The organism is Sphaerotilus uruguayifluvii, assembly GCF_013294065.1.
Classification (GTDB): domain Bacteria; phylum Pseudomonadota; class Gammaproteobacteria; order Burkholderiales; family Burkholderiaceae_C; genus Sphaerotilus; species Sphaerotilus uruguayifluvii.
Genome location: NZ_JABSNM010000019.1, coordinates 54743 through 100625 on the forward strand (window position 1 = coordinate 54743; position 45883 = coordinate 100625).

Sequence of the window (45883 nt, forward strand, 5' to 3'; positions counted from 1 at the left end):
GCGTCAGCAGCCGCACCCGGCGGTCCTGCGCCGAGGCGTTGCGCTGCATCAGTCCGCGCGCCTCCAGCCGGTCGATCACTCCGGCGATGGTCGAGGTGTCGAAGCCGATGGTGCGCGCCAGCGTGCGCTGGTCCATGCCGGGCTGGTGGCCCACCGCCTGCAGCGCCGCGTACTGCACCGGCGTCACGCCGAAGGCCTCGGTCTCCTGCATGAAGATCGCCACCGAGATCTGGTGCAGCCGCCGGATGTCATGGCCCGGCAGGCCGTCGAGCGTCAGCGGCGGCGACAGGAATGACGGGGCGGAATCGGACATCGGCTGAGGGTTTTCACGCGAACGGGAACACCGGATCCTAGCATTACACTGATCGTCAGCATGCTGATGATATGCGTGCTGACGAGGAGACTTCGATGGCTGAAACTCGTTCTTCCGGTGCAGACGCGCGCCAGGACACCGTGCTGGTGGCCGGCGGCGGCATCGGCGGGCTGGCGGCGGCGCTGGCGCTGACCCGGCGCGGCTTCCGGGTCACGGTGCTGGAGCAGGCCGCGGAGATCGGCGAGATCGGCGCCGGCATCCAGCTCGGGCCGAATGCCTTTGCCGCCTTCGATGCGCTGGGCGTCGGCCCGCAGGCGCGGGCGCGGGCGGTCTACACCGACTGCATGGTGATGCACGACGCGGTCGACGAGACGCTGGTCGGCCGCATTCCCACCGACGAGGCCTTCCGCGCGCGCTTCGGCAACCCCTATGCGGTCATCCACCGTGCCGACGTGCACCTCTCGCTGCTGGAGGGGGCGCAGGCCAGCGGCCGGGTCGACGTCCACACCTCGACCCGGGTCGAGCGGGTCGAGCAGGACGAGACCGGCGTGAGCGTGATCGCGCAGGACGGCCGCTGCTGGCGCGGCGTGGCGCTGATCGGCGCCGATGGCGTCAAGTCGGTGGTGCGCCAGCAGTTCGTGGGCGACGCGGCGCGGGTGACCGGCCATGTCGTCTACCGCGCGGTGGTCGACCGGGCCGACTTTCCCGAGGCACTGCGCTGGAACGCCGCCAGCATCTGGGTCGGGCCGAACTGCCATCTGGTGCATTACCCGCTGCGCGGCGGCGAGCAGTACAACGTCGTCGTCACCTTCCACAGCCGCGAGACCGAGCAGTGGGGCGTGCGCGAGGGCAGCAAGGAAGAGGTGCAGAGCTACTTCCAGGGCATCAGCCCGAAGGCACGCCAGCTCATCGACCTGCCGAAGTCCTGGAAGCGCTGGGCCACCGCCGACCGCGAGCCGATCGCGCAGTGGAGCTTCGGCCGCGTCACGCTGCTGGGCGACGCGGCGCACCCGACGACGCAGTACCTGGCGCAGGGCGCCTGCATGGCGATGGAGGACGCGGTGACGCTGGGCGAGGCGCTGCGCGAATGCGCCGACGGGAGCAGCACCGACTGGCCGCGCGCGCTCGACCTCTACCAGCGCGCCCGCGTCGCGCGCACCGCGCGCATCGTGCTCTCCAGCCGCGAGATGGGGCGCCTCTATCACGCCCGGGGCGTCGAGCGCCTGGTGCGCAACGACCTGTGGCGCGGCCGCTCGCCCGAGCGCTTCCAGGACGCGCTGGAATGGCTCTACGGCTGGAACGTCGGCAACTGCCTCGACGCCGCCCGCCGCTGAATGTCGCAGACCCCCGAGGAGATGCAGATGCAAGACGACGCCCCGCTCGGCCGGCTCGAGGACCTGCCGGCCGACTATGTGCAGGCGATGCGCGCGCGCAACCTGGTGCCGCTGTGGCCCAGCCTGCGCGCGGTGCTGCCGCCCAAGGTGCCGACCCGCCCGACGCAGGCGGTGCACTGGGCCTATGGCGACATCCGCCCGCTGCTGATGCGCGCCGGCGACCTGACCCCCATCGAGAAGGCCGAGCGCCGCGTGCTGGTGCTGGCCAATCCCGGCCACACGCTGGAGAAGATGCAGGCCAGCAGCGCGATCTACCTGGGCATGCAGCTGCTGCTGCCGGGCGAGTGGGCGCCGTCGCACCGCCACACGCCCAACGCGGTGCGCATGGTGGTCGAAGGCGAGGGCGCCTGGACCACGGTCGACGGCGAGAAATGCCCGATGTCGCGCGGCGACCTGATCCTGACGCCCACCGGCCTGTGGCACGAGCACGGCCACGACGGCGACGCGCCGGTGGTCTGGCTCGACGTGCTGGACCTGCCGCTGGTGCATTACCTGGAGGCCAGCTACCACCTCAACGGCGAGCGCCAGAAGCAGCGGCCCGGCCGCGGCGACCGCGCCCACACCCGCGCCGGCCTGGTGCCGACGCCGGTCTTCGGGGGCGACGGCCCCGGCCGCCGGCGCTATCCGGTGCTGCGCTACCCCTGGGTCGAGGCGCGCGCGGCGCTGCAGGCGCTGGCCGAGGACCGACCGGAGCAGGAGGCGGTGCAGCTCACCTACGTCAACCCCGAGACCGGCGAGGACGCCGAGAACATTCTCGGCTTCCACGCGCTGATGCTGCGTCCGGGCCAGACGCTGCGGCTGCCGCCGCGCTCGCCGGCCAGCGTCTTCCACCTGATCGAGGGCGCGGTCGAGGCCGGGATCGACGCGCCGCAGCCGCGCCGCTTCGCGCTGGCCGAGGCCGACACCTGCGTCGCGCCGGGCTTCAGCGCGGTCACGCTGCGCAACGCCCGCCCCGACGCGCCCGCCTTCGTCTTCATCGCCGACGAGTCGCCGCTGCACCGCAAGCTCGGCCTGCTCGAGCAGCGGGACTAGGCTGCGACCGGATCCTCCATCTCTCGCCCTTCGCTTCTTCTCTCCCACCCCGCACCGCCACCGCCATGACGACCTACCTCTGGAACCCGCCCCCCGTCGCCTCGCTGCCCGTGCGCGGCACCGACGCCCGCCTGCCGGTCCACCGCATCTTCTGCGTCGGCCGCAACTACGCCGCCCATGCGATCGAGATGGGCCGCCCGGTCGACAAGTCGGTCGAGGTGCCGTTCTATTTCACCAAGTCGCCCTCGACGCTGGTGGAGAGCGGCGCGACCATCGCCTACCCGCCGCGCACCGCCAACTACCACCACGAGATGGAGCTGGTGGTGGTGATCGGCAAGCCCGGCTTCCGGGTCGCCGAGGCCGATGCGGCCGCGCTGATCTGGGGCTATGCCTGCGGCCTGGACATGACCCGCCGCGACCTGCAGCTCGCCCTGCGCGACAAGGGCCGCCCCTGGGACATCGCCAAGGACATCGAGAACGGCGCGGTCATCTCCGAGCTGGTGCCGATGCCCGGCGTGGTCATCGCCTCCGGCGAGATCGCGTTGGAGGTCAACGGCCAGACGCGCCAGAAGTCCGACGTCGACAAGCTGATCTGGAACATTCCCGAGCTGATCGCCGACCTGTCGACGCTCTACCACCTGCAGCCCGGCGACCTGATCTACACCGGCACGCCCGAGGGCGTCGGTGCGGTGGTGGCGGGCGACGTCATCACCGGCCGGGTGGCGGGCGTGGGCGAGATCGCGCTGACGATCGGCGCGGCCGAGTGAGGGCGCCTGAGATGAAGCGAAAGACCTTTCTCGCCGCGGCCCTGATCGGCGCCGCCGCGGCCGCCCACCTGCCGGCGCAGGCGCAGAGCGCGGTCGACTTCCCGCACAAGCCGGTGACGCTGTTCACTGCCTTCGCACCCGGCAGCGGCCCGGACGCGACGCTGCGCCTGGTGGCCGACAAGCTGGGCCGGCTCTGGAACCAGCGCGTCATGGTGGAGAACCGCCCCGGCGGCGGCGGCTTCATCGCGATGGAGGCGGCGCGCCGCACCGCCGCCGACGGCTACACGCTGCTGCAGCTCGACAGCGACCACCTGGGCGCGGTGCCGCACCTGTACAAGCAGCGCGGCGCCGCGGCGGTCGGCGCCTTCGAGCCGGTGGCGTCGATCTTCCGCACCACCTTCCTGGTCGCGGTCGGCACCGACTCGAAGCTGAAGACGATGACCGACCTGATCGCCGCGGCCAGGGCCGAGCCGGGCCGCGTCACCTACGGCTCCTGGGGCGTGGGCAGCCCCGGCCATCTCGGCGCCGAGCTGCTCGAGGATCTGACCGGCATCCGCATGCAGCATGTGCCCTTCCGCGAGGTCAGCCAGCTCTATCCGGCGGTCGGCTCCGGCGACGTGGCCTGGAGCCTGGGCACGCTGCCCTCGAGCTCCGGCGCCTACAAGGCCGGCAAGCTGCGCTACATCGCGGTGGCCGCGACGAAGCGCCTGCCGCAGATGCCCGACGTGCCCACCGCGCAGGAGGCCGGCGCCCCCGCGGGCTTCGACGTCAACGCCTTCGTCGTGCTGGTCGCGCCCAAGGGGCTGCCCGCGCCGGTGCGCGCGAAGATCAACGCCGACATGGGCCGCGTGCTGGCCGACCCGGAGATCAGGGCGCGCTTCGACACCTTCGCCTTCGAGCCGATCAGCTGGTCGCCCGAGGAGATCGCGCGCGCCGCCGAGGCCAAGTCCAGGGTCTACGAGGGGCTGGTGAAGAAGGCGAACATCAGTCTGGAGTGAGCGCGGTGCGTGTGGCGCCGGTCATACGCCCACGGTCAGCGTCGCGGCAAGGCCGTTCGTCACATCGCCCGTCACCGTCGCCATCTGCGTCGAGTAGCCGTCGCTGAAGATGTTGTCGCTGGCCAGCGTGATCGCGTTCAGGTTGGTCACGCTGCTGGTGTAGCCGCTGGCGCCGGTGTAGACGCTGCGGCAGACCGACTCGGGCAGCGCCAGCTGCGAGGTGCGCACGTCGCTGTTGCCGCTGGTGGCGGTGGACAGGCTCGAGAAGACCTCGAAGTGGATGTGCGGCCAGCGCCCGCTGTAGCAGCCGGGGAAGATCGTGGTGAAGGTGAGCTCGCCGCTGGCGTCGCTCACCTGCACGCCGCGCAGGTAGTTCTGCGCCGTCACGCCCGAGGAATACAGCGAGTAGCCGCCGTCGCGGGTGCAGTGCCACAGGTAGACCGCGTAGCCCTCGAGGCTGGCGCAGGCGGCCGAGACGCTGACCAGCTTCAGCGTGACGGTCAGTGGTACGCCGGCGGCGGTGCCGCTCATCGTGCCGAAGCTCGAGCGGATGTCGCTGCGCACGATGCCGCTCTGCGTCAGCACGTTGACCACGCCGCTGCTGTTGGAGTTGGTGCCGTCGCCGGGGTAGGGGCCTGCCGTCTCGGACGGAATGCTCGAGCACGAACTCACCGTGCTGCCCGAGCCCGAGGAGGTCGTGCCCGACGCGGTGGAGGTCGACGAGGACGTGCTGCTGCCGGTGCTGTCGCTGCTGCCGCCCCCGCCGCAGCCCAGCAGCGGCAGGGTGCCGGCGGCCAGGCCGCCGAGCAGGCGCAGCGCGCGCCGGCGCGGTGCGGGCATCAGCCCGAGGCGGGCGAGATCGTGGCGCAGGCCGTGGCCGGGGTCGGAGTCGTGAGCGTCGTTCATGACGCCGATTCTTCGGCGGGCGTGTTGCTCCTGCGTCAAGCGGGTGTTTCGATCCAGGCCACTTCAGAAACGGGTCTCGGCGCCGGGCGTGCGCATGCGCACCAGGATCTCGCGGGCGTGGCGCACCCAGCCGTGCGTCTCCCAGCGGTGCAGCATGATCAGGCTGCGGATGCACTCGTCGGCGGCATAGGCGGCGAAGATGCCCGGCAGGCCGAACATCCGCCCCAGCACCACCGAGCCGACGCCCAGCACCAGCACCAGCGAGGCCATGCTGGCCAGCGTCGGGTAGATCGCGTCGCCGGTGGCGCGCAGCGCGCCCAGCACCACCATGTTGGCCACCCGGCCGGTCTCTAGCGCGCAGGCGATCCACAGCAGCGTCTGCGCCGAGGCGATCACCGCCGGGTCGCGGGTGAAGGCGCGCATCAGCCACGGTGCGGTCGCTGCGGCCAGCAGCGCCAGCGAGCCCGAGGCCAGCACGCCGTTGCGCAGGCCCTTGCGCACCAGCTGGTGCGCGGTGCGGAACTCGCCCGCGCCGACGAGGTGGCCGACCATGATCTCGCAGGCCCAGCCGATCGACATGCTGATCAGCAGCACGTACTTCAGCACCTGCAGCACATAGGCCTGGGTCGCCAGCTCGGCCACGCCCAGCCGCGCGGCGGCGGCCAGCGACATCATGAAGGCGAAGCGGTAGACCATTTCCAGCGAGGCGCCCGGCCCGCCGATGCGCAGCACCGGCCACAGCGCCCGCGGCGGGCAGGCCCACCAGTCGCGCCGCTGCGGCACCAGCTGCAGGCGCTGGCGCCAGAAGTGCAGGTGCATCGCCAGCCCGACTGCGCGGCTGACGGTCAGGCCGATCGCATAGCCGGCCAGGCCCAGGCCGTCCCAGCTTCCGACGCCGCGCATCAGCACGAAGGCCAGCAGCAGGTGCACGCCGTGCATCACCATCATGACGATGAGCGTCTCGCGGGCGTGCAGGTGCGCGCGCAGCGTCGCGGCCATCGTCAGGTTGAAGGCCTCGAGCAGCAGCGCCAGCGCCAGCATCTGCAGATAGGGCCCGGCGAGCTGCGCCACCGCCGCCGGCGCGTTGAGCAGGCCCAGCACCGCGTCGCTGCCGAACAGCACCACGCCGGCGGCGATCAGCCCGGCCCAGGTGCTCGCGCCCAGGCCGACCAGCGCGGTGGTGCCGGCCGCCAGCGGCCGCTGCGCGCCCAGCGCCTGCGTGACCCCGGCGCCGACGCCGATCGCCAGCACGCGGAACAGCACGAACAGCGTCTCGAGCACCTGCTGCGACAGCCCGAAGGCGCCGGCGGCCGCGTCCGACTCGTTCGAGGCCAGCCACAGGCCGGCCATCGCCACCGTCATGCCGATCAGGAACTCGCCCAGGATCGGGCCGGCGATGCGGTTGAGCCGCGGGCGGGGGGAGGAGGGCGACGACATCGGGAGGCGGCTCGTGGACGTGCAGGATGGGAACGATTTCGGAATCGGTTCCAGATTCTGGACTTCCGGGGCCCGGATCGGCCAGTCCGGGCATTCCCGCGACGGGTCTTTCCGGGCTTTCCGACCGTTCTGCACCCCGGCGTGTCGACCGGCCTGTCGTCCTACAGCGGCCACCGGCCGAGGCCGATGCCGCCCCCGGTGTCGCCGACCTACAGTGAGCCCATCCCGGACCGTGTCCGACCGCCCGAACCCCGAAGGAAGCCGCCATGCCTGCCAAGACCTCGTCCGCCCCCGCCGCCGACACCCTGCGCCTCGACGAGGGCGCGATCGACCGGGCCCGCTCGTCGCTCGACGACGGTGCGGTCACGCCCAGCCTGGGGCCGTGGAGCGAGCAGATCGTCGCGCTGCTGAACGACGCGCTGGCCACCGAGCTGGTCTGCGTGCTGCGCTACAAGCGCCACCACTTCACCGCCCACGGCCTGGCCTCGCCGAAGATCGCCGAGGAGTTCATGGTGCATGCGCAGGAAGAGGCCGGCCACGCCGACCGCCTGGCCGAGCGCATCGTGCAGCTCGGCGGCAAGCCGGACTTCCACCCGACCAAGCTGCTCCATCGCAGCCACGCCGACTACGACGAGTCCGACGACCTGAAGGCGATGGTGCGCGCCAACCTGGTGGCCGAGCGGGTCGCGGTCGAGAGCTACCGCCAGATGATCGCGCTGGTCGCGGACAAGGATCCGACGACGCGCCGCCTGCTCGAGGACATTCTCGGCGACGAGGAGGAGCATGCCGACGAGCTGGCCGACATGCTCGAGGGCTGAGCCGGGAGACGAACCGACTGTTTTGATCCCGGAATGACACGCACGGTTCGCGCCGCCGCTGTAGGCCTGCTCCTACAGCCAGCGCCAGGGGCAGGCGCTATGCTGTGCCGAACCGTGACAGTGCGCAGCCGACCTCATGTTGGGAAGAGGTCGGTCCGGCGCTGGAGCGGACCATGATTGCATCTTCGACATCAACACAACACTTCGACATGAGGACCCTGTCCTGCTTCATCGTCGAGGACAGCCCCGTGATCCGCGACAACCTGATCGAGACCCTCGAAGAGATGGTGCCGGTCCGCGTCTGCGGCACGGCCGAGAGCGAGAGCGATGCGCTTGACGCGCTGCGCCGGCAGTCCCCGCGGCCCGATCTGGTCATCATCGACATCTTCCTGAAGGCCGGCTCCGGCCTGGGCGTGCTGCAGGCGGCACGCCAGCACCGCTACGGCCGCCATCTGGTCGTGCTGAGCAACTACGCCACCCCCGAGATGCGCCGGCGCTGCGCCGAGCTCGGGGCCGACCGGGTCTTCGACAAGTCCAGCGAACTCGAGGAGCTGATCGGCTACTGCGAGACGCTGGACCCTTGAGCCGATGCGGCTGCGCGAGCAGGTCTCGTCCCTGATGGCCTGGCTGCGCGAGCGCGGCCTGGTGATGCCGCTGGCCATCGTGGCCGCGGTGCTGATGCTGACGGTAACCGAGGGCGGCTACCAGCGCACCCGCGCGTCGCTCGAGGCTGCGACCGAAGCGGCCCAGGCGCGGCTGGCGCTCTACCGCCTGCTCGGCCTGGTCACGCGGGCCGAATCGGCCAAGCGCGGCTACCTGCTGTCGAGCCGGCGCGAGTACCTGCAGCCCTACATCGAGGCGGTGCGCGACATCGAGAGCGAGATCAGTGCGCTGCAGCGGCGCATGAACTCCTCCGGCCTGCATGAGGAGCCCGAGCTGTCGGCCATCGAGCAGGAGCTGATCGAGCGCCTGCGCATGAAGATGGACGAGATGCACGAGGTGCTGGTGCGCTTCGACCGCCAGGACGTGCGCGGCGCGATGGACCTGATGCTGACCGACATCGGCCTGCGCAACATGGAGCAGATCCGCGCGCTGGCCGACCAGCTGATCGAGCGCAGCAACCAGCGCATCGCCCAGCGGGTGGGGCGCATGTACGACGCGATGCTGTTCCTGCGCCTGGGCATCCTGGCGCTGGTGATCGCCAGCCTGCTGGCGCTGGCGCAGTACATGCGCCAGAGCCGCGCGCTGGCGGCACAGCGTGCCGAGCAGCAGCGCGTGGTGCAGGCCGAGCGCGACCTGCTCGAGATCGAGGTGCGCCGGCGCACCGCCGACCTGCTCGATCTGTCCTGGCATCTGCAGCACGCCCGCGAGGACGAGCGCAGCCGGCTCGCGCGCGAGCTGCACGACGAGCTCGGCGCGCTGCTGACCGCCGCCAAGCTCGATGCCGCCCGCATCCGCCCGAAGCTGGCCGACGCGCCGCCGGAGGTGCACGAGCGCCTGAAGCACCTGACGCAGACGCTCAACAGCGGCATCGCGCTCAAGCGCCGCATCATCGAGGACCTGCGGCCGTCCTCGCTGTCCAACCTCGGGCTGCTGCCGGCGCTGGAGATCCTGGGCCACGAGTTTGCGGAGAGCGCGGGCCTGGAGGTGCGGATGATGCTGTCGCCGGGTCTGGTGCTCGACGCCGGCGCGCAGCTGACCGCCTACCGGATGATGCAGGAGGCGCTGACCAACGTCGCCAAGTACGCGCACGCGAAGTCGGTCGAGGTCGAACTGGTCGCCGACGGTCCGATGGCGCGGCTGACGGTGCAGGACGACGGCATCGGCTTCGATGCCGCCCAGGTCGGCGGCCGCAGCTCGCACGGGCTGACCGGCATGCGCTACCGCGTCGAGAGCGAGGGCGGTCTGTTCGAGCTCGATGCCGCGCCAGGGCGGGGCACCCGGCTGGTGGCCTGGCTGCCACGGCGCGATCCGGAGGTGGCGGCTCCGGCCTCGATGACGCCGCCGCCGCTGCCGCCCGCGGCGACGTAGTCACCGTCCTACAGCGGCGCGGCGGCTGTGCCGCTGGCGGGGCGCCGCGGCGCGTCCTACGCTGGACGCACCATGTTCCATCCCCTGCTCAAGCTGCTGGCGCGGCGGCCCGACCTGCTCGCCGACCACCTCGACGCCTACGCGGACCTGGCCTCCGCGCAGGTGCGTGCGACCCGACGCGCGCTGGCCACCCGCGCGCTGCTGGCGGCGCTGGCCGGCCTGGGTGCGCTGCTGGCGCTGCTGCTGGCCGGCATGGCGCTGCTGCTGTGGGCGGCGCTGTCGCCCGAGCTGCTGGCGCGGCCCTGGACGCTGCTGCTGATTCCGGCGCTGCCGGCGCTGCTGGCGCTGGGCGCGGCCTGGGCGCTGCGCTCGAGCGCGCCGCTGGCCGGCTTCGGCCCGCTGCGCGAGCAGTTCTCGCGCGACGCGCAGATGCTGCACGACGCCTCCCGACCCTGAAAGGACACCGCACGATGCCTGATCCGGACCTGCGCCGGGCGCGCGAGCGCCTGGACGCTTCCCGCGAGCGCCTGCTTGCGCACATGCGTGGCGAGGCCGATCCTGCCGATGCCGCGGCCCGGCCGGCGGTGGCCGAGGACGAACGGCTGGAGCACGCGGCGGCGGCCGACGCCGCGCGCGATCGGCTCGGCCTGCTCGCGGCGCTGCGCCAGCGCGTCGAGGCCCATCCGGTCGGCGCGGTGCTGCTCGACACCGGGCAGCTCTGGTGGGAGCGCCATCCGGCGCGTGCGGTGCTGCTGCGGGCCCGCGGCCGGATCGACCGCAGGACCGCGCCCTTCGTGCGCCGCCATCCCGTCGTCGCGGTGACGCTGGCGGCGGCCGCCGGCGGCGCGCTGGCGGCGCTGCGGCCGTGGCAGGACGCGCGGGTGCTCAGGCTCTGGCGGCCGGTGCAGAGCCACCTGGGCGGCTGGCTGCGCGCGCAGTTCCCGATGCAGACGCTGATCCACGCCGCGGTCACCGCGCTGGCCACGCGGGCGATGAGCCCGTCGGCGCAGGACACCGCCGAGGCCGCTGTCGGCGTCGTCCGACAGGAACAGGCGGGGGTGGCCGATGTCGCGCAGGAATCCTTCGCGCGACCATGAGGCCATGAAGAACCTCCTCCTGACTTCCTCCCCGCCGTCGCCGGTCTCGTCCTCCGGTGTCCGTCCTTCCTCGTGGCGCCCGCTGTCGCGGCTGCGGGCCGGCTCCGGCCTGGTGGTGCTGTCGCTGGCCGTGCTGGCCGCCGGCTGCTCGACGCCGGTGAGCGAGCGCCAGCGCGGCACCGCGATCGGCGCCGGGGTCGGTGCCGGCGTCGGCGCGGTGATCGGCTCGGTCACCGGCGGGAAGGCCGGGCAGAGCGCGGTCATCGGCGGTGTGGTCGGCGCGGTGGCCGGCAACCTGTGGTCCAAGCGGATGGAAGAGCGCCAGAAGGCGCTCGAGCAGGCTACGCAGGGCACCGCAGTGCAGGTCGCGCGCACGGCGGACAACCGCATCCGCGTCAACATTCCCAGCGACTTCTCCTTCGACGTCGGCCGCTCGGCGATCAAGCCGCAGATGCGCCCGGTGCTCGACGAGCTGGCGCGCAACACCGACGCCGCGCTGCGCATGAACGTCATCGGCTACACCGACTCGACCGGCAGCGACGCGGTGAACCGCCCGCTGTCGCTGGACCGGGCCGAATCGGTGCGCGACTACCTGGTCGGCCGCGGCGTGGCGTCCTCGCGCATCGGCGTCGACGGCCGCGGCGCCAGCGATCCGGTCGCCGGCAACGACAGCGAGTCCGGCCGCGCGATGAACCGCCGCGTCGAGATCTATCTCTCCGAGCCCGCCCAGGCCGGCGGCTGATCGTCGTCTCCTTGCGCTGCCCGTCGGCCCGCCTCGTGCGGGCCTTGCTTCGTTCGCCGCCGTTCGCCATTCACCCTTCGCGGCCGGCGGCGAGCGGCAAAAAAAGAGCCACCGCGAAGGTGGCTCGAAGAGGCTGTGACAGCACCCGTGACAGAAAGAGAGACAAGAGAGACAGGCAGAGAGCAGGGGGAGGAGCGGATCAGTGCGTCGGCAGCTCCGGCGCGTCGCGCAGCCGCGCGTCGAGGCGGTCGATCAGGATCGCCCAGTCGGCGTCACGCGCCAGCTCGGTGGCCAGGAAGGCCTTCTGGGCGTCGCTCCAGAAGGGCGCTTCCTCGAGCGCGACCTCCGGGGCCAGCGGCGCATGGCGGCGCACGAACTCGTCGGGCGTCTCGTCCAGGCCGAGCTGGGCGAACAGCTCGGGCAGCGTGCGGAGATGGTTCTGCATCATTCGGGGGACTCCTTGGCGCCGTGGCAGGCGCCTCATCGTCTGGGGATGTCTGCAGTGTGCGGCGACCGCGGCGCCGGCGGCATCGGCGCCGGCCGCGCCCGGCTGTCGGCCCAGTCCTACGGCAGCGGGCCGGGCCGCCCCTGTCGGACGTGTCCTACGCCGGGCCGGCATGGCCGCCGATGGGTCGACCGGATCCGCGTCGACACAATGACCCCAACGCCCATCGATTCCGATTCCCCCAGCAAGCCACCGTGACAGCGCCCGAGACGCCGGGCAGGAAGGAGCCGCCGAAATGAATGCCGACGCCCGCCACGAACTGCCCTCCGGCGACCTGCCCGACGATCTGCCCTCGGTGTCGGACATGCGCCGCGATGCCGGCTGCGAGATCGGCTACGAGGCCGCGCTGCCCTTCCTGGCGATGCACGAATCGCCGACGGCGCCGCTGCTCGACGGCTGGTTCCTGGCCTGAGTCCTGGCCTGAGGCCCGAACGAGGCGGCCGCGTCCCGCTCCGCTCCGGCCTCCCCCCTCTTTCCTTGACCTCCTCGAATCCCATTCACCCAGGGAGTCGGGCCGGCACGTCTCCCCTGTCGTGCCGGCCCTTTTTTTCGTCGCGCGGGCCGGCGCCCGGACGCGTCCGGACATGCGCCCAGGCGTTCAGACGATCAGGCCGTTCTTCAGCGCGTAGTAGGTCAGGTCGCTGTTGGACTCGAGCTTCATCTTCTCCATCACGCGCGTGCGGTAGGTGCTGACGGTCTTGACGCTCAGCGACATGCTGTCGGCCATGTTGCCGATGGTCTCGCCCTTGGCCAGGCGCAGGAAGACCTGGAACTCGCGCTCGGAGAGCTGCTCGTGCGGCAGCTTGTCGGGATTGCCGCCCAGGCTGTCGGCCAGCAGCTCGGCCACCGGCGCGGTGATGTACTTGCGGCCGCGGTAGACGGTGCGGATCGCCTTGACGATCTCCTCCGGGTCGCATTCCTTGTTGAGGTAGCCGCTGGCGCCCTGGCGCAGCAGCGTGGTGGCGTAGTGCGTTTCCGGGAAGCCGCTGAGGATCAGCACCGGCAGCTCCGGCGCACGCGCGCGGATCGCGGCCAGCGCGTCGACGCCGCCGTGCTCGGGCATCGACAGGTCCATGACCATGACGTCGACCTCGCCGCGGCGCACCAGATCGACCGCTTCGCGGCCGTTGGCGGCCTCGCCGGTCACGCGCAGGTCGACCTGCTCGGAAAAGAACTGCCTCAGTCCGGCGCGGACGATGGCGTGGTCGTCGACGATGGCGACACGGATCATGGGGGGCTCCTGGTGGATGCGCTGCCGCGCGCAAGGGCTGCGGCGCGTGAACGGCTTCACGCAGTTTAGGGCCGATGCGCTGCCGATGCAGTCGGCGCATTCCTACAGGGCGCACGCCCTCAGGCCCACACCGCGACGCGGCCGCGGCCCGATGGTCGCGGGCCGGTGGCGTTCCTAAAGTGGCTCCATGCCCGGCGCATCGCCGGCACCCCCCGATCCCCGGAATCACCTTCCACCCCAGGAGCCCGCCATGCTGCACTACGCCGTCGTCTTCTTCGTCATCGCCCTGGTCGCCGCGCTGTTCGGCTTCGGTGGCATCGCCGCCGGCGCCGCCGGCATCGCCAAGATCCTCTTCATCGTCTTCCTGGTCATGGCCCTGATCAGCTTCGTGATGGGCCTGATCCGCCGCGCCTGATCCGCCGCACCCGCCCCGGACCGTCGCAGGAGCCCGCGATGCTGATCCCCGCCTGTGCCGCCGATGTCGAGCCGCTGTGCGGCCGCTCCTGCGACCGTCTCGTCTTCAAGGACCGCTTCCATGATCACCACCAGCCCGTCGACGCCCGAGCCGAGCATCACCTCCATCTCCACATCGAGCGACGCCGCGACGCCTGGTGCCACGACGGCCCCGCCGAGGCCCGCTTCGGCGGACACGACGACGGCCGCCGCGGCACCGGTCTCCCCCGCCGAGCCTGAGGACGCCGACACGCAGGGGCCGGACGGCGAGCGGCTGCTGGCGCGGCTGCGCGACGAGGCCCTGGCCTGGGTGCGCGAGGAGCCGCTGAAGGCGGTGGCCCTGGCCGCCGCGGCCGGCGCGCTGCTGGCGCTGTGCCTGCCGGCCCGCTCCAGCGCCCGCGACGACCCGCCCTGACTGCGTGCCGCCCTGAGCGCGCACCGCCCGGTCGCTCCGCGCACCCCCCGTCATTCCCGCGAAGGCGGGAACCCACCCCGACCGCATCCGCATTCCCCATCCGCATCCCCATCCCAGGAGCCCGCCATGAACACCTCCCGCCTCACCGCCTCGTCCCCCGCCTCCCGCCGCGTGCTGTCGGTCACCGCCGCCGCACTGCTGGCGCTGACGCTGGCCGCCTGCGGCAGGCACGACGACGAGCGCACCGCCGGCCAGAAGCTCGACGGCGCCATCGCCTCGGCCGAACACAAGACCGAAGTCGCGAAGGCCGAGGTCAAGGACGCCGCCGCCGAGGCCCGCGCCGACATGAAGGACGCCGGCGCCGAAGCCCGTGCCGGCGCCAATGCGGCGGTCGCCGATGCCAAGGCGGCCGGGCGCGAGGTGGTGGCCGACGCCAAGGCCGCCGGCCGCGAGGCCGCATCCAGCGTCGACGACGCCGGCATCACCGTCGCGGTCAACGCCGCGCTGGCCGGCGACCCGAAGCTGAGCGCGCTGAAGATCGACGTCGACACCGACAAGGGCCATGTCGCGCTCAAGGGCACGGCGCCGGACGACAGCTCGCGCCGCCGCGCCACCGATCTGGCCCGGGCGGTCAAGGGCGTGGTTTCGGTCGACAACCGCCTGGTCGTCGCCAAGGGCTGACCCGACCTCATCCGACACGACATTCCAGGGAGATTCCATGACACCGACGCGACCGGCCAGCGCCCCGACCCCCACCCTGCTGCTCGAGGACCATCTGCACACGCTGCGTGCCCACCTGGGGCAGTGCCGCCATGCGCGCGGCCCGATGTTCGCGCTGGGCTGCCTGGCCGAGCGGGTCCATGCGCGCGTGGCCGGCCGCTTCGTGACGACCGTGATGGTCGCGGTGGCGGTGCTGCCGCTGGCGGCTTCCTGGTCCTGACGGATGGCTGCAGCGGCGAGCGAGGCGGTCGAGACGACCGCGGCCCCCGTCCCTCTCCCGATCGAGCCGCCGATCCGCTCGGTGCTGTTCGGGCGAGGCCATTTCGAGCAGCACGCCGCGCGGCTGGCGCTCTCGCATGAATGCCGTGCGGTGCGTGCGCCGGCCGCGGTGCCCTTCTTCCCGCGGCTCGACGAGAACATCGCGGTGATCCGCGGCTCGGTGGCGGCGCTGGAGCGCCTGTCGCGCGACGGGCTCAACCTCGGGCCGGCGGCGCAATGGCTGCTCGACAACGCCAGCCTGATCGACGAGCAGGTCAACGAGGTGCGCCGGCAGCTGCCGGCGCGCTACTTCGCGCGGCTGCCGGTGCTGTGCGGCGAGCCGCTCGACGGGCTGCCGCGCATCTACGGCATCGCCTGGGCCTGGGTCGCGCACAGCGACAGCGGGCTCGACGCCGAGCTGCTGTGCGCCTGCCTGCAGGCCTATGACCGCGAGCGCGAGCTGTCGCTGGCGGAGCTGTGGGCGCTGCCGACGACGCTGCGCCTGGTGCTGATCGAGAACCTGCGTCGTCTGGCCGAGCGCACCGCGGCGATGCTCGACGCACGCGAGCGCGCCCACTCGTGGCTCGAGCAGGCGCACGCGCCGGCGGCGCTGGCCGAGCTCGAGCACCTCGGCCAGGCGCTGTCGCGCCGCGGCGTGCTGCAGGCCTTCGCGCTGCAGCTCTCGCTGCGCGAGGCCGACGTGCCGCATGCGCTGCATGCCGGGCTGCAGGTCTGGCTCGACACGCACCTGCCCGACCCGGCCGCGGCGCAGGCGCAGCTGCACGACGAGATGACGCGCGACCACCAGAGCGTGCGCAACGCCATCACCTCGCTGCGCGGCATCGACCGGCTGGAGTGGCGCGAGCTGATCGCCTGCGTCAGCGTCACGGTGCGCACGCTGGCGCGCTCGCCGGTCTTCTCCGCCGAGCGCCAGGACACGCAGGACGAGACGCTGCGCGCGGTCGAGCAGCTGGCGCTCGACGGCGGCCTGCCCGAATCGCGGGTCGCCGCCGAGCTGATGCGCCGGGTCGACGCCGCGCCGGCGCCGGACGCGCCCGAGGCGGCGCCGGGCCACTGGTGCCTGGGCGCCGGGCGCGAGGCGCTGCGCCAGGCGCTCGGCCTGCCGCCGGCCGGATTCGCCGAGCGGCTGGCCGCCAGCCGGCGCTGGCGTGCCGGCCTGCATCTGGCGGCGCTGGGCCTGCCGACGCTGCTGATGGTGGCCTGGCTGATGCCGCACGGCGCGGCCGCCGCGCCCTGGTCGGCCGGGCTGCTGGCGCTGACCGCGCTGCTGCTGGCCTTTCCGGTCAGCGAGCTGGTCGTCAGCCTGGTCAACCGGCTGATCAGCGAGTCGGTGCCTCCGGCGCGGCTGCCGCGGCTGGCGCTCGACGAGGGCCTGGGGCCGCAGCGGCGCACGCTGGTGGTCATCCCGTGCATGCTTTCGTCCGACGCGCAGACCGACGAGCTGGTCGCGCAGCTCGAGCAGCATCACCTCTCGACCCGCGATCCGCAAGTCCAGTACGCGCTGCTGAGCGACTGGGCCGACGCCTCCACGCCGCATGCCGCCGACGACGAGGCGCTGCTGCAGCACGCCGAGCAGGCGCTGCGCACGCTCAACCGGATGCACGGCCCGGCCGGCGGCGCGGCCGACCGCGACGCGCCGGCCGCGCCGCGCTTCCTGCTGCTGCACCGGATGCGCCGCTACAGCAGCACCGAGGCGCGCTGGATCGGCCACGAGCGCAAGCGCGGCAAGCTCGAGCAGCTCGTCGGCTGGCTCGACGAGGCCGGCCGCAGCGCGGTGCCGCCCGCCTCGCCCTTCCTGGCGCTCGACGCTCTGACGCAGGTGCGCCATCCGGTGCGCCATGTCATGACGCTCGACAGCGACACCGACATGCCGCCGGGGCGGCTGCTCGAGCTGGTCGGCATCGCCGCGCATCCGCTCAACCGGCCGCGCCTGGACGCGCGGCACCGGCGCGTCGTCGCCGGCCACGCGATCCTGCAGCCGCGCGTGGCGCTGCCGCTGGCGGCCCGCGCCGCGCGCACCCGCTTCCACCGCCTCTTCGCCGGCCAGGGCGGCATCGATCCCTACAGCGCCGCCAGCTCCGAGATCTACCAGGACCTGCACGGCGAGGGCACCTTCACCGGCAAGGGCCTGCTCGATGTGCAGGCGCTGCACGCGGTGCTGGGCGCGCGCCTGCCCGAAGGCCATGTGCTCAGCCATGACCTGCTCGAGGGCGCGATCGCGCGCTGCGCCGGCGTCAGCGACGTGACGCTGGTGGAGGACGCGCCCGGGCATCCGGATGTCGCGGCCTCGCGCATCCATCGCTGGACCCGCGGCGACTGGCAGCTGCTGCCCTTCCTGCTGGCGCCGCGGCGCTGGCCGATGGCGCTGATCAGCCGCTGGAAGATGGTCGACAACCTGCGCCGCTCGCTGGTGGCGCCGGCGACGCTGGCGCTGATCGTGCTGGCGCTGGCCACCGGCGTGCTGCCGCCCGGCCGGGTGCTGCTGCTGGCGCTGCTGGCGCACGCGATCGGGCCGCTGCTGGGCACGGTCGCCGGTCTGGCGCCGAGCCGCGACGACATCTCGCTGGGCCTGTTCTGGCGCCGCGGCCTGGTCGACATCGCGCGCGCGCTGGGGGCCGGCGCCTGGCATCTGGCGCTGCTGCTCGACCAGGCGCTGCTGTCGCTGGACGCGATCGCGCGGGCGCTGTGGCGCCAGTGCGTGTCGCGCCGGCGCCTGCTGGAATGGACGACCGCGGCCGCCGCGGCCGCGGCCGCCAGCATCGCGCTGCCGGCGCTGGCGCGCCGCCACGCGCCGACGACGCTGGCCGCCGCCGCGCTGGCGGTCGCGCTGGCGCTGGCCGGGCCGGCGGCGACGCTGCCCTGGGCGCTCGGCCTGGCCCTGCTGTGGGCGCTGGCGCCGGTCTGGGTCGCCTGGGGCGCCCGGGTGCCGGGGCCGCCGCCGGCGCCGCTGGCCGAGCCGGTGCGCCAGTCGCTGCGTCATCTGGCGCGCGACACCTGGCGCTTCTACCTGCGCACCGTCACGGCGGAGGAGAACCACCTGCCGCCCGACAACCTGCAGCTCAGCCCGCAGCCGATGATCGCCTCGCGCACCTCGCCGACCAACATCGGCATGTACCTGCTGTGCGTGGCCACCGCGCGGGCCTTCGGCTTCATCGGCGTCGGCGACATGGTGCGCCGCCTCGACGCGACGCTGTCGACGCTGGAGCGCCTGCCGCGCCACCGCGGCCATTTCCTGAACTGGTACGACACCCGCACGCTGGCGGTGCTGCCGCCGGCCTATGTCTCGACGGTCGACAGCGGCAACCTCGGCGGCCACCTGCTGGCGGTGGCCGGCGCCTGCGAGGAGCTGGCGACGCAGCCGCAGCTCTGGCACGGCCAGCCGATGCTGCGGCTGGCGCTGGGCGAATCGGCGCAGCGCCTGGCGCCGCTGCGGCCGGTGCTGCTGGCCGGGCAGGTCACGCACCGCCTGGCGCAGCTGGCGCAGATGCGCGAGCTGCCGGCGGCCGACGCCGAGGACTTCGCGCGGCTGCCGCAGTGGCTGGCCGAGTCGCGCGTCGAGCTCGACGCGCTGTGGCAGCGCGTGCCCGACGCCGAGGTCGATGCCCCGGGCGGCGACGAGCGCAGCCTGTGGATGCTGCGCGACCACCTCGACACGCTGGAGGCCCTGCTGGAGGACCTGCGCGCGCCGGCCTCGCTGGAGGGCCGGCTGCGCGAGCTGGCGGCGCGCTGCCGCACGCTGGCGCTGGCGCCCGACTACGCGATGCTCTTCGATCCGGTGCGCCGGCTGCTGCACATCGGCCTGCGCGCCGACAGCGGCCAGCTCGACGGCAGCCACTACGACCTGCTGGCCTCGGAATGCCGCCTGACCAGCCTGCTGGCCATCGCCAAGGGCGACGTGCCGGTGCGGCACTGGTCGGCGCTGGGCCGGCCCTTCGCGGCGATCGGCGACCAGGTGGGCCTGCGCTCGTGGTCGGGCTCGATGTTCGAGTACCTGATGCCGTCGCTGGTGCTCGACGAGCCGCAGGGCAGCGTGCTCGACCAGGCCGCCCGCGCGGCGGTGCGGGAGCAGCGGGCGCAGGGCGCGCGCGACGGCCTGCCCTGGGGCGTGTCGGAGTCCGCGCATGCGGCGCGCGACCACACGCTGGCCTACCAGTACGGCCCGCAGGGCGCGGCGCGGCTGGCGCTGCGGCGCACCCCGCCCGACGAGCGCGTGATCGCGCCCTACGCGACCGTGATGGCGCTGATGGTCGACCTGCCCGAGGCGATGGCCAACCTGCAGCGCCTGGGCGACCTGCAGGCCCGCGGCCCGCTGGGCTTCATCGAGGCGCTGGACTTCACCGTCTCGCGCCAGGAGCGGCCCGGCGAGCCGGTGCGGGTCGACACCGTCATGGCGCACCACCAGGGCATGTCGCTGGTGGCACTGGCGGTGGTGCTGCTCGATGGGGCGCCGCGGCGCTGGCTGGGCCGCGACGCGCTGATGCGCGCGGTGCGGCCGCTGCTGCACGAGGCGCCCCCGCGCGAGGCGCCGCCGCTGGGCGAGCCGCTGCCGCTGCCGCCGCCGCGCCGGGTGCGCGTCGAGCGCACCTCGCTGACGGTGGACGTGCCGCAGGACGGCCCGGTGGCGACGCAGCTGCTGGGCAACGGCCGCTACAGCGTGGGCCTGCGCGCGCATGGCGGTGGCTGGAGCCGCTGGCAGGGCGTCGGCATCAGCCGCTGGAGCGACGACGCGCTGCGCGCCTCGCCCGGCACGGTGCTGTGGCTGATGCGCGAGGACGGCCCGCCCTCGGCGCCGACCACGCTGACGGCGATGCCCGCGCCCGATCCGTCGGCGCGCTACCGCACCACGCTCGACGGCGACCGGGTGGTGTTCGAGGCGCAGCGCCCGGACCTGCTCAGCCGCGTCGAGGTGCGCGTCAGCCCGGAGGACGATCTCGAGCTGCGCCAGGTCGAGCTGGAGAACCTGGGCGATCGACCGCTGCCGCTGCGCCTGGTCTCGAGCCTGGAGGCGACGCTGTCGGAGCCGCGCGCCGACGAGGCGCATCCGGCCTTCGCCAATCTCTTCGTCGAGGCGGCGGTCGACCGCGGCGACGCGGCGATCCACCTGCGCCGCAAGCCGCGGCTGCAGGGCGAGGCGGAAGTGCACGCGGTGCACTTCCTCGCCGGCGCGCAGGCCGGGCTCGACGAGCCGCCGCAGTTCACCACCGACCGCGCGCGCTGGCTCGGGCGCTGGCACGAGCCGCACCGGCCGCGCGCCGCCGAGGGCGCCGAGCCGGCCGGGCCGGGCGGTGCGCTCGACACCGGGCTGGACCCGGTGGCGGCGATCGGCGTGCGGCTGACGCTGGCGCCGGGCGCCCGGGTGCGGCTGACCTTCGCCACCGCGGCGGCGGCCTCGCGCGAGCAGCTCGATGCGCTGGTCGACAAGTACCGCCAGCCCACGATCGTCGACCGGGTCGCGGCGATGTCGCACACGATGGCGGCGATCCGGCTGCGCGAGATGCAGCTCGACGCCGAGAGCTGGGCCGCGCTGCTGCGCCTGACCACCGCGCTGACCGCGCCGCTGTCGCGCGAGGCGCCGCGCGGCGGTCCGGGTGCGCCGGCGCCGCGCTGCGACCGGCGCCTGCTGTGGCGCCACGCGATCTCGGGCGACCGCCCGATCCTGCTGGCGACGGTGTCGGACCTGGCCGGGCTGGCGCTGGTGCAGACGCTCAAGCGCGCGCTGCGGCTGTGGACGCAGGGCGGCCTGGCGGTCGACCTGGTGGTGGTCAACGCCGAGCCGGCGTCCTACCTCAGCCCGGTCCAGCATGAGCTCAACCTGATGCGCGAGCGCCATCAGGCGCAGCAGGACCCGGCGCTGCCGGCGGTGCGGCGCTCGACGCTGCATGCGCTGGCGCGCGCCGCGCTGACCGAGGACGAGCTGTTCACGCTGCAGACGCTGGCGCGCCTGCACCTGCAGGCCGACAGCCGCACGCTGGGCCAGCAGATGCAGCGCTGGACCGCACGCCTGGCGCAGCAGGACCGCCAGCGCCGCGAGCAGCCGGCCTGGCCGCTGGCGGACCTGCTGCCGCCGGCGTCAGGCGCGGTCGCGGCTCCTGCGGACCCCGCGGAGGCTCCGGACGGCCAGTTCGAGACCGACACCGGCGCGTTTGCCTTCGAGGTCGACGCACAGCGCCATCCGTCGCGGCCGTGGATCAACGTGCTGGCCAATCCGGGCTTCGGCACGCTGGTGTCGGAGGCGGGCGGCGGGCATGTCTGGGCCGGCAACAGCCGCATGCACATGATCACCGCCTGGTCGAACGACGCGCTGCTCGATCCGCTGTCCGACGGCCTGCTGCTGGTCGACCCGCAGCAGGACGGCCGCGCGCGCTGGATCGGCCGCACGCTCGACGGCGGCGGGCCGCGCCGCGTGCGCCACGGCCAGGGCTGGAGCGAGATCGGCCAGCGCTTCGGCGCGGTCGACACGCTGCTGCAGGTGGTGGTCGATGCCGAGGCGCCGCTGCGCCAGAGCCTGCTGCGTCTGACGCTGGCGCCGGGCGCCCCGGCGCGCCGGGTGCGGCTGACCGGCTGGGTCGAGTGGCTGATGGGCTCGGCGCGCCAGGAGCGGCTGTCGCTGCGCACCGGCGTGCTGGAGCCCGAAGGCGCGGGCGGTCCGGCGCTGGCCTGCACCCAGCTCGACCACCTCGGCGGCCAGGGCGGCGCGACCGCCTTCGTGCTGCTGCAGCCGGCACGCGCGCAGGACGCCGACGCGGTGCGGCCGGCCGGCTGGACCTGCGACCGCGCCGAGTTCTTCGACGCGCGCGGGCGCATGCGCCTGCCGCAGCAGCCCGGCGGGCGCAGCGGCGCCGGGCTGGACGCCTGCGCGGCGCTGGCGCTCGATGTCGAGCTCGTGCCCGGCCGCGCGGTCGAGCTGGTGCTGCTGCTCGGCCACGGCGAGGACCTGGCCGCGGCGCGGGCGCTGGCCGGGCAGGCCCGGCAGCGCGATCCGCACGAGCGCGCCGCGCAGGCGCGCCAGCGCTGGGACGCGCTGCTCGGCCAGGTCACGGTCGAGACGCCGGACCCGCTGTTCGACATGCTGACCAACCGCTGGCTGCCCTACCAGACGCTGGCGTGCCGGATGTGGGCGCGCGCCGCCTTCTACCAGGCCGGCGGCGCGATGGGCTACCGCGACCAGCTGCAGGACGCGATGGCGCTGACGCACCTGGCGCCGGAGCTGCTCGAGCGCCAGATCCTGATCCACGCCGCGCGCCAGTTCGAGGCCGGCGACGTGCAGCACTGGTGGCACGAGCCGGGCGGCGCGGGCGTGCGCACGCATTTTTCCGACGATCTGCTGTGGCTGCCGCTGGCCTGCGCGCGCCTGATCGAGCGCACCGGCCAGACCGCGGTGCTCGATCGCCTGCTGCCCTTCCTGGTCGGCGGCGAGATCCCGCCCGGCGCGGAGGATCTGTACGAGACGCCGCAGGTCGGCGGCACCCCGGCCAGCGTCTACGAGCACTGCGCGCGCGCCATCGACCGCAGCCTGCGGCTGGGCTCGCACGGCCTGCCGCTGATGGGCACCGGCGACTGGAACGACGGCATGAACCGCATCGGCCACCAGGGCCGCGGCGAGTCGGTCTGGATGGCCTGGTTCCTGTGCGAGGTGGTGCGGCTGGCGCTGCCCTGGGCCGAGGCCCGCGGCGACGCCGCGCGCGTCGCGCACTGGCGCCAGGCGCTGCAGGGCTGGCCGCAGGCGCTCGAGCGCCGCGCCTGGGACGGGCGCTGGTACCTGCGCGCCTTCTTCGACGACGGCTCGCCGCTGGGCAGCGCGGCGGACGACGAATGCCGCATCGACCTGATCGCGCAGGCCTGGGCGGTGCTGTCGGGCGCGGGCGACGCGCAGCGCGCCCGCCAGGCGATGGACAGCGCCTGGACGCGCCTGTTCGATGCCGAGCACCGCCTGCTGGTGCTGCTCGACCCGCCGCTGCAGCACCACCAGCCCGATGCCGGCTACATCCAGGCCTATCCGCCGGGCGTGCGCGAGAACGGCGGCCAGTACAGCCATGCGGCGGTCTGGGGCCTGATGGCGATGCTGCGGCTCGGCCAGGCCGACCGCGCCTGGGCGGTCTACACCGGCCTGAGCCCGGCGCACCGCTGGAACGACGCCCGGCTCGGCCCGCTGTACGCGCTGGAGCCCTATGTGATGGCGGGCGACACCTACAGCCAGGCGCCGTGGGCCGGGCGGGGCGGCTGGAGCTGGTACACCGGTTCGGCCGCCTGGCTGCTGCGCGCCTCGCTCGAGCATTTCTGCGGCCTGAAGCTGCGCGCCGGCACGCTGGCGCTCGAGCCCTGCCTGCCGCCGCACTGGCCGCAGGCGACGCTGCGGCTGGCGCTGGACGGCCGCCGGCTGACGCTGCACGCGGTGCGCGCCGGCGAGGGCGGGCGGCTGGCGCGCGAGCTCGGACCGGCGGCGCGCCAGCTGCAGCCGGGCGAGATCGTGCTGCGCGAGTCGCTGGCCGACGGGGCGGTGCTGTGGGTGGAGCAGGCGCCTTCAGCCGCGTAGCGGCGACAGCGCCAGCAGCTGCGAGGCCACGCGCCGGAAGGCGCCGCCTTCGGGCGGGCACTGCCAGGTCTCGCAGCGGCACAGCCGGCCGTGGCGCTCGCCGGAGAGCGCCTCCAGCAGCATCACGGTGTTCGGGATGCCCTCGCGCAGACGGCGCGAGATCGCGGTGCCGGCCTGGACGCTCCAGACCCGGCGCGGCGGCCGGGGCTCGGCGCCCGGGGGCGCGGGCAGCGGTTCGACCGCCACCGGCACGACGGCCGGCAGATGGATGTGGCCGCTCAGCAGCAGATCGGCCCCGGCGCCGGCCCAGGCCGACAGCGCCTCGCGGTGATGCGTCGGGCGGTGCACCTCGTCGCCGGTGCGGGTGACATGCAGCGGATGGTGGGTGACGACGACGCGGATCTGGCCCGGCGCGGCCGCCTGCAGCGCGTCGGCGGTGCGTGCGATCTGCGTGCGCGAGAGCGTGCCGTCGCGGTGGCGCCACCAGCGGGTGGTGTCGAGCGTCAGCACCTGCCAGCCGGGCAGGTCGAGCCGCGGCTCGCGCTCCGGACCGAAGGCGGCGCTCAGGCGCCGGTAGGGATGGCGCAGCCGCTCGGCCAGATCGAACAGCGGAATGTCGTGGTTGCCGCCGATCACCAGCCGGTGCGGCACCGGCAGGCGCGCCAGCCAGGCGTGCGCGCGGGCGAACTGCGCCGCGGTCGCGCGCTGGGTGATGTCGCCCGAGAGCACCAGCACCTCCGGGCGCACGCAGGCCACCAGCCGCTCGAGCGCGTCCTGCACGCCTGGCAGCTCGGTGCCGAAATGGGTGTCGGACAGGTGCAGCAGACGGCTCACGGCGCCCCCTGCGCTCCGATCAGCCACAGCGGCCGCGGTGCCACCGCGATGCGCAGCGGCAGCGGCAGCGTCATGCTCTCGCCGTCGATGGCGATGCGCACCTGGCGGCGCCCCGGCAGGTCGATGTCGAGGCTGGAGAAGTCGAAGTCGTGCACCGCCTGCGCCTGGCCGAGCCGCCCGGCCAGGCCCTGCAGGATCAGGCCGAGCATGCCGGCGCGGCCGACCGGCGCCAGCGTCAGCGCGCCGAGGCCGCCCTGGCGCAGCGCCGCGTCGGACAGGCCGACCTGGCGCAGCTGCAGCGGGTTGTTGCCGACGAAGAGGGTGGTGGCCTCGCGCTGCTCGCGGTGGCGTCGGCCGTCCAGGTCGGTGCGGGTGAGGTGCAGGCGCCAGCGCCGGTGCGGCCGCATCAGGCTGGCCAGTCCGGCCAGCCGCGCGACCCACTGGCTGCGGCCGTGGCGGCGCTTCATGGCTTCGCGCTCCTCCAGCAGCTCCGGATAGAGGCCGAGGCTGGCGTTGACCAGGAAGACGCGGCCGCCGATCCAGCCGAGCTGCACCGGTCGCACCGAGCCGCCGTCGAGCGCGTCGAGCAGCTGCGCCAGCGCCTGTGCGCCGTCGGCGCTCAGGCCGTGCTGGCGGCCGAAGAAGTTGAAGGTGCCCTGCGGCAGCGCGCCGAAGGGAATCTCGTGTTCCCAGAGCGCCTGCACGACGGTGTTGAGCGTGCCGTCGCCACCGGCGGCGATGACCACGCCGCCGTCGGCCTGCGCGCGCGCCACCACCCGCGCGGCCAGCGCGGGCAGCCCGGCCGGCGTGCGTGGCTGGTAGACATGCCAGCGCCGCGCACCGGGCGGCAGCTCGGCGGCCAGCCGCCGCGTCAGCTCGTCCGGGCCGCCGTGGTGGCGGCCGGAGCGCGGATTGACGATCAGGTGCAGCGGCGCGTCCTGCCAGTCGATCAGCGGCGCGGCCGGATCGGGGCAGAGCAGCTGCGCTGCGGGCTGCGGCGCGTTCATCGGAACACCGCCGGACGCCGGGTCAGCGCAGCGTGCCGCCGGCCGGATCGACCGGCAGGCCGTAGTGCGCATGCACGTCGCGGTGCCACTGCAGATCGCCGGCCTGCGTCGGCCAGTGGTCCTTGTCGAAGCCGGGCGCGTCCTCGAAGGTCTCGGCGCGGGCGTCGAGCACGAAGCACTGCCGGTTGGTGTCGAGCGTCAGCGCGCCCCACGGGATGGCGAACAGCTTCTCGCCCAGGCCCAGGAAGCCGCCGCTGGACATCACGGCATAGGCGATGCGGCCGCCCGGCACGTCGAGCATGATCTCCTCGATCTTGCCCAGGGTCTCGTCGGCGGTGTTGACCACCTTGTCGCCGGTCAGCGTCGAGGCGGTCATCAGCTCCGGGCCCGGGCCGCTGGTGTCGGACAGGCCCTCGCCGATGATGCGGGCACCCTGGGCGGCGGTCGTCGGGGGAATGTAGGTCGAGCTCATCGCGGACTCCTTCTGGCCTCCGGGCGGAGGCATGGGTGGGATGGAGACCCATGATGGACAGCGGCCGGTGCGCCGCCCGTCAGGCCGGGCCGGCTTCGCGGGCAGGACGCCTCCTACGCCGGGCGGACGAGGCCCGGCCCCCGGTCGGTCAGCTCGCCCATCGCCCGCAGCACGTCCCAGCACGCGCCCATCGTGTGGTAGTCGGTCTTGCCGGCGGGGCTCTTCTCGTCGGAACAGGCGCGGTTGTCGGGCGTGAGGATGCGGAACCACGCGCCGTGGCGGTGGTCGACCAGGTGGGTCCAGCTGTAGGCCCACAGCCGGTCGTAGGTGGACCACAGGGCGGCATCGCCGGTGCGGATCGCCAGCAGCGCCGCCGCCGCCAGGCTCTCGGCCTGGACCCAGAAGTACTTGTCGCCGTCGCAGACCGTGCCGTCGGGCGCGAAGCCGTAGACCAGGCCGCCGTGCTGCGCGTCCCAGCCGCGGCGCATCGCCACCTCGAAGAAATGCCGCGCGGTCGGCACGATCCAGTCCGGGCGCATCGCCTCGGGCAGCCGGCTTTCCAGCTGCAGCAGCAGCTTGGTCCATTCGGTCAGGTGGCCGGTCTGGAAGCCCCAGGGGCGGAAGATGTTGCTGCGGTCGTGGCGGTTGTAATCCCAGTCGGGCGTCCAGTCGGCGCGCCAGTGCTCCCAGACCAGCGCGCCGTCGGCGGCGTGCGGCGCGGCCTGCGCGGCCAGGCGCTGCGTGACCGAGGTCGCCAGCGTCAGCGCGCGCTGCAGGTACTTGGCGTCCTGCGTGGCGTCCCACGCGGCCAGGCAGGCCTCGCAGGCATGCATGTTGGCGTTCTGGCCGCGGTAGGGCGAGAGCGCCTGCCAGTCGGGCGAGGCCTCGTCGGCGTACAGGCCGTGGGCGGGCTCCCAGAAGCGCGTCTCCATCAGCGCGAAGCCGGTCTCCAGCCCGGCACGCGCCTCCTCGACGCCGGCCATCAGCGCGTGCGCATGCGCCAGCAGCACGAAGGCCTGGCCGTAGGCGTGGTTCGTGCCGTCGATCACCCGGTCGCGGGCGCCCGGCGCGCCATCCGGATCATGATCGATCACCCAGGCGTGGCCGCCCTGGGGCTGGGCGTGCGCCTCGTCGAGGAAGCGCAGGCCGTGGCGCACCGCCTCCAGCCACTGCGGCCGGCGCTCCAGGTGGCGCCAGGCCATCGCGTGGTTGAAGATGAAGCGGGTGCTGCTGACGAGGTGGCGGGTGCGCCGGTCGTGGACCGTGCCGTCGTCGCGGAAGAAGTGGAAGAAGCCGCCGGACGGGTCGATGCAGCGCCCGTCGTAGAAGGCCATCGTGTCGCGGATGTGGGCGCGCAGGACGTCGGGCGAGCGGAAGTCCGGCAGCGGGGAGGCGGGCAGGGTGGGCGTCATCGTGCCCGAATGATCGACGCGCCGCGGCGCGCCGGCCGGCCGTGTTTTCCCGCTGCGACCCGACGTCGGTCGCTAAACAGGCGTCAGCCGACGCGCCGTCCGCCGCGCCAGACGCCGAGCACCACCGGCCGGCCGGCGACCTCGCGCACCCGCACCAGGTCGGCGCGCAGGCCCGGCGCGATCTCGCCGCGGTCGTCGAGCCCGACCGCGCGGGCCGGCGCGCGGCTGGCCGTGGCGACGGCGTGCGGCAGGCGCCGCGGATCGGCCGGCGCGGCCGCGTCCTCGCGCGCCAGCATCCAGACCGCCGCCAGCAGGCTGCCGGGCACGTAGTCGGACGACAGGATGTCGAGTTGCCCGGCCGCCACCAGCTCGGCCACCGAGACGTTGCCGGCATGCGAGTGGCCGCGCAGCAGGTTCGGCGCGCCGCCGACGGTCAGCAGCCCGGCCGCACGGGCATGGCCGGCCGCCTGCAGCGTCGTCGGGAACTCGCTGATCGTCACGCCCAGCGCGCGCGCCTCGTCGACATGCGCCGGCGTCGTGTCGTCGTGCGAGGCCAGCGCCAGGCCGCGCCGGCGCGCCGCCGCCACGAAGGCGGCGCGGTTGCTCTCGATCCGGGCGAGGCGCTGCGCGTCGGGATGCGCGCTGCGCTCGAGCTCCTGGTCGAACTGCTGCGCGCTCCAGCCCTTCTTGTGGATGAAGTAGGCCCGCGCGCGGCGCAGGTCGCTCCACTGGCGCTGCCCCGGCGTGTGATCCATCAGCGAAAGCAGCCCCAGGCGGTGGTGGTCGTCGTAGGGCGCGAACAGCTCGAGCGCGTTGTCGGCCGGCAGCTCGCAGCGCAGGTGCAGCCGGTGGTCGGCGCGCAGCACGCCGGCCTCGTCGAGCGCGTCGAGCACCGCGAGCATCTCGCTCTGGTCGCGGCCGCGGAAGCCGCGCTGGTAGGGATCGCCGACCCCGATCGCGTCGAACACCGTCGTGATGCCGGCCGCGGCGATCTCGGCGTCGTGCGCCTGCACCGCGCTCCAGACCGGCAGCTGCACGCCCGGGCGCGGCATCGCGTGGCGCTCGTGGTTGTCGGTGTGCAGCTCGACCAGGCCGGGCAGCAGGTAGTCGCCGCCCAGGTCGATCGCCGCGGATCGCCCGACCGGTCCCGCATCGATCGCGGCGATGCGGCCTTGGCGCAGCACCATGCTGCCGCGGACCACCTCGCCCGCGAGCACCAGCCGGGCGCCGCTCAGAACCATCTCGTCATGCATGACCGCAAGTGTGGGGCCCGAAGCTTGGCGCAGGATGTGCAGATTCACCGGATCAGGGATGGTCCTGTCTGGTTTCGAATCTGCAATTCTCTCACGGTGGCATGTCACGTCCGGCCGGAACAGGGTAGGCTACGGGGCCTTGTCCGAACCGGTTCCCCTGCTTGTCCTGTCTCGATGAGTGCCCGCTACGCGATCTACCTGACTCCGCCCGCCGACCATCCGCTGTGGCAGTCCGGCTGCACCTGGCTGGGCCGCGATCCGTCCGGTGACGAGGCGCCGGCGGCGCCGGCCCGGCGCGTCTCGCCGTGGCGCTACGGCTTCCACGCGACGCTGAAGCCGCCGATGCGGCTGGCCGAGGGCTGTTCGCTGCAGTCGCTGCACCAGGCGCTGTGCGCGCTGGCGCGCGGCGTCGCGCCGTTCGAGATGCCGGCCCTCGAGGTCGGCTCGCTCGACCAGCTGATCGTGCTGCAGACCGCCGCGCCGCTGGCCGGCGACCATCCGCTGCAGGTGCTGGCCGACCGCTGCGTGACCGAGCTCGACGTCTTCCGCGATCCGCCGACGCCGGCCGACCTGACGCGGCGGCGCGCGCAGGGGCCGCTCGACGAGCGCCAGCAGGAGCTGCTGGCGCGCTGGGGCTATCCGCATGTGCTCGAGCGCTGGCATTTCCACTGCACGCTCAGCGACACGATCGTGGACGAGGGCGAGCGCGCGGTCTGGATGGAGCTCGCGCGCACCTTCTTCACGCCGGCGCTCGAGCAGCCCTGGGCCTGCGATGCGCTCAGCCTGTTCGTCGAGCCCAGCGTCGGGGCGCCGCTGCAGCTGCTGCGGCGCTATGCGCTCGGCGGCAGCGTGCCCTGCCCGCGCCACTGAGGCGCGGGCCCCGGGCCGGCCGCCCGGATCAGAAGCTGAAGCCCACCTTCGCGGCGACGGTCAGCGGATCCTGGTCGAGACCGGCGCGGGCGCGGGTCGAATGCCAGCTCAGGTCGATGCCGGTCAGCAGCGAGCCGATGCGCCAGTTCACGCCGGCGGCCACGCCCAGGCCCGGCAGCGTGCGCGCGGCCGTGGGCGCGTCGACGCGGAACAGGCCCAGGCTCGGGCCGGCGCCGACCGACAGGCCGTCGCCCAGCGGCACGGTGTAGCGCGGCGACAGCGTCATCGTGTCGTAGGTCGTGCCGTCGCGCGAGCCGTGGCTGTAGTTCAGGTGGGTGCGCACGCGGCGGTCGGGCGTCTGCACCAGGCCGCACTGCATCGCCAGTTCCAGGCCCCAGGCATTGACGCCGCGGCCCGGATCCGGGTCGATGCGGCTGCCGGTCAGCGCCAGCGTGGCGTCGGGCTTCCAGGCCGGATCGTTCAGCGCCGGCAGCCATTGCCAGCCGTCGGCGGCCCGGGCGGCCGGGGCCGCGGTGATCACGAGGGCTGCGAGCAGGGCCGGCAGCGCGAGGCGGGAGGAGTGCAGGGTCGTCTTCATGCGCCGCACTCTAGTGCGCCCGGGCGCCGTCCGCGATGAGATCGATCATGTCAGGCAGGTCCGCGCCGGGACCGTTGCGCCGGTCTTCAGTCGCCGCCGAGCTCGCCGAGCGCGCCGCGGCCGCTGGCGGTCGCGAACCAGCGCGGCTGGCCGTCGCGGCCCGGCGTGCAGCCGGCCCAGCCGCGCGCCTGGAGCCGGGCCAGCGCGGCGCGGGCCTGCGCCTCGTCCAGGCCGCTGGCGGCGGCCAGCGCGGCCGGCAGGCGCAGCGTCGCCGGCGGCCGGGCGAGCTGGCGCAGCAGCTCGCGGTCCGCGTCGGCGGGGGCGCCGGCCTCGCCGGGCAGGCCGCGCGATCGGGTGGCCGCGCCGGCCGGCGCCGGGTCCGGCTCCTCGATCCACTGCGCCTGCGCCAGGTCGAGGCCGGAGCGCGCCTGCTCGAGCGCGCTGCCGGCGGTCGCGGCCGCGTCGCCGGCCTGCTGGCGCGCCTCGGCGGCAGCGCCCGCGGCCTGGTCCGCCTGCGCGCGCGCCTGGCGCACCTCCTGCAGCAGCCGCTCGCTCAGCGAGCCGATGAAGCCGCGCGAGGACACCGCAGCGACCAGGCAGAAGCCGGCCAGGTTCAGCAGCAGCAGCGGATCGCCGCTGTCCTCGGCCACGCCGCGGATGCGCGCGATCAGGTCCGAGGAGATCATGTTCAGGAACAGCGGCACCATCAGCGCCGAGGCGATGCCGATCAGCACATGCTTCCACCAGGCCAGCGGCGCCGCGGCCGGGCTGTCGGCCGGCGCCTCGGCCGGTCGGTCCCGCCCAGCCGTCTCGCCGAGAAAGCGCCCGACCAGGCCGCCCAGCGCGCCCGCGCCCACCATCACCGCGACGATCGCGCCCAGCATGCCGTTGCCGCCACCGCTCATGTGCTTTCCCCCCCTGTGCCTGTCCATGCCGCGCCTGCGGTCTGGCGTGCAGCGTAGGAGAGGCTCCGACGAATTGTCCAGATCGGGTGCAGTGAAATATCACCGCCTCGCGCCGGCGAGCGCGCCGCGGGGCGGCTGTCTCGTGGTGCCCCCGGATCGACGCCGCTTGACCCGGGGCGAAGAATGGGCCGCAGCGGTCCCTACAGTCGGCCGCGAGGAGGTCGTCGGCGATGGACATGCTGAAACGACTGCCCGGCTCGGTCCGGGCCGCGCCCGGGCTCGAGTGGGCGCTGTGGCGCCGGCTGCCGGCCATGCTGCTGTGGGGCACGCTGCTGCCGGCGCTGATCGTGCTGGCGCGCCACCTGCTCGCCGATGGCGGCACCACCGTGCAGATCGAGCGCGAGCTGATGGTCTGGACCTACCAGATGATCGGCGTCGTCGTGCTGCACTGGTCGCTGGTGCTGACGCTGGCGCTGGGCTGCTTCATCGTGCGGGTGATGAAGGGGCCGGCCTACGTGGCCGACGCCTACGAGATGGAGGAGCTCGACCCGGAGCCCTCGGCGCTGCCGCTGCCGCTGTCGGGCCGCTGAGGCCGCTCCATCCGGATCGCGCCGAAGGGGCAGCGCGGCTCGCACTTCGAGCAGCCGGTGCAGCCGGCCTCGTCCTCCAGCACCGAGCGCTTGCGCCAGGCCACCACCTGCAGCGACAGCACATGCGGCGGGCAGACCGCGACGCACCAGCCGCAGCCGGTGCAGCGCGCCGGGTCGATGCGCGGCAGCGGCCGGCGCGGATCGGGCTGCGGCGCGGCCACCGGGCGGCCGCTCAGTACAGCGTCTCGACCGGCGCGTCGAGGCGGTAGCCGGCGCCGCGCTCGGTGACGAGCAGCTTCGGGTGGAAGGGGTCGTCCTCGATCTTGCGGCGCAGTCGCAGCACCTGCACGTCGACCGCGCGGTCGTAGACCTCGGCGCTGTGCAGGCGCGACATCGCCAGCAGCTGCTCGCGGCCGAGCACGCGCTGCGGCGCGCTGCAGAAGGCCGCCAGCAGGCTGAACTCGTGGTTGCCGAGCTCGACGCGGCGGCCGTCGGGCGCGGTCAGCCGCCGGGTGCGCAGGTTCAGCTCCCAGCCGGCGAAGCGCAGCGCGCGGCGGCGGTCCTCGCCGGGCAGCGCGGCCTCGGCCGGCGCGCTCGCGCCGCCCTGGTAGCGGCGCATGACCGCGCGCAGCCGCGCCAGCAGCTCGCGCGGGCTGAAGGGCTTGGTCACGTAGTCGTCGGCGCCCAGCTCCAGGCCCATGACCCGGTCGGCCTCCTCGCTGCGGCCGGTCAGCAGCACGATGGGCACGTCGGCGCGCTCGCGCAGCGCGCGCGCCAGCATCAGGCCGTCCTCGCCCGGCAGGCGCAGGTCCAGCACCACCAGGTCGATCGCCTCGCGGTCGAAGACCTCGAACATCTCGCGCCCGCTGGCCACCGCGGTGACCCGCAGGTCGTGTTCGCCGAGGTATTCGGCCAGCAGCCCTCGCAGCGCCGGGTCGTCGTCGACGACGAGGATGTGGCGGGGCACGGTGGCGGTGACGCCGAGGCCGGCCCCCTCGGGCGGCAGCGTCGTCGACGGGGCGGAGGCATTCATCGGGCGATCGTTCAGGCGTTCTAATGCGGGCATGTGCGTTGCCGCGATGATGACAGCTCCCCGGCCCGGGCCGGGTGACCGGGGGATTCGGCGCCGGGGGATCCGGTGAGGGCGCTGCTGCGGCTGGAATGGGTGCGCGCGCTGCTGGTGGCCGAGCTGCTGGTGGCGCTGGCCGGCGCGGCCGGGCTGTGGACGCTGCGCACGCAGACGATCGACGCCGAGCTGCGCACGCTGGCCTCGCTGTCGCACGCGATGGCGCTGCAGGCCGACCGCACGCTGGGCGTGGCCGACGCGGTGCTGCGCTCGACGCGCGAGGAGCTCGCGCACGGCCTGATCACGCCGGGGCTGCCGGCGGTCGACGAGCTGCTGAGCTCGCGCATCCGTCCGCTTGACGACTTCCGCGCGCTGACGGTCTTCGATGCGCAGGGCCGGCGCATCGCCTCGTCGCGGCGCTGGCGCCCGGCCGAGCCGGTGCTGGTGACCGACCGCGACTTCTTCCGCGCCGCGCGCGAGGCACGCTCGCCGCGCCTGTACATCAGCGCGCCCTATGCCACGCAGGTCGATCCGCGCCCGGCCATCAGCGTGACGATGAACTGGAACGACGACGACGGCACCTTCCGCGGCGTGCTGGCGCTGGTGGCCGAGCCGGACTTTCTCGAGGGCGACTTCGGCCGGCTGGCGCCGGCGCCCGACGCGCAGCTGGTCATCCACCGCGACGACGGCGCGGTGCTGCGCCCGCCGGCCGCGCCCGACGAGATGCTCGCGCAGGTCAGCGCCGAGTGGCTGCGGCTGCGGGCGGCCGACGAGACCTCGGCGGTGCTGGTGCTGCCGGACGGTCGGGTGCGCCTGGTCGCGGCGGCGCGGCTGGAGCACCAGCCGCTGGTGGTGCGGGTGTCGCGCGACGCGCAGGTGGTGCTCAAGGCCTGGCGCGACCTGGCCTGGCTGTCGGCCGCCTTCGGGCTGTCGGCGCTGGCGATCACCCTGGTGCTGGCGCGGCGCATCGCGCGCGACCGGGTGCGCCGCCAGGCGCTGGAGGCGCGGCTGCAGCGCTCGCGCCAGCTCGAGGCGCTCGGCCAGCTCGCCGGCGGCGTGGCGCACGACTTCAACAATGTGCTGGCCTCGGTGATCGGCTACGGCGAGATGGCGCGCGAGGCGCTGGCCGACGGCAGCGCGCCGGCGCGCCACGTCGACCAGGTGCTGCAGGCCGGCCGGCGCGGGCGCGCGCTGGTGGCGCGCATCCTGTCCTTCAGCCGCGGCCAGCCGCGCCAGCGGGTGCGGTTCGCGCTGGAGCCGCTGGTCGGCGAGGTGCTCGACCACCTGGAGGGCCGGCTGCCGCCGGGCCTGCGCATCGAGCGCGACCTGCAGGGCGCCGGGCTCGTGCTCGAGGGCGACCCGACCGCGCTGTACGAGGCGGTCATGAACCTCGCGAACAACGCGCTGCAGGCCATGCCCGACGGCGGCACGCTGCGGGTGTCGCTGCAGGACGGCCCGGCCGAGCCGGCCACGGCACTGGCGCCGGCGCGCCTGCCGCTGGTCGGCGCGCTGCCGGCCGGGCCCTGCGTGCGCCTGACGGTGGCCGACACCGGCCAGGGCATCGCGCCGGAGACGATGGCGCGGCTGTTCGAGCCCTTCTTCACCACCCGCGGCCCGCGCGAGGGCACCGGCCTGGGGCTGGCGATCGTGCACGGCGTGGTGACCGACCTGCACGGCGCCATCGACGTCGACAGCACGCCCGGCCAGGGCAGCCGCTTCACGCTGTGGCTGCCGCGCGCGGCCGACGCGGCGCCGGCCGTGTCCGAGGCCCCGGCCGCCGCCGCGGCGCTGCCGCCGGGGCAGGGCGAGACGGTGCTGGTCGTCGACGACGAGCCGGCGCTGGTCGAGCTGGCCGAGGAACTGCTGGCCGACCTGGGCTACGAGCCGCTGGGGCTGACGTCGAGCGCGCGGGCGCTGGAGGAGTTCGCCCGCGATCCGGCGCGCTTCGACCTGGTCCTGAGCGACGAGGTCATGCCGGGGCTGACCGGCACCGCGCTGGCCGCCGAGCTGCGCCGGCTGCGGCCCGACCTGCCCATCGTGCTGGCCACCGGCTACGGCGGCGAGCAGCTCGAGGCGCGCGCACGCCAGGCCGGCATCGCCGTCGTCGTCGCCAAGCCGCTGGGCCGCGCCGAGCTGGCGCAGGCGCTGGCCCGCGCGCTCGGACGGGCCTGAACGCGCGGGCCCGGCCCGTGTTTCATCCGTAATCTTCGGGCGCGTCGCTGCAATCGGCGCTTGCATCGCGGCCTTCACAGTGGAGCCATCGCAACCCCGGTTGCACTCCCGAGAAAGGAAACGCGATGTCCTCCACCTCCTCCCCGATCACCCGCTCCCGCGCCGCGCTGGCGGCCGCGCTGCTGGCCCTGGGTGCGGCGGGCGCCGCGCAGGCGGCCGGCGCGCCGGGCAGCACCTATGTCGGCGGCGCGGTCGCCGCGCCCGACTACCAGGACCCGATCGGCGGCTCCGGCGACGGCAGCGGCGGTCGCGGCCCCGGCCTGAAGCTGTACGGCGGCTACCAGGTGACGCCGAACTTCGCCGTCGAAGGCGGCGTGTTCCATCTCGGCCGCACCGACGGCGGCACCGGCACCGGCCGCGCCTACGGCGCCTATGTCGACGGCGTCGGCAGCGTCGAGCTCGCGCCGCAGGTCTCGCTGCTGGGCAGCGTCGGCCTGGCGCAGGCCCGGCTGACCGCCGCGCAGGGCACCGACTACAGCCCGGCCGTCAAGCTCGGCGTCGGCGTGCAGTACGACATCACGCCGCAGACCGCGCTGCGCGTGGGCTACGACCGCTACCACTTCACCAGCGCCTACGGCGGCAACGCCAACGTCGGCCAGACCTCGGTCGGCGTGAAGTTCAGCTACTGATCGCCACGACGCGCCGCCCGCGCGCTGCGATGAACCCCAGGAGAACGATCATGGGAACCCTCCATCCTGAAGATCACCCCGTCCTCGGTGCGCTGGCGCTGGCCGCCAGCTCGGCCCCTCACGAGCAGGCCGATGCCGCGCTGCACGGACTCGACGAGCGTCCGGCCGTGAAGAGCGACCTGCGCCACGCCGAGATCGAGATGTACTGCGACCACGACGACCTGGCGCTGCAGGCGCTGCGCTCGGCGCGCACCCGGCTGCAGTCCGAGGCGGTGCCGCCGGTGCCGGCCTGCGAGTCGCTCGCCGAGGTCTCGTGGCATCTGCGCCATCACGACCACGTCGCCGCCGCTGCCGCGCTGCAGCGCGCCTACCACCAGCTCGATGCCTGATGCCTGCGGCTGACGCCTGACACGCGCCGCCGTCGCCGATCCCTTCTTTCCCGTCGCTGTTTCCAGGAGTTCCTCCATGCCGTCCCTGTCCTCGTCGATGACCGCCTCCCGCACCGTGCTGAGCCTCGTGGCCGCCGGCATGATCGGCGGCGCCGGCGCGAGCTACTTCGGCGGACAGGCCGCCCATGCGGCCGGCCCGACGTCGACCGTTTCCGCCCCGGTCGGAGCGGTCGCCGCGCCCGACTTCAGCCCGATCGTGCGTCGCAACGGTCCGGCCGTGGTCAACATCAGCGTCAGCGGCCTGCGCCAGACCGCGGAGGACGGCGACGACGAGACCGCCCAGGCCATCCCGCCGCAGCTGCGCCGCTTCCTGCCGCGCGGCCAGCAGGTGCCGCCGCAGGCGGTCAGCGGCGAGGGCTCGGGCTTCATCGTCAGCAGCGACGGCCTGGTCGTCACCAACGCCCATGTGGTCAAGGGCGCCAGCCGCGTCAGCGTCAAGCTCACCGACCGGCGCGAGTTCGTCGCCAAGGTGCTGGGCCTGGACACCAAGACCGACGTGGCGGTGCTGAAGATCGACGCCCGCGACCTGCCGACCGTGCCGATCGGCCGCTCGTCGGACCTGGAGGTCGGCCAGTGGGTGCTGGCGATCGGCTCGCCCTTCGGCTTCGAGAACACCGTGACCGCCGGCGTGGTCAGCGCCAAGGGCCGCTCGCTGCCGGACGACAGCTACGTGCCCTTCATCCAGACCGACGTGGCGGTGAACCCCGGCAACTCGGGCGGCCCGCTCTTCAACGCCCGCGGCGAGGTCGTGGGCATCAACTCGCAGATCTACAGCGGCACCGGCGGCTACCAGGGCCTGTCGTTCGCGATCCCGATCGACCTGGCGATGAAGGTCAAGGACCAGATCGTCGCCACCGGCAAGGCCTCGCATGCCCGCCTGGGCGTCTCCATCCAGGAGGTGAACCAGACGCTGGCCGATTCCTTCCGGCTCGACCGCCCCGAGGGCGCGCTGATCGCCGGCGTCGAGCCCGGCAGTCCGGCCGACCAGGCCGGACTGAAGGCCGGCGACGTGGTGCGCGCGGTCGACGGCCAGCGCATCGTCGCCTCGGGCGACCTGCCCGCGGTGATCGGCCAGTCCGCGCCGGGCTCGACCGTCCGGCTCGAGCTCTGGCGCGACGGCAAGGTGCAGAGCGTGAGCGCGAAGCTCGGCGACGCGGCCGCACGCACCGCCCGGGCCGAGCGCGCCGCCGACCCGGCCGCCGCCGCCCAGGGCGGCCGTCTGGGCCTGGCGCTGCGTCCGCTGCAGCCGCAGGAACGCCAGCAGGCGGGCATCGCCGGCGGCAGCGGCCTGCTGGTCGAGGGCTCGGGCGGCGTGGCCGCGCAGGCCGGCGTGCAGCCCGGCGACGTGCTGCTGGCGGTCAATGGCCATCCGGTGGCCAGCGTCGAGCAGGTCCGCGCCGCGCTGCCCGAGAAGGGCCGCCCGGCCGCGCTGCTGATCCAGCGCGGCGGCAGCCGCATCTTCGTGCCGGTGCCCGCGGTGGGCTGATGCGGTCCGGTTCGATGCACTTCATCAAGGAGAGACGAACATGACGACGAGCCTGCGCTCCCCCGACGGGCTTCTCCGCGCGCGTGTTCTGCCGGCGGCGGTGCTGCTGGTCTCGCTGGCCGCCACCGCGGTGCAGGCGGCGCCCGCGGACGCTGCGGCCGCACCCGCGGCGACGGTCCCCGCCTCCGCGTCGTCCTCGGCGCCTGCGCTGCCGCGCGAGCATCGCCAGGGCGAGGTGGTGTGGATGAGCGGCGGCATCGGCCTCGACGAGTCGCAGGCGATGCAGCAGGCCGCGCGCGACTGGCCGCTGACGATCGAGTTCGCGCGCCGCGACGGTGCGCGCAGCGACTACCTGGCCGACGTCGAGGTGCTGGTGCGCGACGGCCGCGGCCACGAGGTGCTCGGCACGCGGGCCCAGGGTCCCTTCCTGATGGCGAAGCTGGCCCCGGGCCGCTACACCGTCGAGGCCGCGCGCGGCGACCAGGTGCTGCGCCGCGACGTGCAGATCCGCGCCGGCCAGCCCGCGCGGGTGCTGATGCTGTGGCCGCAGCACGAGCCGCGCGCAGGCCAGGAGCGCCGCGAGCGAGGCTGAGGGCCACCCCCCGCACTCGGCGCCCGCCCCCAAGCCCCGTCATCCTCGCGAAGGCGAGGACCCACGCCCGCCCAGTGCGGGCCTTTTCATGCGTGGGTGCCCGCCTTCGCGGGCCTGACGGGGGCGGCGACGCGACGCCGCACCTCGACGCGGCGCGGCGGTACCAAAGCCGCGCTGTGAAAAATGGCCCGCTTTTGTGTGGCTCCTGCGAGCCTGCATTCCGCTCCCGTTCGGTAGCTATGGTCTGCTTCCAGCCTGAACAAGAAAAAGCGATTCACGCTTCAGGGGTGCGGACGTGGCCATCTTTCCACAGGGCTATCAGAACATCGCGGCGCGTTGCCGCAACACGGAGGACGGGGGCGCCGAGCGGCGGGTGCTGCGGCAGCTTCAGCGCTGTCTGGAGGACGACTACCTCGTCTGGCACAACGTTCCCGTGGGCAACAAGGGCCGCTTGCCGGACTTCGTGGTGCTGCATCCGGGCCGCGGCCTGCTGGTGCTGGAGGTCAAGGGCTGGCGGGCCGGCGCGCTGCACCAGGTCTCGCGCCACGATGTCGAGCTGAACCTGGCGAACGGGCAGGGGCGGGTGAGCAGGATTCACCCCGGCCTGCAGGCGCGCGGCTACGCGATCGAGCTGGTCAACCAGATGCAGCGCGATCCCTGCCTGTGCCAGACCGAGGGGCGCCACAAGGGCAACCTGGCCGTGCCCTGGGGCAGCGGCGTGGTGTTCGCCAACATCGAGCGCCAGCGCATCACCGATCCGCACTGGGACGAGTTCTTTCCGCCGGCCACCACGCTGACCCGCGAGGATCTGGCCGAGGATCTGGATCCGGCCGTCTTCCAGGAACGGCTGTGGGGCATGTTCACGGTGGAGTTCCGCCTGAAGACGGCGCTGACGCTGCCGCAGCGCGACCGCATCCGCTGGCACCTCTTTCCCGAGATCCGGCTGCAGACGCAGGCCTCGCTGCTGGACGAGGACGGCGACGACGCGGGCGAGCCCGGCGCCACGGCGGCGCCGTCGCCGAGCGAGGCGCTGATGCTGGTGATGGACCTGCAGCAGGAGCAGCTCGCGCGCTCGATGGGCGAGGGGCACCGGGTCATCCACGGCGTGGCGGGGTCGGGCAAGACGATGATCCTGGTCTACCGCGCCCAGCAGCTCGCCGCCGCGGCGCGGCCGGACTGGCCGATCCTGGTGCTCTGCTACAACCGGCCGCTGGCGGCGCGCATCGACGCGCTGATGCGGCAGCGGGGGCTGGACGAGCGGGTGCAGGTGCGCACCTTCCACGGCTGGTGCTACGACATGGCCGACACCTACCAGCTCGGCATCCCGAAGAAGGGCTTCCGGCCGGACTACGACGCGCTGGCCGACCGGGTGATCGAGGCGGTGGCGCATGGCCGCATCCCGCGGGCGCAGTACGCGGCGCTGATGATCGACGAGGCGCACGACTTCGAGGATGCGTGGCTGCGGCTGGCGCCCCAGCTGGTCGATCCGGCGACGAACTCGCTGCTGGTGCTCTACGACGACGCGCAGTCGATCTACCGCCAGCCGCGCCGCAAGTTCAGCTTCGCCAGCGTCGGCATCGAGGCGCGCGGGCGCACCAGCGTGCTGAAGGTCAACTACCGCAACACCGCCGAGGTGCTGAAGCTCGCCACCGCGACCGCCGGCCAGCTGCTGCGCGGCGGCGAGCCGGACGGGGCGGTGGACGGCCCAGGTGAGGGCGACAGCGACATCGTCCAGCAGACCCCGCTCGGCGCCGGCCGCAGCGGCCCCGCGCCGGAACTGCTGCGCGGACGCACGCCGCGCGAGGAGGCCGAACTGGTCGCCGAGCGCCTCGCCGAGGCGCTGGCGGACGGCGTGTCCCCGGCCAACATGGGCGTCCTGGCGCGCCGGCACGACCTGCTCGACCCGGTGGAAAAGGCGCTGCACCTGCGCGGCATCCGCACCCAGCGCCTGCAGCGCGCGGGAACGTGGGAGCCGGACAGCGTCAAGCTCACCACGCTGCACGCCTCCAAGGGGCTGGAGTTTCACACCGTCGCCATCGTCGGGCTGCAGGCGGTGCCGGATGCGCACCACAGCGAGGAGGAGGAATGGCGCCTGCTGTATGTGGCGATGACGCGGGCGACGTATCGGCTGGTGCTGGGGGCTTGTGGGGAGTCGGGGGCGGTGGAGAAGGTTGCGGTTGGGTTAGGCGAGCGGGCTGGTGTAAGTGCAGATTATTCGCCCGCTGTAGTGGAGGCTTGACTGCGATTTGGCGAAAGTACCCCAGTGTTTTCAATGTGGACGAACATGCAACTTGCGTATTTCTTTCTGGTTAAATGAGATATTTTCCCAAGAAAGCAAAGCTAACGTAAGGGGTGATTTTGCGACAAGTTATTTCACGGTCAGCAAAGCCGAAACTATTGAGCGATCAGGTGCTTGCACGTCTTCGTGAATTGCCAATAGCAGACGTCGCGTCAGCTATGGGTATAACCCTACGTGGTAACAAAGCGATGTGCTTTAATGGGCATGATTCGGCAAGTCCAAGCTTTACTGTTAGCAAGGCAAGAAATAATTGGAGATGCTTCGGATGTGGTGAGTATGGCGATGCAATCGCATTAGTGCAAAAAATTCACGGCCTTGGTTTTGTGGATGCATGCAAGTGGCTCTGCGGCCACTTCGGTATCATCGGCAGTGACTTCCAGTTTATCTGCCGTGCCCGTCATATTTCGCCGGTTCCCAACCTCAAGTCGATTAGTCCGCCTAACTCTGCCCCCACGCCCAAACCTGACCCCGAACTGTACACTTGGTTGGTAATGCATTGCGGACCGGTCAAAGCGCCCTTGGGAACCGCTTACCTCCGAACTCACGGGATTGATGCAGAGTTGGCGCTTAAATTTGGCATTGTAGAACTTGTCGATCCAGCGAGGGCCTATCGGAAACTAGTGAGGTACTGGGGGGCAGAGCGAGTCTGTAGCGCAGGACTGTCTGGAAGCCGACCGGCACTAAGCTGGTCTGGTTATGCGCTAATTTTTCCATTTATATCCGAGGCGGCAGTCCAGTACTTACAGGTCCGCTGTCTTCAGAGCAGCATGAAATTTTTTGGTCCAAGTGGCATCCCCAAGCCTATGTTCAATAGTCAACGGCTTAGTCGGTTGCAGCCCGGTAGTCTTATCCACATTTGCGAAGGTGTCCCTGACGCAATCTCCATTGAGGGCGAGGGACTAGCAGCGGTTGCAGTCCTCGGGGCTTCATCGTTTCGTTCCGAATGGGTTGAGGATCTGCTTCCATTTGAACTAGTGGGCGTTCCCGATGGGGATGCTGCTGGTGGGAAATTCATGAAGTGCCTTGAAAAAGAGTTTTGGGCAAGGAGCAAAAGCATTCGATTTGCAGTTCCACCTGAAGGCATGGATGCTAGTGACGTGATTGCGCGAGGAAAGAATGCGTAGTTTTATAAATCAGGTGTGCGACCAATTGAATATGCGCTGGGCATGGGAGAAAGTAAAGCGGTCATCTGTGCCTGGCGACATATGGATTGATGAGGCGGATCTGGCCTCTTTTGAAGTTAATTTGGGTCGTGAACTTCGGAGTATTTGTGAGGATCTTGGTTCTGGAAGATTTAGGATATCGCCAATTCGGCCAATGGCTTTCCCGAAGAACCCTGATGAAAATGGGGATCCTAGGGTTAGGCAGTATTTTCATTTTGCGGTCAGAGATCAAGTGGCCTGGGTCGCGGTTGTGAATGTCCTTGGGGGCTATGTCGATACACAGATGCCCGTTTGGAGTTATGGCAACAGGCTCTTCCGGTCCACATGGATTGAAGAAGATCTTCACGGTAATAAGATAAGGAAAGTTGGGCCGTACAGGCATTCCTCCGGCCGAATCTATAAATCGTTTCAGCAAGCTTGGCCCTTGTTTAGGCGTCATATCGCTTTGGCGGTTTCGGCAGCGGCGCGCGGTCATGCCAATGAAGAAAACCTTGATGACGATGAGCGTGAAGAACTTCGCCTTCAGCAGCGAATGCATCTGCCTGATCGATGTCCATTTGTTTTGGCCGACTATTGGACTAGCTTGCCTACTGATCTCGATAAGAGTGATGTCTATTGGGCATCTGTGGATCTCGAGAAGTTTTACCCCTCCATACCCATAGCATCATGCGTTGATGCTATCTCCCAGTCTGTTCCAGCCGCACTGCGCCAAGAGGTTTACCAACTGCTGAAGACGCTAACGCAGCTTCCATTGGACCTTGAGGGTTGGACGGATGCCGAGCTGAAGCACATCGGACTTGATGAGTCTCGGAAGAAGTTCCGTAGAATTCCTACTGGGCTCATGGTGTCAGGGTTTCTCGCAAATGCCGCGCTCCTGAAGGTCGATCAAAAAGTAGAGCAAACACTCCCTCGTGGACGCATCGCCCATTTCCGCTATGTCGACGATCATGTGATACTGGCCAAGACGTTTGAGGAATTGAAGAATTGGATCGATCATTACACGGATGTGATAGACAGGTTGGGCTCTGGTGCAAGTATTAATCCCGCCAAGACCGAACCGAAAGCCCTGGGGGAACTGCTAGGGACGAGCGATGCTAGAAAGCGCGTCCCCGGATCAGATCTCTGGAATCGGGCCAAAGATGAGTGTCGCCTCGATCCTGAATTTCCAACTCCATTGATGACGAAGACGATTGCACTGGTTTCAGCGATCGGGAGAACAGACTTTACAGCGCTCGAAGACAACGAACTCTCAATACTATCGCAGCAACTGGAGCATTTATTACTCGTAGACGTTCCTGAGGCTGAAATGCCGGAACGAACACGTCTGGCATTCGCGGCGACTCGCCTTGCTCGTGTTGCTGAAGCAAGGCTCGCTGCACCGGAGACTCTCGACATTCGACATGGAGGTCCGGGAAAACGTCGAACTAACGAGAACCAAGCAACAAGTCTCAATGGCGGGAACCCCTCACTCGACCCAATCGCTTCTCTTACTGGTATTAATGACTCTCAAATTCATGCCCGGCTCACCGGCATTGCCGATAGGGTATTTAGCTTGGTCCGAAGAGTCCTGCACGAACGGCCTGATCGCGTCCGTCTTTGGACCCATGCGCTGACCATCGCGCGCCGCCTCGGCGCTACGGGGCTTGAAAATCTAGTTGATGACATCGGCCGCTATGCACTCGACCCGGTGAATCGGCTAGCTGCTAGCTACATCCTGGGGAATTTCTACGCGGTACTCGCTGGGGAAACAGTCCGAGCTGCAAAGATTCTTGTTGATACTAATATAGCGGGCTGGCGTAGAGCTGCTGCGCTGAGATTTCTGCGGGATATTGCGAGGCTTACCAACCGAGGTATGCCTGTAGCAGACCGATGGTTTGTACATAAGAGCCTAGATCAGTTCTCTGTCGGAGTGTATTGCGCCACTGTTTTGTTGGAGCAATCGCCTAGTGCTTTACAATTTGTTGGGACAAGGCTGAACCAATCATTTGTTGATAGAGGTCGGGATTTTCTGCGTGGCAATGGTGTGCCGCCGGATCTGCGAGTTGCGCTTGCTTGGTGGGGATGCAAGTTCGAGCTTGATAAACCCGTTCGTCGAGCGTCTGATCTGATCATTCACTTAGGAACCCTCGTTGAGGGTTTGCCCGAGTCTGACAATCTCTGGACTTTCTTTCCTGCGGATGCCCCAATCTCATCACTAACTCGAATCGCGTCAACAACTGGACCAACTCAAGCAAATCAAGATGGGTGGTGGTTCGATGCTTTGATGGAGCGCGTAGAGCCCTCCGATGTTCAGAAAGTAGTCGCTCTTTCACCGGCAGCGTGTCGCGTTCGGACATTAATCGAAGGGTCTCAAGATGGGAGCTTACTACCACTGCCAGTTTGGGCAATGAAGATCTGGTCCAGTCGCAATCCCCGAATCACTAAGGAATGGCGACTTGGCGAGTGGACCTGCCTAGAACTGGTGAGGCAAGCTGCGTTGCTGATGTCGTCTACGGAGACGTTTGACCAAGACTATCTTCGACAGGCGTCCCGCAAATACATTGATACAAGTCATTATTGTGCACACCCGCTCAATTTCCTGCTGCCGAGTCATCTCATCGACACGGCTGCGGTCTCTTGGCAAGAGTGGAAAAGTCTGCTGCGGGATCCAAGAAATGGACTTTTAAGGCGAGTCCCCCTACGGTCCCAAGTCTATGACAGACGATTTGCTCCGCTCGTTGTGAGCGAAATAGGATCCGCGCAGAATCCAATTCGCGGGCTAGGCCTGTGTCTCTTTGCGTTGCTTTCGCGCTCGTTTCTTCTGCCTGCTCAGTGGAACGGGCTGGGACATGAAAGTATGCTCAGGCATCTCCCACAACTTCTGCGGGACGAAATAACCTATTCGTCGGCAACCCTTGGTATTCTTGAGGCGTGTCTCCAGCCTCGTGCGGCTGAGAATATTTTTGCTGGTCGGTACCCGGCATGGAATCAGAATTTTGATGATGACACCGAGCACGATCCGGTAGGCCTCATTGACGCCGCACATTTGGCGCGTATTATCTCAATTGCACAAAATGAACTTGAGGCAAATCAGATCTCAACTTTCAATCAGCAGTCTCGGCAGATCACACCTGTAAATTTAATGCACCTCACCGATGTTGATTGGAAGCGATACTTTGAAGTAGGGCCAGCATGATCTTGGAAAAACCGGTATTAGTTGATGAGATTACCCTCGGTTTAATTCAAACAACCTTGGATTCAAAAGCCGCTTGGAATCCTGCTAGTGGTGAGCCAAAAATTTTGGCTGCCGAAGATGGTCGTGCATGGCACGAAATTCGTAGAGCCATGCGGGCGTTGGCTGATCACGATGATCAGCCTCGTGTCATTCTTCTTCCTGAGCTAGCGCTCCCGAGAACGCGTCTGAATGATTTCGAGCAGCTTGTCTGTTCCATGAATGTGCTAGCAATCGTTGGTGTTGACTACCGCTTAGACACTCGAGTAAGGTCTGCGAGAAACGAAGGGCTCGTCCTCGTCCCAAAAAATTTTTGGAAGCGCATCCGTTCACGCTATGCAACTAGAGTTTGGTTTGGCAAGCGGGATCCCGCGCCGGCTGAGGCATCCGGCTTCAAAGAGTATGTGCCGCCATGGGAATTCAGCGCCGACCCCAACGTCTATGTCTTCGATGCAGGACCCTATGGACGGATTGGGGTCAGTATTTGCTACGATTTCATGGATATTGAGCGCGCGCTCCTTTATCGCGGCCGCGTTCATCATTTATTTGTAATGGCTTACAATCGTGACGTAAGGCTCTTTGAGTCGTTGGCCGTCTCTTTGTCAAGGACGGTATTCTGCAACGTGGTGGTTTGCAATACCGGATACTTTGGGGGCTCGCTGGTTGTTAGCCCGTACTACGAGGCATTCAAGCGCGTTGGATACTCCGTGGACGGGGGGGGGATATTCACGGCTCAGTGCGTTCAGCTACCAGTACGCGATCTCGATGCCGCTATCCATGGTTACGACACCAAGCCAGCTAAGTATAAGCATTTGCCACCAGGCTTCACGGCTAGCATCGATTGAACTCTCGCGCTCTCGGAAGGTCCATCGCCAGTGACTATCTCACTGTTCCCGCCGAAATGAACGTCGCTCGCTACATGCCTAGATTCGTTGTCAACCCGTAATCTCCCCGGTCAACAGACAGCCGAAACCAAATAATACGGCCCAGCCCAAAAGAATCGAGCCGACGAGTGAGCGCAAGTTCAGCGAGAACCGGACCGTTGCGATCGGCTCTGTTGCACAAAGCGAGCGTCCGAGCGCTCGTAGACTGACGCGGTGAGCGAAGCCAAGAAGAAGCGGACGAAGTACCGCACGACGAACTG

42 protein-coding genes (1 of these 42 only partly in view) are annotated in these 45883 nt (G+C 71.2%); 27 read left to right on the plus strand and 15 right to left on the minus strand.

Annotated elements, in window-relative coordinates; translation table 11 throughout:
* Positions 1-313, minus strand: partial view of a MarR family winged helix-turn-helix transcriptional regulator gene (locus tag HNQ01_RS17810; RefSeq protein ID WP_173806822.1) — the 5' portion only. It extends 170 nt beyond the left edge of the window; the window shows 313 of its 483 coding nt (coding positions 1-313); its start codon is at positions 311-313; its stop codon lies off the left edge, out of view.
* Between the two features lie 95 nt (positions 314-408).
* Between HNQ01_RS17810 and HNQ01_RS17815 the strand changes: the two genes are divergently transcribed.
* The 4 genes from HNQ01_RS17815 to HNQ01_RS17830 all read left to right on the plus strand — a co-directional run bounded on the left by HNQ01_RS17815 (position 409) and on the right by HNQ01_RS17830 (position 4504).
* Positions 409-1647 (plus strand): 3-hydroxybenzoate 6-monooxygenase, encoded by a 1239-nt coding sequence (locus HNQ01_RS17815; RefSeq protein ID WP_173806823.1) that lies wholly within the window; start codon positions 409-411, stop codon positions 1645-1647.
* 21 nt (positions 1648-1668) lie between these two features.
* On the plus strand, positions 1669-2739 hold the full coding sequence (locus tag HNQ01_RS17820; protein ID WP_434801523.1) for a cupin domain-containing protein: 1071 nt from the start codon (positions 1669-1671) through the stop codon (positions 2737-2739).
* Positions 2740-2804: 65 nt separating this feature from the next.
* A complete protein-coding gene (locus tag HNQ01_RS17825) occupies positions 2805-3506 on the plus strand; it encodes a fumarylacetoacetate hydrolase family protein (protein WP_173806827.1) in 702 nt (233 codons plus the stop codon).
* Positions 3507-3517: 11 nt separating this feature from the next.
* Positions 3518-4504 (plus strand): Bug family tripartite tricarboxylate transporter substrate binding protein, encoded by a 987-nt coding sequence (locus HNQ01_RS17830; RefSeq protein ID WP_173806829.1) that lies wholly within the window; start codon positions 3518-3520, stop codon positions 4502-4504.
* 21 nt (positions 4505-4525) lie between these two features.
* Here the strand turns inward: HNQ01_RS17830 and HNQ01_RS17835 are convergent, their stop codons facing one another.
* Both HNQ01_RS17835 and HNQ01_RS17840 read right to left on the minus strand, forming a co-directional pair.
* Positions 4526-5410, minus strand: coding sequence for an intradiol ring-cleavage dioxygenase (locus tag HNQ01_RS17835; RefSeq protein ID WP_173806831.1), 885 nt, complete (start codon positions 5408-5410; stop codon positions 4526-4528).
* A gap of 63 nt (positions 5411-5473) precedes the next feature.
* On the minus strand, positions 5474-6847 hold the full coding sequence (locus HNQ01_RS17840; RefSeq protein ID WP_173806833.1) for an MATE family efflux transporter: 1374 nt from the start codon (positions 6845-6847) through the stop codon (positions 5474-5476).
* Between the two features lie 266 nt (positions 6848-7113).
* Here HNQ01_RS17840 and HNQ01_RS17845 point away from each other — a divergent pair, with 266 nt between their 5' ends.
* The 6 genes from HNQ01_RS17845 (at position 7114) to HNQ01_RS17870 (ending at position 11535) form a co-directional block, all read left to right on the plus strand.
* Positions 7114-7665 carry a ferritin-like domain-containing protein gene (locus HNQ01_RS17845; RefSeq protein ID WP_173806835.1) on the plus strand — a complete coding sequence of 184 codons (552 nt, stop codon included), beginning with the start codon at positions 7114-7116 and terminating at the stop codon, positions 7663-7665.
* Between the two features lie 209 nt (positions 7666-7874).
* The gene (locus tag HNQ01_RS17850) at positions 7875-8249 is read left to right on the plus strand and encodes a response regulator transcription factor (protein ID WP_173806837.1); all 375 of its coding nucleotides are present in this window, start codon (positions 7875-7877) and stop codon (positions 8247-8249) included.
* Between the two features lie 4 nt (positions 8250-8253).
* On the plus strand, positions 8254-9696 hold the full coding sequence (locus HNQ01_RS17855; RefSeq protein WP_173806839.1) for a CHASE3 domain-containing protein: 1443 nt from the start codon (positions 8254-8256) through the stop codon (positions 9694-9696).
* A gap of 72 nt (positions 9697-9768) precedes the next feature.
* Positions 9769-10152 (plus strand): hypothetical protein, encoded by a 384-nt coding sequence (locus tag HNQ01_RS17860; protein WP_173806840.1) that lies wholly within the window; start codon positions 9769-9771, stop codon positions 10150-10152.
* A gap of 14 nt (positions 10153-10166) precedes the next feature.
* Positions 10167-10793: a hypothetical protein gene (locus HNQ01_RS17865; protein ID WP_173806842.1), complete on the plus strand. Its 627-nt coding sequence runs from the start codon at positions 10167-10169 to the stop codon at positions 10791-10793.
* Between the two features lie 4 nt (positions 10794-10797).
* The gene (locus HNQ01_RS17870) at positions 10798-11535 is read left to right on the plus strand and encodes a YiaD family glycine zipper/OmpA-like lipoprotein (RefSeq protein WP_173806845.1); all 738 of its coding nucleotides are present in this window, start codon (positions 10798-10800) and stop codon (positions 11533-11535) included.
* A 199-nt stretch (positions 11536-11734) separates the two neighbouring features.
* Here HNQ01_RS17870 and HNQ01_RS17875 read toward each other — a convergent pair whose 3' ends face one another.
* Complete coding sequence (locus HNQ01_RS17875) at positions 11735-11980, minus strand: DUF2789 family protein (protein ID WP_173806847.1); 246 nt, start codon at positions 11978-11980, stop codon at positions 11735-11737.
* Positions 11981-12275: 295 nt separating this feature from the next.
* On the opposite strand from HNQ01_RS17875, the gene HNQ01_RS17880 reads away from it, so the two are divergent.
* On the plus strand, positions 12276-12452 hold the full coding sequence (locus tag HNQ01_RS17880; protein ID WP_173806849.1) for a hypothetical protein: 177 nt from the start codon (positions 12276-12278) through the stop codon (positions 12450-12452).
* A 186-nt stretch (positions 12453-12638) separates the two neighbouring features.
* Here HNQ01_RS17880 and HNQ01_RS17885 read toward each other — a convergent pair whose 3' ends face one another.
* On the minus strand, positions 12639-13271 hold the full coding sequence (locus tag HNQ01_RS17885) for a response regulator (RefSeq protein WP_173806851.1): 633 nt from the start codon (positions 13269-13271) through the stop codon (positions 12639-12641).
* 250 nt (positions 13272-13521) lie between these two features.
* On the opposite strand from HNQ01_RS17885, the gene HNQ01_RS17890 reads away from it, so the two are divergent.
* From HNQ01_RS17890 to HNQ01_RS17910, 5 genes are all read left to right on the plus strand, one after another.
* Positions 13522-13686, plus strand: coding sequence for a DUF1328 domain-containing protein (locus HNQ01_RS17890; protein WP_173806853.1), 165 nt, complete (start codon positions 13522-13524; stop codon positions 13684-13686).
* A 120-nt stretch (positions 13687-13806) separates the two neighbouring features.
* Complete coding sequence (locus HNQ01_RS17895; protein ID WP_173806855.1) at positions 13807-14139, plus strand: hypothetical protein; 333 nt, start codon at positions 13807-13809, stop codon at positions 14137-14139.
* 126 nt (positions 14140-14265) lie between these two features.
* Positions 14266-14820, plus strand: a complete 555-nt coding sequence (locus HNQ01_RS17900; RefSeq protein WP_173806857.1) for a BON domain-containing protein — start codon at positions 14266-14268, stop codon at positions 14818-14820.
* Positions 14821-14857: 37 nt separating this feature from the next.
* Positions 14858-15079 carry a hypothetical protein gene (locus tag HNQ01_RS17905; RefSeq protein ID WP_173806859.1) on the plus strand — a complete coding sequence of 74 codons (222 nt, stop codon included), beginning with the start codon at positions 14858-14860 and terminating at the stop codon, positions 15077-15079.
* Between the two features lie 3 nt (positions 15080-15082).
* Complete coding sequence (locus HNQ01_RS17910) at positions 15083-23671, plus strand: GH36-type glycosyl hydrolase domain-containing protein (protein WP_173806861.1); 8589 nt, start codon at positions 15083-15085, stop codon at positions 23669-23671.
* On the opposite strand, the gene HNQ01_RS17915 is transcribed toward HNQ01_RS17910, so the two are convergent.
* The 5 genes from HNQ01_RS17915 to HNQ01_RS17935 all read right to left on the minus strand — a co-directional run bounded on the left by HNQ01_RS17915 (position 23660) and on the right by HNQ01_RS17935 (position 28649).
* Positions 23660-24505 (minus strand): metallophosphoesterase family protein, encoded by an 846-nt coding sequence (locus HNQ01_RS17915; RefSeq protein ID WP_173806863.1) that lies wholly within the window; start codon positions 24503-24505, stop codon positions 23660-23662. The genes HNQ01_RS17910 and HNQ01_RS17915 overlap by 12 nt on opposite strands.
* Positions 24502-25512 carry a diacylglycerol/lipid kinase family protein gene (locus HNQ01_RS17920; RefSeq protein WP_173806865.1) on the minus strand — a complete coding sequence of 337 codons (1011 nt, stop codon included), beginning with the start codon at positions 25510-25512 and terminating at the stop codon, positions 24502-24504. The genes HNQ01_RS17915 and HNQ01_RS17920 overlap by 4 nt, the downstream gene beginning before the upstream one ends.
* Before the next feature lie 22 nt (positions 25513-25534).
* The gene (locus tag HNQ01_RS17925) at positions 25535-25984 is read right to left on the minus strand and encodes a PRC-barrel domain-containing protein (protein WP_173806867.1); all 450 of its coding nucleotides are present in this window, start codon (positions 25982-25984) and stop codon (positions 25535-25537) included.
* 113 nt (positions 25985-26097) lie between these two features.
* A complete protein-coding gene (locus HNQ01_RS17930; RefSeq protein WP_173806868.1) occupies positions 26098-27396 on the minus strand; it encodes an AGE family epimerase/isomerase in 1299 nt (432 codons plus the stop codon).
* Positions 27397-27479: 83 nt separating this feature from the next.
* Complete coding sequence (locus tag HNQ01_RS17935) at positions 27480-28649, minus strand: alpha-D-ribose 1-methylphosphonate 5-triphosphate diphosphatase (RefSeq protein ID WP_217427603.1); 1170 nt, start codon at positions 28647-28649, stop codon at positions 27480-27482.
* 174 nt (positions 28650-28823) lie between these two features.
* Between HNQ01_RS17935 and HNQ01_RS17940 the strand changes: the two genes are divergently transcribed.
* Positions 28824-29519, plus strand: a complete 696-nt coding sequence (locus tag HNQ01_RS17940; RefSeq protein ID WP_173806869.1) for a DUF1045 domain-containing protein — start codon at positions 28824-28826, stop codon at positions 29517-29519.
* Positions 29520-29547: 28 nt separating this feature from the next.
* On the opposite strand, the gene HNQ01_RS17945 is transcribed toward HNQ01_RS17940, so the two are convergent.
* Together HNQ01_RS17945 and HNQ01_RS17950 are read right to left on the minus strand one after the other, a co-directional pair.
* Complete coding sequence (locus tag HNQ01_RS17945; RefSeq protein WP_173806870.1) at positions 29548-30117, minus strand: hypothetical protein; 570 nt, start codon at positions 30115-30117, stop codon at positions 29548-29550.
* Between the two features lie 86 nt (positions 30118-30203).
* Entirely contained in the window at positions 30204-31022 is an 819-nt protein-coding gene (locus HNQ01_RS17950; protein WP_217427604.1) for a YEATS-associated helix-containing protein, read from the minus strand.
* Positions 31023-31252: 230 nt separating this feature from the next.
* On the opposite strand from HNQ01_RS17950, the gene HNQ01_RS17955 reads away from it, so the two are divergent.
* On the plus strand, positions 31253-31612 hold the full coding sequence (locus tag HNQ01_RS17955) for a hypothetical protein (protein ID WP_173806872.1): 360 nt from the start codon (positions 31253-31255) through the stop codon (positions 31610-31612).
* Here HNQ01_RS17955 and HNQ01_RS17960 read toward each other — a convergent pair.
* Positions 31549-31833 (minus strand): ATP-binding protein, encoded by a 285-nt coding sequence (locus tag HNQ01_RS17960; protein WP_173806873.1) that lies wholly within the window; start codon positions 31831-31833, stop codon positions 31549-31551. The two genes, HNQ01_RS17955 and HNQ01_RS17960, sit on opposite strands and share 64 nt — an antisense overlap.
* An 11-nt stretch (positions 31834-31844) precedes the next feature.
* Entirely contained in the window at positions 31845-32645 is an 801-nt protein-coding gene (locus HNQ01_RS17965) for a response regulator (protein ID WP_173806874.1), read from the minus strand.
* A gap of 105 nt (positions 32646-32750) precedes the next feature.
* Here HNQ01_RS17965 and HNQ01_RS17970 point away from each other — a divergent pair, with 105 nt between their 5' ends.
* The 9 genes from HNQ01_RS17970 (at position 32751) to HNQ01_RS18010 (ending at position 45584) form a co-directional block, all read left to right on the plus strand.
* Positions 32751-34850 (plus strand): ATP-binding protein, encoded by a 2100-nt coding sequence (locus HNQ01_RS17970; RefSeq protein ID WP_353621733.1) that lies wholly within the window; start codon positions 32751-32753, stop codon positions 34848-34850.
* Between the two features lie 125 nt (positions 34851-34975).
* Entirely contained in the window at positions 34976-35539 is a 564-nt protein-coding gene (locus HNQ01_RS17975) for an outer membrane beta-barrel protein (RefSeq protein ID WP_173806875.1), read from the plus strand.
* A gap of 50 nt (positions 35540-35589) precedes the next feature.
* Positions 35590-35928, plus strand: a complete 339-nt coding sequence (locus tag HNQ01_RS17980) for a hypothetical protein (RefSeq protein ID WP_173806876.1) — start codon at positions 35590-35592, stop codon at positions 35926-35928.
* 76 nt (positions 35929-36004) lie between these two features.
* Positions 36005-37474 (plus strand): Do family serine endopeptidase, encoded by a 1470-nt coding sequence (locus HNQ01_RS17985; protein WP_173806877.1) that lies wholly within the window; start codon positions 36005-36007, stop codon positions 37472-37474.
* Positions 37475-37514: 40 nt separating this feature from the next.
* Positions 37515-38066, plus strand: coding sequence for a carboxypeptidase-like regulatory domain-containing protein (locus HNQ01_RS17990; RefSeq protein WP_173806878.1), 552 nt, complete (start codon positions 37515-37517; stop codon positions 38064-38066).
* Between the two features lie 295 nt (positions 38067-38361).
* Positions 38362-40305 carry a DEAD/DEAH box helicase gene (locus tag HNQ01_RS22625; protein WP_217427605.1) on the plus strand — a complete coding sequence of 648 codons (1944 nt, stop codon included), beginning with the start codon at positions 38362-38364 and terminating at the stop codon, positions 40303-40305.
* 248 nt (positions 40306-40553) lie between these two features.
* On the plus strand, positions 40554-41489 hold the full coding sequence (locus tag HNQ01_RS22630; protein WP_353621734.1) for a CHC2 zinc finger domain-containing protein: 936 nt from the start codon (positions 40554-40556) through the stop codon (positions 41487-41489).
* Between the two features lie 31 nt (positions 41490-41520).
* A complete protein-coding gene (locus HNQ01_RS18005) occupies positions 41521-44703 on the plus strand; it encodes an RNA-directed DNA polymerase (protein ID WP_286180942.1) in 3183 nt (1060 codons plus the stop codon).
* Positions 44700-45584: a carbon-nitrogen hydrolase family protein gene (locus HNQ01_RS18010; RefSeq protein WP_173806881.1), complete on the plus strand. Its 885-nt coding sequence runs from the start codon at positions 44700-44702 to the stop codon at positions 45582-45584. Before HNQ01_RS18005 ends, HNQ01_RS18010 begins: the two co-directional genes overlap by 4 nt.
* 90 nt (positions 45585-45674) lie before the next feature.
* On the opposite strand, the gene HNQ01_RS22220 is transcribed toward HNQ01_RS18010, so the two are convergent.
* A partial coding sequence (locus HNQ01_RS22220; protein WP_217427606.1) for a hypothetical protein occupies positions 45675-45883 on the minus strand: 209 nt, incomplete at its 5' end.

Coding starts and splice junctions, on each gene's coding strand:
- HNQ01_RS17815 (WP_173806823.1), top strand. CDS start 409: ATGGCTGAAACTCGTTCTTCCGGTGCAGACGCGCGCCAGGACACCGTG.
- HNQ01_RS17820 (WP_434801523.1), top strand. CDS start 1,669: ATGCAGATGCAAGACGACGCCCCGCTCGGCCGGCTCGAGGACCTGCCG.
- HNQ01_RS17825 (WP_173806827.1), top strand. CDS start 2,805: ATGACGACCTACCTCTGGAACCCGCCCCCCGTCGCCTCGCTGCCCGTG.
- HNQ01_RS17830 (WP_173806829.1), top strand. CDS start 3,518: ATGAAGCGAAAGACCTTTCTCGCCGCGGCCCTGATCGGCGCCGCCGCG.
- HNQ01_RS17835 (WP_173806831.1), bottom strand. CDS start 5,410: ATGAACGACGCTCACGACTCCGACCCCGGCCACGGCCTGCGCCACGAT.
- HNQ01_RS17840 (WP_173806833.1), bottom strand. CDS start 6,847: ATGTCGTCGCCCTCCTCCCCCCGCCCGCGGCTCAACCGCATCGCCGGC.
- HNQ01_RS17845 (WP_173806835.1), top strand. CDS start 7,114: ATGCCTGCCAAGACCTCGTCCGCCCCCGCCGCCGACACCCTGCGCCTC.
- HNQ01_RS17850 (WP_173806837.1), top strand. CDS start 7,875: ATGAGGACCCTGTCCTGCTTCATCGTCGAGGACAGCCCCGTGATCCGC.
- HNQ01_RS17855 (WP_173806839.1), top strand. CDS start 8,254: ATGCGGCTGCGCGAGCAGGTCTCGTCCCTGATGGCCTGGCTGCGCGAG.
- HNQ01_RS17860 (WP_173806840.1), top strand. CDS start 9,769: ATGTTCCATCCCCTGCTCAAGCTGCTGGCGCGGCGGCCCGACCTGCTC.
- HNQ01_RS17865 (WP_173806842.1), top strand. CDS start 10,167: ATGCCTGATCCGGACCTGCGCCGGGCGCGCGAGCGCCTGGACGCTTCC.
- HNQ01_RS17870 (WP_173806845.1), top strand. CDS start 10,798: ATGAAGAACCTCCTCCTGACTTCCTCCCCGCCGTCGCCGGTCTCGTCC.
- HNQ01_RS17875 (WP_173806847.1), bottom strand. CDS start 11,980: ATGCAGAACCATCTCCGCACGCTGCCCGAGCTGTTCGCCCAGCTCGGC.
- HNQ01_RS17880 (WP_173806849.1), top strand. CDS start 12,276: ATGAATGCCGACGCCCGCCACGAACTGCCCTCCGGCGACCTGCCCGAC.
- HNQ01_RS17885 (WP_173806851.1), bottom strand. CDS start 13,271: ATGATCCGTGTCGCCATCGTCGACGACCACGCCATCGTCCGCGCCGGA.
- HNQ01_RS17890 (WP_173806853.1), top strand. CDS start 13,522: ATGCTGCACTACGCCGTCGTCTTCTTCGTCATCGCCCTGGTCGCCGCG.
- HNQ01_RS17895 (WP_173806855.1), top strand. CDS start 13,807: ATGATCACCACCAGCCCGTCGACGCCCGAGCCGAGCATCACCTCCATC.
- HNQ01_RS17900 (WP_173806857.1), top strand. CDS start 14,266: ATGAACACCTCCCGCCTCACCGCCTCGTCCCCCGCCTCCCGCCGCGTG.
- HNQ01_RS17905 (WP_173806859.1), top strand. CDS start 14,858: ATGACACCGACGCGACCGGCCAGCGCCCCGACCCCCACCCTGCTGCTC.
- HNQ01_RS17910 (WP_173806861.1), top strand. CDS start 15,083: ATGGCTGCAGCGGCGAGCGAGGCGGTCGAGACGACCGCGGCCCCCGTC.
- HNQ01_RS17920 (WP_173806865.1), bottom strand. CDS start 25,512: ATGAACGCGCCGCAGCCCGCAGCGCAGCTGCTCTGCCCCGATCCGGCC.
- HNQ01_RS17925 (WP_173806867.1), bottom strand. CDS start 25,984: ATGAGCTCGACCTACATTCCCCCGACGACCGCCGCCCAGGGTGCCCGC.
- HNQ01_RS17930 (WP_173806868.1), bottom strand. CDS start 27,396: ATGACGCCCACCCTGCCCGCCTCCCCGCTGCCGGACTTCCGCTCGCCC.
- HNQ01_RS17935 (WP_217427603.1), bottom strand. CDS start 28,649: ATGCATGACGAGATGGTTCTGAGCGGCGCCCGGCTGGTGCTCGCGGGC.
- HNQ01_RS17940 (WP_173806869.1), top strand. CDS start 28,824: ATGAGTGCCCGCTACGCGATCTACCTGACTCCGCCCGCCGACCATCCG.
- HNQ01_RS17945 (WP_173806870.1), bottom strand. CDS start 30,117: ATGAAGACGACCCTGCACTCCTCCCGCCTCGCGCTGCCGGCCCTGCTC.
- HNQ01_RS17950 (WP_217427604.1), bottom strand. CDS start 31,022: ATGAGCGGTGGCGGCAACGGCATGCTGGGCGCGATCGTCGCGGTGATG.
- HNQ01_RS17955 (WP_173806872.1), top strand. CDS start 31,253: ATGGACATGCTGAAACGACTGCCCGGCTCGGTCCGGGCCGCGCCCGGG.
- HNQ01_RS17965 (WP_173806874.1), bottom strand. CDS start 32,645: ATGAATGCCTCCGCCCCGTCGACGACGCTGCCGCCCGAGGGGGCCGGC.
- HNQ01_RS17975 (WP_173806875.1), top strand. CDS start 34,976: ATGTCCTCCACCTCCTCCCCGATCACCCGCTCCCGCGCCGCGCTGGCG.
- HNQ01_RS17980 (WP_173806876.1), top strand. CDS start 35,590: ATGGGAACCCTCCATCCTGAAGATCACCCCGTCCTCGGTGCGCTGGCG.
- HNQ01_RS17985 (WP_173806877.1), top strand. CDS start 36,005: ATGCCGTCCCTGTCCTCGTCGATGACCGCCTCCCGCACCGTGCTGAGC.
- HNQ01_RS17990 (WP_173806878.1), top strand. CDS start 37,515: ATGACGACGAGCCTGCGCTCCCCCGACGGGCTTCTCCGCGCGCGTGTT.
- HNQ01_RS22630 (WP_353621734.1), top strand. CDS start 40,554: ATGTGCTTTAATGGGCATGATTCGGCAAGTCCAAGCTTTACTGTTAGC.
- HNQ01_RS18005 (WP_286180942.1), top strand. CDS start 41,521: ATGCGCTGGGCATGGGAGAAAGTAAAGCGGTCATCTGTGCCTGGCGAC.
- HNQ01_RS18010 (WP_173806881.1), top strand. CDS start 44,700: ATGATCTTGGAAAAACCGGTATTAGTTGATGAGATTACCCTCGGTTTA.